Source organism: Pseudomonas sp. GW823-FHT01D03, from assembly GCF_058798255.1.
Map to the genome: position 1 here is coordinate 2,395,465 of NZ_JBXAKK010000001.1, position 57,671 is coordinate 2,453,135.

Annotated in this window: 51 protein-coding genes (2 of these 51 only partly in view); 18 read left to right on the plus strand and 33 right to left on the minus strand. The window is 59.8% G+C overall.

Annotated elements, in window-relative coordinates:
• The 3 genes from AC1RBR_RS10515 to AC1RBR_RS10525 all read right to left on the minus strand — a co-directional run.
• Window positions 1-258: the 5' portion of a type II toxin-antitoxin system Phd/YefM family antitoxin gene (locus tag AC1RBR_RS10515; protein ID WP_492564241.1), read on the minus strand. 81 nt of this gene lie to the left of the window's left edge; only the first 258 of its 339 coding nucleotides appear in the window; it begins with the start codon at window positions 256-258; the stop codon falls past the left edge of the window.
• 232 nt (window positions 259-490) lie between these two features.
• Window positions 491-1,924 (minus strand): heavy metal sensor histidine kinase, encoded by a 1,434-nt coding sequence (locus tag AC1RBR_RS10520; RefSeq protein WP_492564243.1) that lies wholly within the window; start codon window positions 1,922-1,924, stop codon window positions 491-493.
• On the minus strand, window positions 1,921-2,595 hold the full coding sequence (locus AC1RBR_RS10525; RefSeq protein WP_492564245.1) for a heavy metal response regulator transcription factor: 675 nt from the start codon (window positions 2,593-2,595) through the stop codon (window positions 1,921-1,923). Before AC1RBR_RS10525 ends, AC1RBR_RS10520 begins: the two co-directional genes overlap by 4 nt.
• 411 nt (window positions 2,596-3,006) lie before the next feature.
• Between AC1RBR_RS10525 and AC1RBR_RS10530 the strand changes: the two genes are divergently transcribed.
• The 8 genes from AC1RBR_RS10530 (at window position 3,007) to AC1RBR_RS10565 (ending at window position 11,375) form a co-directional block, all read left to right on the plus strand.
• Window positions 3,007-4,254 carry a TolC family protein gene (locus AC1RBR_RS10530; protein WP_492564247.1) on the plus strand — a complete coding sequence of 416 codons (1,248 nt, stop codon included), beginning with the start codon at window positions 3,007-3,009 and terminating at the stop codon, window positions 4,252-4,254.
• Window positions 4,255-4,303: 49 nt separating this feature from the next.
• Window positions 4,304-5,497, plus strand: a complete 1,194-nt coding sequence (locus AC1RBR_RS10535; RefSeq protein ID WP_492564249.1) for an efflux RND transporter periplasmic adaptor subunit — start codon at window positions 4,304-4,306, stop codon at window positions 5,495-5,497.
• A gap of 15 nt (window positions 5,498-5,512) precedes the next feature.
• Window positions 5,513-8,662: a CusA/CzcA family heavy metal efflux RND transporter gene (locus tag AC1RBR_RS10540; RefSeq protein ID WP_492564251.1), complete on the plus strand. Its 3,150-nt coding sequence runs from the start codon at window positions 5,513-5,515 to the stop codon at window positions 8,660-8,662.
• A 212-nt stretch (window positions 8,663-8,874) separates the two neighbouring features.
• On the plus strand, window positions 8,875-9,075 hold the full coding sequence (locus AC1RBR_RS10545; protein ID WP_492564253.1) for a co-regulatory protein PtrA N-terminal domain-containing protein: 201 nt from the start codon (window positions 8,875-8,877) through the stop codon (window positions 9,073-9,075).
• 66 nt (window positions 9,076-9,141) lie between these two features.
• Window positions 9,142-9,474: a DUF2790 domain-containing protein gene (locus tag AC1RBR_RS10550; RefSeq protein WP_095138902.1), complete on the plus strand. Its 333-nt coding sequence runs from the start codon at window positions 9,142-9,144 to the stop codon at window positions 9,472-9,474.
• Between the two features lie 461 nt (window positions 9,475-9,935).
• The gene (locus AC1RBR_RS10555; protein WP_492564255.1) at window positions 9,936-10,316 is read left to right on the plus strand and encodes a DUF6124 family protein; all 381 of its coding nucleotides are present in this window, start codon (window positions 9,936-9,938) and stop codon (window positions 10,314-10,316) included.
• A 289-nt stretch (window positions 10,317-10,605) separates the two neighbouring features.
• Complete coding sequence (locus tag AC1RBR_RS10560; RefSeq protein WP_041073246.1) at window positions 10,606-10,896, plus strand: type II toxin-antitoxin system TacA family antitoxin; 291 nt, start codon at window positions 10,606-10,608, stop codon at window positions 10,894-10,896.
• Window positions 10,854-11,375 (plus strand): GNAT family N-acetyltransferase, encoded by a 522-nt coding sequence (locus AC1RBR_RS10565; RefSeq protein WP_052510612.1) that lies wholly within the window; start codon window positions 10,854-10,856, stop codon window positions 11,373-11,375. Before AC1RBR_RS10560 ends, AC1RBR_RS10565 begins: the two co-directional genes overlap by 43 nt.
• Window positions 11,376-11,534: 159 nt before the next feature.
• On the opposite strand, the gene AC1RBR_RS10570 is transcribed toward AC1RBR_RS10565, so the two are convergent.
• The 3 genes from AC1RBR_RS10570 to AC1RBR_RS10580 all read right to left on the minus strand — a co-directional run bounded on the left by AC1RBR_RS10570 (window position 11,535) and on the right by AC1RBR_RS10580 (window position 13,688).
• A complete protein-coding gene (locus tag AC1RBR_RS10570; protein ID WP_492564256.1) occupies window positions 11,535-12,860 on the minus strand; it encodes an OprD family porin in 1,326 nt (441 codons plus the stop codon).
• A 173-nt stretch (window positions 12,861-13,033) separates the two neighbouring features.
• Complete coding sequence (locus tag AC1RBR_RS10575) at window positions 13,034-13,348, minus strand: helix-turn-helix domain-containing protein (protein WP_007964870.1); 315 nt, start codon at window positions 13,346-13,348, stop codon at window positions 13,034-13,036.
• A complete protein-coding gene (locus tag AC1RBR_RS10580) occupies window positions 13,338-13,688 on the minus strand; it encodes a type II toxin-antitoxin system RelE/ParE family toxin (protein ID WP_007964869.1) in 351 nt (116 codons plus the stop codon). Before AC1RBR_RS10580 ends, AC1RBR_RS10575 begins: the two co-directional genes overlap by 11 nt.
• A gap of 371 nt (window positions 13,689-14,059) precedes the next feature.
• Between AC1RBR_RS10580 and AC1RBR_RS10585 the strand changes: the two genes are divergently transcribed.
• The gene (locus tag AC1RBR_RS10585; RefSeq protein WP_492564258.1) at window positions 14,060-14,524 is read left to right on the plus strand and encodes a GNAT family N-acetyltransferase; all 465 of its coding nucleotides are present in this window, start codon (window positions 14,060-14,062) and stop codon (window positions 14,522-14,524) included.
• A gap of 191 nt (window positions 14,525-14,715) precedes the next feature.
• Here AC1RBR_RS10585 and nuoN read toward each other — a convergent pair whose 3' ends face one another.
• From nuoN to AC1RBR_RS10695, 22 genes are all read right to left on the minus strand, one after another.
• On the minus strand, window positions 14,716-16,179 hold the full coding sequence (nuoN, locus tag AC1RBR_RS10590; protein ID WP_095138920.1) for an NADH-quinone oxidoreductase subunit NuoN: 1,464 nt from the start codon (window positions 16,177-16,179) through the stop codon (window positions 14,716-14,718).
• Window positions 16,180-16,186: 7 nt separating this feature from the next.
• Complete coding sequence (gene nuoM / locus AC1RBR_RS10595; protein WP_095138922.1) at window positions 16,187-17,719, minus strand: NADH-quinone oxidoreductase subunit M; 1,533 nt, start codon at window positions 17,717-17,719, stop codon at window positions 16,187-16,189.
• A gap of 39 nt (window positions 17,720-17,758) precedes the next feature.
• The gene (gene nuoL, locus AC1RBR_RS10600; RefSeq protein ID WP_095138924.1) at window positions 17,759-19,612 is read right to left on the minus strand and encodes an NADH-quinone oxidoreductase subunit L; all 1,854 of its coding nucleotides are present in this window, start codon (window positions 19,610-19,612) and stop codon (window positions 17,759-17,761) included.
• Window positions 19,609-19,917, minus strand: a complete 309-nt coding sequence (nuoK, locus tag AC1RBR_RS10605) for an NADH-quinone oxidoreductase subunit NuoK (protein WP_003180046.1) — start codon at window positions 19,915-19,917, stop codon at window positions 19,609-19,611. Before nuoK ends, nuoL begins: the two co-directional genes overlap by 4 nt.
• A gap of 3 nt (window positions 19,918-19,920) precedes the next feature.
• Complete coding sequence (gene nuoJ / locus AC1RBR_RS10610; protein ID WP_007951462.1) at window positions 19,921-20,421, minus strand: NADH-quinone oxidoreductase subunit J; 501 nt, start codon at window positions 20,419-20,421, stop codon at window positions 19,921-19,923.
• Window positions 20,422-20,430: 9 nt separating this feature from the next.
• A complete protein-coding gene (gene nuoI, locus AC1RBR_RS10615) occupies window positions 20,431-20,979 on the minus strand; it encodes an NADH-quinone oxidoreductase subunit NuoI (protein ID WP_003223795.1) in 549 nt (182 codons plus the stop codon).
• 11 nt (window positions 20,980-20,990) lie between these two features.
• Window positions 20,991-21,998 (minus strand): NADH-quinone oxidoreductase subunit NuoH, encoded by a 1,008-nt coding sequence (nuoH, locus tag AC1RBR_RS10620; protein WP_007964859.1) that lies wholly within the window; start codon window positions 21,996-21,998, stop codon window positions 20,991-20,993.
• A complete protein-coding gene (nuoG, locus tag AC1RBR_RS10625; protein ID WP_204894814.1) occupies window positions 21,995-24,709 on the minus strand; it encodes an NADH-quinone oxidoreductase subunit NuoG in 2,715 nt (904 codons plus the stop codon). Before nuoG ends, nuoH begins: the two co-directional genes overlap by 4 nt.
• A 136-nt stretch (window positions 24,710-24,845) precedes the next feature.
• Window positions 24,846-26,201, minus strand: coding sequence for an NADH-quinone oxidoreductase subunit NuoF (gene nuoF / locus AC1RBR_RS10630; RefSeq protein WP_027614663.1), 1,356 nt, complete (start codon window positions 26,199-26,201; stop codon window positions 24,846-24,848).
• A complete protein-coding gene (gene nuoE / locus AC1RBR_RS10635; protein ID WP_003223804.1) occupies window positions 26,198-26,695 on the minus strand; it encodes an NADH-quinone oxidoreductase subunit NuoE in 498 nt (165 codons plus the stop codon). The genes nuoF and nuoE overlap by 4 nt, the downstream gene beginning before the upstream one ends.
• Window positions 26,696-26,697: 2 nt before the next feature.
• The gene (nuoC, locus tag AC1RBR_RS10640) at window positions 26,698-28,482 is read right to left on the minus strand and encodes an NADH-quinone oxidoreductase subunit C/D (RefSeq protein ID WP_127651031.1); all 1,785 of its coding nucleotides are present in this window, start codon (window positions 28,480-28,482) and stop codon (window positions 26,698-26,700) included.
• A gap of 69 nt (window positions 28,483-28,551) precedes the next feature.
• Window positions 28,552-29,226 carry a NuoB/complex I 20 kDa subunit family protein gene (locus AC1RBR_RS10645; RefSeq protein WP_003223809.1) on the minus strand — a complete coding sequence of 225 codons (675 nt, stop codon included), beginning with the start codon at window positions 29,224-29,226 and terminating at the stop codon, window positions 28,552-28,554.
• A gap of 10 nt (window positions 29,227-29,236) precedes the next feature.
• A complete protein-coding gene (locus AC1RBR_RS10650) occupies window positions 29,237-29,650 on the minus strand; it encodes an NADH-quinone oxidoreductase subunit A (RefSeq protein WP_003223812.1) in 414 nt (137 codons plus the stop codon).
• A gap of 643 nt (window positions 29,651-30,293) precedes the next feature.
• Complete coding sequence (gene aceA / locus AC1RBR_RS10655) at window positions 30,294-31,619, minus strand: isocitrate lyase (RefSeq protein ID WP_003223815.1); 1,326 nt, start codon at window positions 31,617-31,619, stop codon at window positions 30,294-30,296.
• Between the two features lie 473 nt (window positions 31,620-32,092).
• Complete coding sequence (locus AC1RBR_RS10660) at window positions 32,093-32,854, minus strand: secretin N-terminal domain-containing protein (protein WP_095138928.1); 762 nt, start codon at window positions 32,852-32,854, stop codon at window positions 32,093-32,095.
• Between the two features lie 262 nt (window positions 32,855-33,116).
• The gene (locus AC1RBR_RS10665; RefSeq protein ID WP_095138930.1) at window positions 33,117-33,542 is read right to left on the minus strand and encodes a GNAT family N-acetyltransferase; all 426 of its coding nucleotides are present in this window, start codon (window positions 33,540-33,542) and stop codon (window positions 33,117-33,119) included.
• Entirely contained in the window at window positions 33,535-34,707 is a 1,173-nt protein-coding gene (locus AC1RBR_RS10670) for a ribosomal protein uL16 3-hydroxylase (RefSeq protein WP_003223820.1), read from the minus strand. The genes AC1RBR_RS10665 and AC1RBR_RS10670 overlap by 8 nt, the downstream gene beginning before the upstream one ends.
• 86 nt (window positions 34,708-34,793) lie before the next feature.
• Window positions 34,794-36,164 (minus strand): adenylosuccinate lyase, encoded by a 1,371-nt coding sequence (gene purB / locus AC1RBR_RS10675; RefSeq protein WP_027614666.1) that lies wholly within the window; start codon window positions 36,162-36,164, stop codon window positions 34,794-34,796.
• Between the two features lie 127 nt (window positions 36,165-36,291).
• On the minus strand, window positions 36,292-36,915 hold the full coding sequence (gene hflD, locus AC1RBR_RS10680) for a high frequency lysogenization protein HflD (RefSeq protein ID WP_003223824.1): 624 nt from the start codon (window positions 36,913-36,915) through the stop codon (window positions 36,292-36,294).
• Window positions 36,912-38,036: a tRNA 2-thiouridine(34) synthase MnmA gene (gene mnmA, locus AC1RBR_RS10685; RefSeq protein ID WP_027614667.1), complete on the minus strand. Its 1,125-nt coding sequence runs from the start codon at window positions 38,034-38,036 to the stop codon at window positions 36,912-36,914. The genes hflD and mnmA overlap by 4 nt, the downstream gene beginning before the upstream one ends.
• A 59-nt stretch (window positions 38,037-38,095) precedes the next feature.
• Window positions 38,096-38,542, minus strand: a complete 447-nt coding sequence (locus AC1RBR_RS10690) for an NUDIX hydrolase (protein WP_007964846.1) — start codon at window positions 38,540-38,542, stop codon at window positions 38,096-38,098.
• Between the two features lie 201 nt (window positions 38,543-38,743).
• On the minus strand, window positions 38,744-40,969 hold the full coding sequence (locus tag AC1RBR_RS10695) for an NADP-dependent isocitrate dehydrogenase (protein ID WP_492564267.1): 2,226 nt from the start codon (window positions 40,967-40,969) through the stop codon (window positions 38,744-38,746).
• 481 nt (window positions 40,970-41,450) lie between these two features.
• Between AC1RBR_RS10695 and icd the strand changes: the two genes are divergently transcribed.
• Window positions 41,451-42,707: an NADP-dependent isocitrate dehydrogenase gene (icd, locus tag AC1RBR_RS10700; protein WP_003223831.1), complete on the plus strand. Its 1,257-nt coding sequence runs from the start codon at window positions 41,451-41,453 to the stop codon at window positions 42,705-42,707.
• Window positions 42,708-42,768: 61 nt separating this feature from the next.
• On the opposite strand, the gene AC1RBR_RS10705 is transcribed toward icd, so the two are convergent.
• Complete coding sequence (locus tag AC1RBR_RS10705) at window positions 42,769-43,050, minus strand: cold shock domain-containing protein (protein WP_095139051.1); 282 nt, start codon at window positions 43,048-43,050, stop codon at window positions 42,769-42,771.
• A 224-nt stretch (window positions 43,051-43,274) separates the two neighbouring features.
• On the opposite strand from AC1RBR_RS10705, the gene clpS reads away from it, so the two are divergent.
• A complete protein-coding gene (clpS, locus tag AC1RBR_RS10710) occupies window positions 43,275-43,658 on the plus strand; it encodes an ATP-dependent Clp protease adapter ClpS (protein ID WP_011334948.1) in 384 nt (127 codons plus the stop codon).
• Between the two features lie 30 nt (window positions 43,659-43,688).
• Window positions 43,689-45,959: an ATP-dependent Clp protease ATP-binding subunit ClpA gene (clpA, locus tag AC1RBR_RS10715; protein WP_007964841.1), complete on the plus strand. Its 2,271-nt coding sequence runs from the start codon at window positions 43,689-43,691 to the stop codon at window positions 45,957-45,959.
• Window positions 45,960-46,996: 1,037 nt separating this feature from the next.
• Here clpA and infA read toward each other — a convergent pair.
• The 4 genes from infA to trxB form a co-directional block, all read right to left on the minus strand.
• Window positions 46,997-47,215, minus strand: coding sequence for a translation initiation factor IF-1 (gene infA / locus AC1RBR_RS10720; RefSeq protein WP_002553999.1), 219 nt, complete (start codon window positions 47,213-47,215; stop codon window positions 46,997-46,999).
• A gap of 112 nt (window positions 47,216-47,327) precedes the next feature.
• A complete protein-coding gene (locus AC1RBR_RS10725) occupies window positions 47,328-48,035 on the minus strand; it encodes an arginyltransferase (RefSeq protein WP_095138940.1) in 708 nt (235 codons plus the stop codon).
• 57 nt (window positions 48,036-48,092) lie between these two features.
• Window positions 48,093-48,773, minus strand: coding sequence for a leucyl/phenylalanyl-tRNA--protein transferase (aat, locus tag AC1RBR_RS10730; protein ID WP_492564268.1), 681 nt, complete (start codon window positions 48,771-48,773; stop codon window positions 48,093-48,095).
• Window positions 48,774-48,835: 62 nt separating this feature from the next.
• Window positions 48,836-49,795 (minus strand): thioredoxin-disulfide reductase, encoded by a 960-nt coding sequence (trxB, locus tag AC1RBR_RS10735; RefSeq protein WP_115985563.1) that lies wholly within the window; start codon window positions 49,793-49,795, stop codon window positions 48,836-48,838.
• Between the two features lie 309 nt (window positions 49,796-50,104).
• On the opposite strand from trxB, the gene AC1RBR_RS10740 reads away from it, so the two are divergent.
• From AC1RBR_RS10740 to cysG, 6 genes are all read left to right on the plus strand, one after another.
• Complete coding sequence (locus AC1RBR_RS10740) at window positions 50,105-52,513, plus strand: DNA translocase FtsK (protein WP_115985561.1); 2,409 nt, start codon at window positions 50,105-50,107, stop codon at window positions 52,511-52,513.
• A gap of 67 nt (window positions 52,514-52,580) precedes the next feature.
• Window positions 52,581-53,201 (plus strand): outer membrane lipoprotein periplasmic chaperone LolA, encoded by a 621-nt coding sequence (gene lolA / locus AC1RBR_RS10745; RefSeq protein WP_443532396.1) that lies wholly within the window; start codon window positions 52,581-52,583, stop codon window positions 53,199-53,201.
• A gap of 189 nt (window positions 53,202-53,390) precedes the next feature.
• Window positions 53,391-54,713 (plus strand): replication-associated recombination protein A, encoded by a 1,323-nt coding sequence (locus AC1RBR_RS10750; RefSeq protein ID WP_443532397.1) that lies wholly within the window; start codon window positions 53,391-53,393, stop codon window positions 54,711-54,713.
• Window positions 54,713-55,087, plus strand: coding sequence for a fluoride efflux transporter CrcB (gene crcB / locus AC1RBR_RS10755; protein WP_027614675.1), 375 nt, complete (start codon window positions 54,713-54,715; stop codon window positions 55,085-55,087). Before AC1RBR_RS10750 ends, crcB begins: the two co-directional genes overlap by 1 nt.
• Window positions 55,088-55,102: 15 nt before the next feature.
• Window positions 55,103-56,383: a serine--tRNA ligase gene (gene serS / locus AC1RBR_RS10760; RefSeq protein WP_492564271.1), complete on the plus strand. Its 1,281-nt coding sequence runs from the start codon at window positions 55,103-55,105 to the stop codon at window positions 56,381-56,383.
• A protein-coding gene (cysG, locus tag AC1RBR_RS10765; protein ID WP_443532401.1) for a siroheme synthase CysG crosses the window boundary here: on the plus strand, window positions 56,384-57,671 show its 5' portion. The gene runs 107 nt beyond the window's last position; only the first 1,288 of its 1,395 coding nucleotides appear in the window; it begins with the start codon at window positions 56,384-56,386; the stop codon falls past the right edge of the window.

Here is a 57,671-nt window from a genome sequence, read left to right on the forward strand (position 1 = left end):
CTTCATTGCGCCAATACGCTGAGCGCTGGGTTTTCCTACGGGAACGAGGCGAGCCATCGCCCGCCCATGCTTGGCAATCGTGATGACTTGGCCAGCAGCGGCATCATCGACGAGTTTGGATAAATTGTTTTTGGCTTCAGCCAGCGGAACGATGATCATCAGCTCACCCCTGTATTCTGGACAAATATAGCCAGAATATTTCAACGCTGCCAGACCACAGAATTCTTCAGCCCATTCGCAAACGATATCCCTGTTCATTTTTAGCCTCTCGTCGGTATTCCATCTGCCAAGGCCTCCACCATAGAGCTATCTACGCAAAACTGGCTGTAGGACAAAACGGAGGTTGCGGCGAGAGCTTTCGGCGTTTGTGTGGGGACGGGAGCAAATCGGTAAAAAATCGTACAAAAATATCGACTGACCCACCGCCATCGCAAGCGGGCGAAGGCCTGCAGGTTTCAGTGGTGTCCACAAAACCTGAGTACCCCGCAAATCACTGTGGGAGCTTGCCTGCAAGCGATGGGGCCGTTGATGGCACCGCAGGGAAAGCGAGGCGGAACACCGTCATCGCCCCCGGCAAACTCTTAACCTCCGCCACACCCTGATGCAGGCTCATGATCGAGCGCACAATTGCCAGCCCCAATCCGGTGCTGCCCTGCGAGCGCGAGCGGCTGCTGTCGACGCGGTAGAAGCGGTCGAACAGATGTGGCAGATGTTGCGCCTCAATCCCGGCACCGGGGTTGCTGACCAGCAGGGAGGCCTGGGTCGCTCCTTGTTCGATCAGCAACGTCACGGTTTTCCCGTTCGGGCAGTGGCGTAGCGCATTCGACAGCAGATTGGAAATCGCCCGCTGAATCATCAATCGATCCCCCATCACCTGTGCGCTGCCGAGCACATTCAAATGAATCTGCTTGTCCTGCGCCGACAAGGAAAACATCTCCGCCACCTTCGCCACTTCAACTTCCAGCGCCACCGCTTCAAACGGCGCCAGCGCCGACGGATGACTTACCTGCGCGAGAAACAACATGTCCGAAACAATCCGCGCTACCCGCTCCAGTTCCTCGGTGCAGGACACCAGCACATCCTTGTATTCCTCGGTCGTGCGTTCGCGGGACAAGGTCACCTGCGCCTTGCCCATCAAATTGTTGATCGGCGTACGCAACTCATGCGCCAGGTCATCAGAGAACTGCGACAACTGCTGCACCCCGGCATCCAGCCGATGCAGCATGAAGTTGATGCCTTGCGCCAGTTCACTCAACTCCTGCGGCATGTTCACCACGGACAATCGATGTTCCAGGTCCTGGGTCGAGACCATCGCCGCTACTTTGCGGAACTCGCGCAGCGGCGCCAAACCACGCTGCACCGCGCCCCACGCGGTCAGGCCGATAAACACCAGCAGCAACGGCAAGGCAATCAGCGTCGAGCGCAGGTAGGCGCTGAGGAGGGCCTCATCGTGGGCGTTATCCACTGACAGCAGCACCGGCACGCTGTTGCCGTCCTTGAGGCGAATCAGTTTCGAGGCGGTGAGGAATTTCTTGCCTTCAGCGTCGGTGCTGTCGCTGTAAGCCAGTTGATCGGTGGTGGCGCGCACCGCTTTCAGTTCCACGCGCGGTTCGCTCAATCCCGAGCCGGATTTGAGCAGCGGCGAGCGATGATTGAGTCGGTCGTAAATGGTCAGCGTCAGGTTGTCATGTCCCATCACCTGATCGAGCAGAATATGCGGCTTGCCGGTGATTTCATTGGCATCGACGTACAACGACAGACTGTGCTCCACCTGCGCCATCTTCTTTTCCAAACTGTCTCTGGCAAGCGAATTCAGTTCATGGGTCAACGCGAAGTAGGCAAGGATCGCCAGAAACACCACCAACAGCGCGCCGAGAATACTCACTGTCAAACCAAGGCGCATCGACAGGCTGGAGGGCTTCATTCCCGTGCCTCCAGCACATAACCGACACCGCGCAGGGTGTGGATCAGTTTGCTGTCGAACGGGTCGTCGATCTTCGCCCGCAAACGGCGGATCGACACTTCGACAACGTTGGTATCGCAGTCGAAATTCATGTCCCACACCAGCGAGATAATTTGTGTGCGCGTCAGCACTTCACCGGACTGGCGCATCAGCAGATGCAGCAGGGCGAATTCCTTGGTGGTCAGGTCAATACGCTGCTCGCCGCGAAACGCCCGATGACGCCCGGGATCGAGTTCCAGATCGGCGACTTTCAACACCTGCGGCAGCGGGATGTTTTCGCTGCGGCGCATCAGGGTGCGCACCCGCGCCAGCAGTTCGGGAAACTCGAAAGGCTTGACCAGATAGTCGTCGGCGCCCAGGTCCAGACCGCGAATCTTGTCCGCCAGCCGCCCGCGCGCAGTGAGCATCATTACCCGCGTCGAGTGGGTGCGACGCAGTTGTTCCAGCACGCCCCAGCCATCCAGTTCCGGCAGGTTCACGTCGAGAATAATCAGGTCATACGCCTGCTGTTGCGCCAGATGCAAGCCATCGGCGCCAGTGGCGGCGTGGTCAACGATATAACCACTTTCGGTCAAACCCTGATGCAAGTATTCGGCAGCTTTAAGCTCGTCCTCGACGACAAGGATTCGCATGATCTTTCACCACTTTTATTTAAGGGATATTTAATTAAGGTGGCCAGGAAAGTTATGGTTTTTGTAAGGTCTTCCGGACGCTGTTCAATAACTGAATGACGAACACGGTAAAGGCTGTAGTGGCTACAGGGTCAATCTCGGAGGCCTTTAAACGGCCATCCGCGACAGCCTGTCGCAGCCTGAATGCCCCAGCAGACATGTATTGCATTCAGGCAAGTGCTGTTCAGCAGATAACTACCGAGTATTTGTTTCCATGTATTTCGGCAAAGCCGTTTGCACTTCGCATCCTAGAACAAAACAACTTTGCTGAACCGTGGATAACGGATTTGTAATTTTCCAGTCACCTTGTCGATAAGTTCAAAACCCTAACGTGGCGGCATCGAAAAATCCTGAATTAAAGGAAGTCCTCCATTGCCCGGTCTAATTGAACTGACGGCGCGATCACGCCTGAAAAAAGCTGCCAGCGGCCTCTTGTTGCTGGTTGGCAGCAGCTTGGCCAGCGCATCGACCCTGACACTGGATCAGGCGCTGCAAAGTGCCTTCGCCGGCAACCCCGATCTCGCCGCCGCGCAGTGGGAAATCGGCATTGCCGAGGGCGATCGGCAACAGGCCGGGCTGATCCCCAATCCCGAGGTGTCGTGGGAGGCCGAAGACACCCGGCGCGACTCGCGCACCACTACGGTGATGCTCAGCCAGCCGATTGAACTGGGCGGCAAACGCGGTGCGCGCGTTGATGTCGCCAGCCGTGCGCAGGACGCCGCCGGCATCGAGCTGGAGCGCAAGCGCAATGCCTTGCGCGCCGACGTGATTCAGGCGTTCAACAGTGCGCAAACCGCGCAGCAACGTTTGCAGCTGTCGCGTCAGTCACTGCAACTGGCCGAGCACGGTTTGCGCGTCGCTCAGGGGCGGATCGAGGCCGGCAAATCGTCGCCGGTCGAGGGCACGCGAGCACAGGTGCAGCTCTCGGAAGTGCGCCTGGAGGTGAGCCGCGCCGAGCGCGATCAGGCCAACGCCTATCAGCAACTGGCGCAGGTCATGGGCGCACCGTTGCCGACTTCGACCAACGTCCAGGCCGCCACGCAAAACCTCGCCACGCTGCCGCCGCCCGGGCGTTTGCTCGAGCGTCTGAACCAGACCGCCGAGCTGCGTCTGGCGAAACTGCAGATCGATCAGCGCGAAGCCGCGTTGGGCCTGGAAAAGTCCCAGCGCATTCCTGATCTGACGGTGAGCATCGGCAGCCAGTACAGCGAAACCGAGCGCGAGCGGGTCAACGTGGTCGGGCTGTCGATGCCGATTCCGCTGTTCAACCGCAATCAGGGCAACGTGCTCGCCGCCGCACGGCGCAGCGATCAGGCGCGGGATCTGCGCAACGCCACCGAGCTGCGTTTGCGCACTGAAGTCCAGACCAGCTTTGAGCAATGGCAGACCGCCAATGGCGAAGTCAACGCGTTCAACCAGACCATCCTGCCTGCCGCACAAAGCGCAGTGGACAGCGCCACCCGTGGTTTCGAAATGGGCAAGTTCGCTTTCCTCGACGTACTCGACGCCCAGCGCACCCTGATTGCCGCGCGCAGCCAATACATCCAGGCCGTCAGCGAGGCGACCGACGCCCGCGTGCGCCTCGAACGGATCTTCGGCGACCTCAGCGTCAGCCCTTGAATTTCACTTTTCAGATAACTGCGCGATGGCACGGCGCAGAGGAGTTTCCATGGATAAAAAACTGATGGTGGTCGCGGTGGCGACCTTGGCGCTCGGCATTGGCCTCGGTTCGATGTGGCCGGCCAATTCAAATATCGACGCGCATGCCGATGAGGCCTCCGAACACGCCGATCACGCCGAGGAGGGCGCTGCCGCCGAAGGCGAACATGCCGAAGAAGGCCACATCGAATTGAGCGCTGAGCAGATCGCCGCCGCAGGCATTCAACTGGCCGAGGCGCGGGCGCAGAGCATCAGTCTCGGCCTGTCGTTCCCCGGCGAAGTGCGCTTCGACGAGGACCGCACGGCACACGTCGTGCCGCGCGTGCCGGGGGTGGTCGAGTCGGTGGCGGTCAACCTCGGGCAAACCGTGAAGAAGGGCCAGTTGCTGGCGGTGATCGCCAGTCAGCAGATCTCCGATCAGCGCAGCGAACAGGCCGCCGCGCAACGTCGCTTGGCGTTGGCGCGTACCACCTACGAGCGCGAGAAAAAGCTCTGGCAGGACAAGATTTCCGCCGAACAGGATTTCCTCCAGGCCAAGCAGGCGTTGGAAGAGGCGGAAATCGCCATGAACAACGCCCGGCAAAAAATCAGCGTGCTCAGCGGCAGCGTGGTCGCCACCGGCGGTAATCGCTACGAACTGCGCGCACCGTTCGACGGCGTGGTAGTGGCAAAACACCTGACGCCGGGGGAGGTGGTCGATGAAACCACCGCCGCGTTCACCCTTTCGGACTTGTCCCGGGTGTGGGTGACCTTCGGCGTTTCGCCCAAGGATCTGACCAGGGTGCAGGTGGGTAAACTGGTGACTGTCAGCGCGCCGGAATTGAACGCGCAAGTCACCGGCAGCGTGGCTTACGTCGGCAGTCTGCTCGGCGAACAAACCCGCACCGCGACCGTGCGCGTCACCTTGGAAAACCCGCAGGGCTCGTGGCGCCCCGGGCTGTTCGTCAGCGCGCGGGTGGCGACCGACAGCCGCGAAGCGCAAGTCGCCGTACCGGAAACCGCGATCCAGACCGTCGAGGACAAACCCACGGTATTCGTCCGAACCGACGACGGCTTCAAGGCGCAGGCGGTGGAGCTGGGCAGCCGCGCCGCCGGCCACGTCGAAGTCACCCAAGGGCTGGAACCGGGCGTGCAAGTCGCCAGCGCCGGCAGCTTCGTCCTCAAGTCGGAGCTGGGCAAAGCCTCAGCCGAGCACAGTCATTAATTCTGGAAGGTCACCATGTTCGAACGCCTGATCCAGTTTGCCATCGAGCAGCGCATCATCGTGCTGCTCGCCGTTCTGCTCATGGCCGGCCTCGGCATCGCCAGTTATCAGAAACTGCCGATCGACGCCGTGCCCGACATCACCAACGTCCAGGTGCAGATCAACACCGGCGCCGCCGGGTTCTCACCGCTTGAAACCGAGCAGCGCATCACTTTCCCGATTGAAACCGCGATGGCCGGTTTGCCGGCGCTGGAGCAGACCCGGTCGCTGTCGCGTTCGGGGCTGTCGCAAGTGACGGTGATCTTCAAGGACGGCACCGACCTGTTCTTCGCCCGCCAACTGGTCAACGAGCGTCTGCAGATCGCCAGGGAGCAATTGCCCGAAGGCGCGGAAGCGCTGATGGGGCCGATTTCCACTGGCCTCGGCGAGATTTTTCTGTGGACGGTGGAGGCGAAGGAAGGCGCGTTGAAGGACGACGGCACAGCCTACACGCCGACCGATCTGCGGGTGATTCAGGACTGGATCATCAAGCCGCAATTGCGCAACGTACCGGGCGTTGCCGAGATCAACACCATCGGCGGGTTTGCCAAGGAATACCAGATCGCGCCCGATCCGAAACGCCTTGCCGCGTACAAGCTCACCCTCACCGATCTGGTCACCGCGCTGGAGCGCAACAACGCCAACGTCGGCGCCGGGTACATCGAGCGCAGCGGCGAGCAGTTGCTGATCCGCGCACCGGGGCAAGTGGCGAGCACCGAGGACATCGCCAACATCGTCATGGCCAATGTCGACGGCACGCCGATCCGGGTGAAGAACGTCGCCACCGTGGAAATCGGCCGTGAATTGCGCAGCGGCGCAGCCACGGAAAACGGTCGGGAAGTGGTGCTCGGCACCGTGTTCATGTTGATCGGCGAGAACAGCCGCACGGTCTCGCAAGCGGTGGCCAGCAAGCTCGAACAGATCAATAAGTCCTTGCCACAAGGCGTGATCGCCGTGCCGGTGTACGACCGCACGCACTTGGTCGACAAAGCCATCGCCACGGTGAAAAAGAACCTCGTCGAAGGCGCGATTCTGGTGATCGCGATTCTGTTCCTGTTCCTCGGCAACATCCGCGCCGCGCTGATCACGGCGATGGTGATTCCGCTGTCGATGCTGTTCACCTTCACTGGCATGTTCAGTAACAAGGTCAGCGCCAACCTGATGAGCCTCGGCGCGCTGGACTTCGGCATCATCGTCGACGGCGCGGTGGTGATCGTCGAAAACACCCTGCGCCGCCTGGCTCACGCGCAGCAGCATCACGGGCGTTTGTTGACCCGTGCCGAGCGTTTCAAGGAAGTGTTTGCGGCGGCGAAAGAGGCGCGGCGACCGCTGATTTTCGGCCAGTTGATCATCATGGTGGTGTACCTGCCGATCTTCGCCCTGAGCGGCGTCGAAGGGAAAATGTTCCACCCGATGGCGTTCACCGTGGTCATCGCGCTGCTCGGTGCGATGCTGCTGTCGGTGACCTTTGTGCCGGCAGCGATTGCGCTGTTCGTCACCGGCAAGGTCAAGGAAGAAGAGGGCGTGGTGATGCGCGGTGCACGTCGGGTGTATGCGCCGGCGCTGGCCTGGGTCATGGCCCATCGCACGGTGGCCGTGGGCGCGGCGTTGGGGGTGATCGTGCTCAGCGGCGTGCTCACCAGCCGCATGGGCAGCGAGTTTGTACCGAGCCTCAGTGAGGGGGATTTTGCCCTGCAAGCGCTGCGCGTGCCGGGCACCAGCCTGACGCAATCGGTGGACATGCAACAGCGTTTGGAGACGCTGATCCTGGCCAAAGTGCCGGAGGTTGAACGGGTGTTCGCCCGCACCGGCACGGCGGAAATCGCTTCCGATCCGATGCCGCCGAACATCTCCGACAGCTACGTGATGCTCAAACCCAAGGACCAGTGGCCAGACCCGAACAAGTCCCGCGAAACCCTGATGGCCGAGCTGCAAGCCGCTGCCGCGACGCTGCCGGGCAGCAACTATGAACTGTCGCAGCCGATTCAACTGCGCTTCAACGAACTGATCTCCGGTGTGCGCAGCGACGTCGCGGTGAAGGTGTTCGGCGATGACATGGACGTGCTCAACGCCACGGCGGCGAAGATCGCGGCGGTAATGCAAAAGGTCAACGGTGCCGCTGAAGTGAAGGTCGAGCAGACCACCGGGTTGCCGGTGTTGACCATCAATATCGACCGCGACAAGGCGGCGCGTTATGGCCTCAACGTTGGCGATGTACAGGACACCATCGCCGTCGCAGTGGGGGGACGGCAGGCTGGCACTTTGTACGAGGGTGATCGGCGCTTCGACATGGTGGTGCGCTTGTCCGACGCCATGCGCAAGGACATCGACGGCTTGTCGGCGTTGCTGATTCCGGTGCCGGCGTTGAGCGGTGCGGCGAATCAGATCGGTTTTATCGCGCTCAAGGACGTCGCCAGCCTCGATCTGGTGCTCGGGCCGAACCAGGTCAGCCGCGAAAACGGCAAGCGCCTGGTGATCGTCAGCGCCAACGTGCGCGGGCGCGATATCGGCTCGTTCGTCAGCGAGGCGGGTGTGCTGATCGAGCGCGAGGTGCAGGTGCCGGCCGGGTACTGGACCAGTTGGGGCGGGCAGTTCGAGCAACTGCAATCAGCGGCCAAGCGCCTGCAGATTGTGGTGCCGGTGGCGTTGCTGCTGGTGTTCGGGTTGCTGTTCATGATGTTCAACAACCTCAAGGACGGCTTGCTGGTGTTTACCGGGATTCCGTTTGCCTTGACTGGCGGGGTGATGGCGCTGTGGTTGCGGGATATTCCGCTGTCGATTTCCGCAGGCGTGGGGTTTATCGCGTTGTCCGGGGTGGCGGTGCTCAACGGGCTGGTGATGATTGCGTTCATTCGCAATTTGCGTGAGGAAGGAAGGTCGCTGACGGAGGCGATCAATGTCGGCGCGTTGACGCGGTTGCGGCCAGTGTTGATGACGGCGTTGGTGGCGTCGCTGGGGTTTATTCCGATGGCGCTGGCAACCGGCACCGGTGCCGAAGTGCAGCGGCCGCTGGCGACGGTGGTGATCGGCGGGATTCTGTCCTCGACGATCCTCACGCTTCTGATATTGCCCGCGCTGTACCAGATCGCCCATCGCCGGGATGAGGACACCGTACCGTCTGAATAGGTGATCCCTTGTGGGAGCGGGCTTGCTCGCGAAGAGGCCGTGTCAGTCGACATCAATGTTGGATGACACACCGCTTTCGCGAGCAAGCCCGCTCCCACATGGGTTCCGTGCACTGATCCGGCAGATAACGGATATGTAATTCCCCCGCCACCGTCACGAAAGGTGCGCCTTGTTACCTTGATCCCGTCAGCTACTTAAACGAGGAATCAACCATGAAATTCGCCCAACTGAGCACCTTCGCAGTCGCCCTGATGTTGTCGTCCCTGGCCATGGCCGAAGGCGGCGGTGACCGCACCTTCGATCGGATGATGACCGCCAATGACCGTTCCATGGAGCTGTTCGTCGCCAAGGAACAGGCCCGCGACCCGGTCGTGGTCAACGAGAAGAAAGACGACAAGACCAAAGACCTGTAAGCCCGGCGCACTGGAACAAGCCCGTTGTCGTGTGCCGATGCCGGGCTTTTTTACGGAGGAGTAAACATGCAGTTGATCAAATGGATGACCTTCGCCGGCGTCATGGCGATGTCGGTAAATGCACTGGCTGAAGGCGGCGGCGATCGCACTTTCGAGCGTGCGTTCAGCGCCAACGCCAAAGCCATGGAGCAATACGCCGCCGAGCAGGGCAAAGCGGCGCCGGTGGTCAAGGAATATGAATACGGCATGAAGCTCGACGTGGTGAAAATCGTCAGCGTGGTGAAGCCGCAGCCGGCTTGCTCGGTGGTGCCGACCGCCATGACCTACGAGGACTCGCAAGGGCAGCTCAATACGCTCAAGTACAGCGTGGCGGGCGTGTGCCGCAACAGTGGTGGCTAACCAACACCTAATCCCTGTAGGAGCTGCCGAAGGCTGCGATCTGTTGATCTTGGTCTTCAAAGTCAAAAGATCGCAGCCTTCGGCAGCTCCTACACGGGGCACATTTTTAGTATCACGATCTGTATTTAGATTCGGAATGTTTAAAGGTTGTGTGGGAAAAGCTGAACCTTCCCACAATGTTTTCAGGTTGTCCCTCGGACGTCCGCTCTCTAGCCTGTGTGGGTCGCTGCCAAATCAGCGATCGGGATTGGAACCCCTCGGCTTAACTGAAGCAAAACGCACTGTTCATGACGTATGCTTGCGCACTTTCATGTGTGCACTCCGTTATGGCGGCTGTGCGCGGGAGACTTCGAGTCTGTCGGGTTTTGCTCAGTTACCCGGGTTCCAACCTGCGTACAGCTGCCACCCCTTCGCGTGGAACCGAAAGGGCCAGCTCCACCGTCAAGCTGAGTGAAAACATTATGAAAAAGCCAACACCCAATCCGCCCGAAGCGAACGCTGCTGCAGACCCCGATCCAACATCCCCCTACGCCGCCATCGACACCCACAAACTCCATGAAGCCGCCGAGCGCGCCCTCGACTACTACCTCAACCCCGCAGCGCCCATCATGGCCACGCCTTACACCGCCAACGCGCTGTTCCTGGTCAACCCCAACGCCGACACCGAATCCCTGCTGGCCAACGCCTGCGAATCCCTGGCCTCGGCCACTGTGATGCTCGGCGACTTCGCCGCGTTGCTGGAGGGCACGCATCGCAAGACGCTGCTCGGCATCGCGCAGGTGGTCATGCTCGGTGAACTGGCGGTGAACAAAGCGCTGGATAACGTGGACGTCGCGACGTAGGCGAAGGTCCTTTGACGAGGATCCTTTTCTCGCCAGACCTGAATAAAATGACCGTGTATCTGAAAGCTATACGCGTATATGCATTAGCTACACGGTCGGTATAGAATCGACTCCGAAGTCGCTCTCATGGCTTCGCACCTCAAACGTTAGATCTCACGTTAAGAGCATGGCCTAAACCTCTCCGGGCCACTCAAGGAGTCAGAAAATGAAAAATAAACAAAAGCTGATGTGCTAACGCCATAAGGAGGCTCCAGCTCCAACATCACCTACCCAGATGGGAAACAGAACAATGTCCACAACTGAAAGCGTTGAAAAATCCAAACCCGTTCCAATCAACATGAGAGCGGACGAAAAGAAACGTAATCTGATCGATTTGGCAGCCGCCATGTCTGGTCGTGATCGCACAAGTTTTATCCTGGAAGCTGCCTGCCAAAAAGCTGAAGAGGTGATTCTGGATAAACGACTGTTCCTTCTCGACGACAGCGCATTTGACGCATTCGAACAGGCTATTGAAGCCAATCCGGCTCGAGGTAACGAATGCCTGCACCAACTGCTCGCTCGTCCAAAACGTTGGAGTTGACCGCGCCCGAGAAGCTCAACGACCAACACGAACTTGATGCCTTCGATTCTGGTGAGGTGACCATTGACCAATACCTGCAGAGGAAGGCGCGAAAAGCCCAATCCACCAAGCAGGCTGTTGTGTACGTCAGTTGCCTCAAAGGCACGTCGAATGTGATGGCCTACTACACGCTATCCAGCGGATCAGTCGCCCGCGCCAGCGTCATGCCGAAAAGCCGTCAACGCAACTCGCCCAGTGTCCATCCGGTAACTCTATTGGGACGTATGGGCGTAACACGGGAAGCTCAGGGCCAGGGCTTCGCCATCGATTTACTGCAAGATGCGATTGAAAGAGCTCTCAACGCGTCTCAGTCGATCGGATCCAGCGCGATAATTGTTCATCCCTTGAATGATCGGCTGTCGAGCTTTTATATCAAGTACGCGGGATTCATTCCGTGCCCCGACATTTCCCCTATAACACTGATGCTGCCTTTACGCTAAAAGCTTGGATTAATCAGCTATCCGCCAGGTTGTCTCGATAGCGGGTTGATTATGTCGCGACCGCAGAGCAAAAAAGGCGCCCCGAAGGGCGCCAAAAAATTCACCTCTGACCAAAGGAGCAAGGAGCCTCTAAAGGTGAATGGTATTGCTCGGGGAAACTCAGAGAATCGCCAACGGATACTCGACGATCACCCGCACTTCATCCAGATCCGACTCGAACGCCGTGGCGCGGGTAGTGGCTTGGCGCAAGCGCAGTGACAGGTCTTTCATCGAACCGCTCTGCACCACGTATTTGACTTCGATATCACGCTCCCAACGTTTCTGATCGGTCAGCGGATTGCCCTCGGCATCGCGGCGCATGTACACGGCGTTAGCCTTTGAATAGTCAGCGTCGGTACCACGTGCGTAACGGGTCATGAACGACAGACCGGGTACGCCGTAAGTGCTCATGTCGAGGTCATAACGCACCATCCACGAACGTTCTTTCGGCGAGTTGAAGTCGCTGTACTGGATCGAGTTGTCGAGGAAGATCGAGTCCGACTGGCGCAGGTAATCGAAGTCGTCGTTGCCGTTGTTGCGCTGGTGGGAGAGGGCGACGGAGTGCGCGCCGAGTTTCACGCCGACGCGGCCGCTCCAGATGTTGTTGTCGAATTCGCCGAGCAGTTGTTTGCCTTCGTCGACTGCCTTGTAATAGTTCAAGCCGCCGAACAGCGACAGGTCATCCGACAGTGGGTAGGTCCATGCGGTGCCGGCGTAATACTGGTTCCAGGCATCCTTGAGGCGACTGGAATACAGGCTGAAACTGAGGTTCTTGTTCAGCACATAATCACCGCCGCCATACGCGATCCACGGCGAATTGACTGGGCCTGCGTAGAAGGTCGCGAAGTTCTCGCGCATGTCGCTCGACACCGGCTGGCTCATCGCGTGCAACCGACCGCCCTGCACCGACAGACCTTCAATGCTGGTGTTGCTTGCCGTCACCCCGCGAAAGCTTTCCGGCAGCAAGCGCGAGTCACCCGCCGCGACCACCGGATTGGCCGGGAACACATCGCCAACCTTGACCACCGTATCGAACGCCCGAATTTTCGCAGCGCCACCGACCTTGGTGTATTCGTCCCGTGCTTCGCCGTCGCTGTTGACCGGCAACACATCAAACGAACTGCGCCCGCCGTTGCGCCCGTCACCGGTATCGAGCTTCAGACCGATCATCGCAAACGCATCGACTCCAACCCCGACGGTGCCTTGGGTGAAACCGGATTCGAACTTGCTGATCACGGCATGCGACCAGGCTTCGGAATAACCGTTGCCGGTTGGGCTGGACTGGCCGTTGCGATGATCACGATTGAAGTAGAAGTTGCGGTTGAGCACCGTCAGGCTGCTGCCCTCGACAAAGCCCTCAGGCTTGTCTTCTGCAAACACCATGGACGGCCCGGTGCCGACCACCACCGCTAAAGCGGCCATCGACATTTTTGTATTGTTAACCATCAAACACTCCTTGGGTTCGGCAGAACGGGAACGTGCGTCGGCGTGGTTTTATTGTTCGACGGGCAAAGGCCCGCCGGCAGTGGTCGCCGGGTCATATCGTTGCAAGCTGCGGATAACGCCAAGGTGATGGGGGAATTACAATTTCGTCATGTGGCTGGAATGAAAACCCTCTATCAGGTCAGGGCTGCGAGTTGTTCGATTGTCTGTGGAAAACGCTCGACCAGACGGATCAGGGTTGTGGCCTGAGCATTGGGCGTTGCTCGTCCTTGCTCCCAGTTTTCCAGCGTTCGCGTGTTGGTGCGTAGATACATCGCGAATACTGACCGGGAGAGATTAAGTTGCTGGCGGATGGCTACCACTTCCTCAGCAGTGATCGGCATCAGTTTTGGCAGCTGAACCTTGTGGGTACGCAAGGTGATTTTGCCTTGGCGTTCATCGGCCAGTGCTTCCAGTCCATCCATCAGTTCGGAAAAAATGTCACGTTTCATAGTGGCTTCTCGCGTTGAGTTCTCTATCCAGTGTTTTTCTGAAAAGTTTTTTCTGGGCAGGCGTCAAATCGTCCTGCTCGTTTTTGTTGTAGACGGTAAAGAGCCAGAACTGATCGAAGCCTGACCACCAGTAATAAATCACTCGTAATCCGCTGCGCTTGCCTTTCCCTCTTCGTTGGTCGCTAAAGCGAATTTTACGAAGCCCGCCTGTGTCCTCGATGAGATCGCCCGCTTCCGGATTTTTCAGCAACTCCAATTGAAAGCTGCGAAACAGATCGTCATCCAGATAGTCGTCTCGGTGCTTCTGAAATACAGGTAATTCGATAAATAGAGCATCCATGTTCTGTACGTTACCTACGTATAGTGTTGTCTCGATAATCGAATTGGTCAAGGCCTCCTGGCCTTGCTTTTCGTCCCTTTTTCAACGGTAGACGCCGGTCGTAAAAACACCTGTAGGACGAATCGACGAGTGTGGTGAGAACGTTCGATTGAGTAGCGAGGAGGCTTGGCAATTGACGTGTCGGAACAATCCGCAGCACTATCGCCCCATGACTGTCCAACTTCGAATGAACATGATGTGCTCCTCCATGACCGCTTCCGGCGGGCCATGAGGTCATACGTGTTTGTCATTTGACGTGTTACCCAAAGCCCCGCCAGCAATGGACGGGGCTTTTTCATTGCCCCGTCCGCACATGGCTCAAGGAGAGAGAAATGTTCGACATCAGAAGAGCCACCGCGAATGACGCCCAAACCGCATTCGACATACGACGCTTGGCGATCAGGCATCAATGCATCGGTGCCTACACCGAACAGCAAATGCACGACTGGACCAAGGGCTCGGCTGAAGACGGTTACGACACGCTCATGGAAAAGCATTTCTATCTGGGCTGGGTTGAGGACGAGCCAGTGGCAACCGGAATGCTTGATCTGGAGTACCGTGAAATCGGTGCAATCTTCATTCATCCGGATTTCATGCAGCGCGGACTGGGCAAACAGGTTCTGCACTTTCTTGAAGATCTGGCAAGGGAGCTGGGGCTGGCAGAGGTGTGTCTGGACGCAACGTTGAACGCTGCCGATTTTTACCGGAGCTGCGGTTACGTCGGGGAGGGGAGTGCGATTTACCAATCACCTTCAGGGCTGCAACTGGCGTGTGTACCGATGGTGAAGAAACTGTGATGCCATTGTGGCGAGGGAGCTTGCTCCCGCTGGACTGCGTAGCAGGCCCCGCTTCTCAGCTGAACAGCGGGACCGCTTCGCGTCCTGGCGGGAGCAAGCTCCCTCGCCACAGGTTATTTGTTGCTACATGGAACCCGTAAAACAAAAACGGCACCCGAAGGTGCCGTTTTCACTTGTAGCCAGCCGAGCAATCAGCCCGCCAGACCCGCCTGCTGAACCAGGGTCAGCAATGGCTGCGGGTACACACCGAGGAAGAACGCGACCACGGCGATGGCCAGCAGCATTACACCGCCTGCCTTCTGTTCCCAGTGCAGCTGGGCGTCGTGGCGGCGCAGGTTCGGTTCGATCAGGTACAGGGTGACCATTACGCGCAGGTAGTAGAACACGCCGATGGCGCTGCCCAGTACCAAGGACCCGACCAACCACCATTGGTGCGACTCGACACCGGTGGCGATGATGTAGAACTTGCCGATGAAGCCAGCGGTCAGCGGGATACCGGCCAGGGACAGCATCATCACGGTCAGTACCGCGGTCAGGTACGGACGGCGCCAGAACAGGCCGCGATACTCGTACAGGGCGTCGGCGTCACGACCGTTGTACGGCGAGGACATCAGGGTGATAACGCCGAAGGCGCCGAGGCTGGTGATCACATAAGTCACCAGGTACACGCCGATGGCTTCCACCGCCAGACCCTTGCTCGCCACCAGCGCGATCAGCAGGTAGCCGAAGTGCGCGATGGACGAGTAACCGAGCAGACGCTTGAGGTTGCTCTGGGTCAGGGCCAGCAGGTTACCGAACAGGATCGAGGCGACGGCGATCACGCTCAGTACGTCGCTCAGCACGCCACTGCTCGCGGCAGGGGAGATCTGGAACAGACGCACCATCACCGCAAACACGGCAACCTTCGACGCCGTGGCAAGGAACGCGGCGACCGGTGCCGGAGCACCTTCGTAGACGTCCGGGGTCCACAGGTGGAACGGTACCAGCGACAGCTTGAATGCCAGACCGATCAGCATCATGCCCAGACCCAATTGAGCCAGCGAGCTCGGCAGGTTGGTGGTAGCCAGCGCCTGACCGATACCGACGAAGCTCAGGGTGCCGGCGTCAGCGTAGAGCAGGGCCATACCGAACAACAGGAACGCGGAACCGGCGGCCGACAGCACCATGTACTTGATGCCGGCTTCCAGCGAACGCTTGTTGAAGAAGGCGTAAGCCACCAGACCGTAGACCGGCACCGACAGCAGTTCCAGACCGATGAACAAACCGGCCAGGTGCTGCGCGCTGACCAGAACCAGACCACCGGCGGCGGCCATCAGGATCAACAGGTACAGTTCTTCACGGTTGCCCGGGTAACCCGAACCGCCGTCGCCGAGGTAGGCATGGGCGAGGGTTACACAAGCGAGGGTGGCGACCAGGATCAGCGCCATGTACAGGCAGGCGAAGGTGTCGATTTGCAGCAAAGGAGTCACGGCCAGAGGCGCGACTTTCAGGGCTGGCAGGATCGACAGCAAGGCCAGGTTCAGACCGGCGACCGAGATCAGGAAGGTCTGCGAGTGGTTGCGGCGCCAGGCGATTGCCAGCATCACCACGATAATGGTGAGGCTGGTGATCAACAGTGGCGCAAGCGCAATAAAGTGTTGAATCGTGAATTCCATAGCGCTCTTACCGGGCCGAAGCGAGTTGAGTGAAGGCGGTGCCGAGCCACTGCTGCACGCCATGCATCGTGGCGGCGGAAGTGTCGAGGAACGGTTGCGGGTAGACGCCGAGGTAAATCAGCAGCACCGCAAGGCCCAGCACCATGGTCAGTTCGCGACCGTCCATGCCGTGCAGGATCGAATCCGATTTCGACGGACCGAAGTAGGCACGGTGGATCATGATCAGCGAGTAGACCGAACCGAACACCAGACCGGAGGTGGCAATCGCGGTGATCCATGGCGCGCTGGCGAAGGAACCGATCAGGATCAGGAACTCGCCGACGAAGTTACCGGTACCCGGCAAGCCCAGCGACGCGGCGGCGAAGAACAGGCTGATCGCCGGCAGGTAAGCGATACGCGACCACAGACCGCCCATCTCACGCATGTCACGGGTATGCAGACGCTCGTACAGCTGACCGCTGAGGATAAACAGTGCCGCGGCCGACAGACCGTGTGCCAGCATCTGGATCACTGCACCTTGCAGCGCCAGTTGGCTGCCGGAGTAGATGCCGATCAACACGAAGCCCATGTGGGACACGGACGAGAAGGCGATCAGACGCTTGATGTCGGTTTGCGCGAACGCCAGGAATGCACCGTAGAAAATCCCGATCAGACCGAGGGTCATGGCGATCGGCGCGAATTCGGCCGAGGCATTCGGGAACAGCGGCAGGGCGAAACGCAGCAGGCCGTAGGCCGCGGTTTTCAGCAGGATACCGGCGAGGTCGACGGAACCGGCGGTCGGCGCCTGGGCGTGGGCATCAGGCAACCAGGAGTGGAACGGTACAACTGGCAGCTTGACCGCGAAGGCGATGAAGAAGCCGAGCATCAGAATGTACTCGGTGGTCATCGACATCTTGGTCTTCAACAGATCGGCGTAGTTGAAAGTAATCACGCCAGTGTTGTTGAAGTTGACCAGCACCAGACCGAGGATCGCCACCAGCATGATCAGGCCGGAAGCCTGAGTGAAGATGAAGAACTTGGTCGCGGCGTAGATCCGGGTTTTCTTGCCGTCCGAAGAACTGTGACCCCAGAGCGCGATGAGGAAGTACATCGGCACCAGCATCATTTCCCAGAAGAAGAAGAACATGAACAGGTCGAGGGCGAGGAACACGCCGACAACGCCGCCCAGGATCCACATCAGGTTCAGGTGGAAGAAGCCCACGTGACGCTGGATCTCTTTCCACGAGCAGAGTACCGAGAGGATACCCAGCAGACCGGTCAGCAGGATCATCAACAGCGACAGGCCGTCGAGGGCCAGGTGCACGTTGATGCCGAAGCGCTGGATCCAGACGTGCTTGAACTCAAGCGCCCAGGTCGGATCGGCGCCAGGCGCCGGCGCAAATGAATAGTCACCGTGGGCCCACAGCCAGAGGCCGAGGGCGAGTTCCAGGGTCATGGTCAACAGCGCAATCCAGCGGGGGAGGGTAGCGCCGAAGCGCTCACCCATCCAGCACAGCAGGCCGCCGATGAAGGGGATCAGGATTAGCCAAGGCAGAATCATGACGGGCTCGTTTCCTTTCGCAAATTCGCAAGGTTCATATCAGACCGCTACCAGCACGATGGCGCCGATTACCAGCACGGCACCAGCAGCCATCGAGGCGGCATACCAACGCAGTTGACCGGTCTCGGTGCGGCTCAGGGCGGTGTGTCCGCCTTTGGCCATACGCGGGATCAGACCGATGGTCTGGTCGAGCGGGTCTCTGCGCAGAACATGGCTGATCGCAAGGTACGGCTTGACGAACAGTTTGTCGTAGATCCAGTCGAAGCCCCAGGCAGCGAACCACCAGGCCGAAAGGAAACGGCCGATGCCGCTGTTGGCGATCGCCGTCACGAAGCGACGCTTGCCGAGGAACAGCAGGGCCGCCAGCAGGATACCGGCCAGAGCGATAGCGCCCGAGGCGATTTCCAGACTGTGCTTGGCTTCGCCGCCAGCATGGCCAACGCTCTCAGGCAGTACGCCGTGCAGAGGCGGAACGATCATGGCGCCGACGAAGGTCGACAGCACGATCAGCACCGACAGCGGCAGCCAGTGAGCGATGCCGTGACCGGCGTGGGCTTCAGTCTTGGCTTCACCGTGGAACGTGATGAAGATCAGGCGGAAGGTGTACAGCGAAGTCATGAACGCGCCGACCAGACCTGCGTAGAGCAGACCGTGGTTGCCGCTGGCGAACGCTTCCCAAAGGATTTCGTCCTTGGAGTAGAAACCGGCGGTGACCAGTGGCAGAGCGGCCAGAGCGGCGCCACCGACGATGAAGCTGGCGTAGGCCAGTGGCAGTTTTTTCCACAGACCGCCCATCTTGAAGATGTTCTGCTCGTGGTGGCAGGCAACGATCACCGCACCGGAAGCAAGGAACAGCAGGGCCTTGAAGAAGGCGTGGGTCATCAGGTGGAAAATCGCGCCATCCCAGGCACCAACGCCCAGCGCCAGGAACATGTAGCCGATCTGGCTCATGGTCGAGTAGGCGAGGATACGTTTGATGTCGGTTTGTACCAGTGCGGCGAAACCTGCGAGAACCAGAGTCACACCGCCAACGATGCCGACCAGGTGGAGGATTTCCGGCGCCAGGGTGAACAGACCGTGGGTACGGGCGATCAGGTAGACACCAGCGGTCACCATGGTCGCGGCGTGGATCAGTGCCGACACCGGGGTCGGACCGGCCATCGCGTCCGCGAGCCAGGTTTGCAGTGGCAGTTGCGCCGATTTACCGACCGCACCACCCAGCAGCATCAGGGTTGCCAGGGTGATCCAGAAGTCGCCGACCTGGAATTTCTGCGGTGCCAGCACCAGCAGTTCCTGGATGTTCAGCGTGCCCACTTGCTGGAACAGGATGAACAGGCCGATGGCCATGAACACGTCGCCGATCCGGGTCACGATGAAGGCCTTGAGTGCGGCGTTACCGTTGTTGCGGTTGCTGTAGTAGAAACCGATCAACAGGTACGAACACAGGCCCACGCCTTCCCAGCCGAAGTACAGGAACAACAGGTTATCGCCGAGGACCAGGAACAGCATGCTGGCGATGAACAGGTTGGTGTACGAGAAGAAGCGCGAGTAGCCCGCTTCGCCGCGCATGTACCAGGACGCGAACAGGTGGATCAGGAAACCGACACCCACCACCACGCCGAGCATGGTGATCGACAGGCCATCGATGTAGAGGGCGAAGTCAGGCTTGAAGCCTTCGACCGCCATCCACTTCCACAGCACCAGGGTGTAGTGGCCGCCCTCGGGAGGCGCGACGTTGAATTGCCAGATGACGTAGGCGGCGACAATCGCCGACAAGCCAATGGAGCCCACGCCGATCAGCGCCGAGAGGTTTTCCGACCAGCGTCCACGGGAGAACGACAGCAGCAGGAAACCGATCAGAGGGAATACAAAAGTCAGAAAGATTAGGTTCATCCGCGCATCTCACTGGCAGCGTCGATATCGAGCGTGTGGAAGCGGCGATACAGTTGCAGCAGGATCGCCAGACCAATACTGGCCTCGGCGGCTGCCAGGCTGATCACCAGGATGAACATGATCTGTCCATCCGGTTGCGCCCAGCGGGCGCCCGCAACGATGAAGGCCAGGGCAGAGGCGTTCATCATCACTTCCAGACTCATCAACACGAACAAAATGTTGCGGCGGACCATCAGGCCGACCAGACCAAGGCAGAACAGGATGCCGGCAACGGCCAATCCATGCTCGAGAGGGATAGCAGGCATGTCTTACTCCTTCGCCTCGTTACGGCCCAAATGGAACGCCGTGACGGCTGCGGCGAGCAGCAGCATCGAGGCGAGTTCGACCACCAGCAGATACGGGCCGAACAGGCTGATGCCCACGGCTTTCGCGTCTACGGTGGTGTGGCCGATGGCCTGACCGCTCTGGTGAGCGAACAGCACATACAGCAGTTCGGCCAGCAGCAGGGCGGCGAGAATCACCGGGCCTGCCCAGATACCGGGCTTGAGCCAGGTGCGTTCCTGCTGAACCGAGGCCGGGCCCAGGTTCAGCATCATCACCACGAACACGAACAGCACCATGATGGCGCCGGCGTAGGCGATCACTTCCAGCACGCCGGCGAACGGCGCGCCGAGGGCGAAGAAGGTCATGGCCACGGCGATCAACGAGATGATCAGGTAGAGCAGGGCGTGCACAGGGTTGGTGTTGGTGACCACACGTAGCGTGGACACAACCGCGATACCCGATGCGAAATAGAAAGCGAATTCCATCGTTCTTCCTTAAGGCAGCAAGCTCTTCACGTTGATCGGTTCGGCTTCGTTCTGTGCAGAGCCTTTCGGCTTGCCAGCGATTGCCATACCTGCAACACGATAGAAGTTGTAATCAGGGTTTTTGCCGGGGCCGGAGATCAAAAGATCTTCTTTCTCGTACACCAGGTCCTGACGTTTGAACTCGGCCATCTCGAAATCCGGGGTCAACTGGATTGCGGTGGTCGGACAGGCTTCCTCGCAGAGACCGCAGAAAATGCAGCGCGAGAAGTTGATACGGAAGAAGTCCGGGTACCAGCGACCGTCTTCGGTTTCAGCTTTCTGCAGCGAGATGCAACCCACCGGGCAAGCCACGGCGCACAGGTTGCAGGCTACGCAACGCTCTTCGCCATCGGGGTCACGGGTCAGGACGATGCGACCACGGTAGCGTGGCGGCAGGTAGACCGGCTCTTCCGGGTATTGCAGGGTGTCGCGCTTGCGAAAGCCATGGCCGAAGACCATGACCAGGCTGCGCAACTGGGTACCGGTACCCTTAACGATGTCGCCAATATATTTGAACATGGGTCAAATCCTCACTGAACCGCAACCGCAGGTGTGTTCCACAACACAACCGCAGCGGTTATCAGCAAATTGATCAGGGTCAGTGGCAGGCAGAATTTCCAGCTGAAATCCATCACCTGGTCATAACGCGGACGCGGAATGGAAGCGCGCAGCAGGATGAACAGCATGATGAAGAACGCGGTCTTCAGTGCGAACCAGACGAAGGACAGTTGCGGCAGGATGCCGAACGGACCGTGCCAGCCACCGAAGAACAGGGTGACCAGCAGCGCCGAGATCAGGATGATGCCGATGTATTCACCGACGAAGAACATGCCCCATTTCATACCGGCGTATTCAATGTGGTAACCGTCGGCCAGTTCCTGTTCCGCTTCCGGCTGGTCGAACGGGTGACGGTGAGTCACGGCCACGCCAGCGATGAAGAAGGTACAGAAGCCGAAGAACTGCGGAATGATGAACCACAGGTTCTGCGCCTGGTACTCGACGATGTCGCGCATGTTGAACGAGCCGACCTGCACCACAATGCCCATCAGGGCCAGGCCCATGAACACTTCGTAGGACACGGTCTGCGCCGAGGCACGCAAGCTGCCGAGCAGGGCGAACTTGTTGTTGCTCGACCAGCCGGCGAACAGCACCGCGTAGACCGACAGACCGGCCATGGCGAAGAAGAACAGCAGGCCGATGTTCAGATCCGCGACGCCCCAGGTCGGGGTGATCGGGATGATCGCAAACGCGATCAGCAGGGCGGACATGGCCACCACCGGTGCCAGGGTGAAGATCACCTTGTCGGCAAACGGCGGGGTCCAGTCTTCCTTGAAGAACATCTTCAGCATGTCGGCGGCGATCTGGAACATGCCGAACGGGCCAACGCGGTTCGGGCCGTAACGGTCCTGCCACCAGCCCAGCAGGCGACGTTCGACAAAGCTGAGCAACGCGCCCGCGACCACAACGGCCAGCAGAATCACGATGGCTTTGATGACCGTCAGGATCACATCGATCACTTCAGGGGTGAACCAGGTCATTGCGCTGCCTCCTGCAGACCGTCGACGGACAGGCCGGCGAATGCCGGTGGAATGCCGGCGATGCCCGCAGGCAAGGCCACCAGACCAGCGCCCAGCTCTTCATTGATGCGCAGCGGCAGACGCAAGGTCTGGCCGGCCACGTTCAGGCTCAGCAGAGCACCGTCGTTGACGCCCAGGCGATCCGCTTCGGATTTGGCCAGCGCCACGTACGGAGCCGGAATGCGTTCCTGTACCGGTGCGGCTTTCGACGAGTTTTCGTCGCTGCCGAACAGGTGGTAGAACGGCACTGCCTGCCAGGTGCCCGGCGCCGGGTTGAATGCGCGCGGAGCAGCGGCGAACCAGTTCAGCGAATCACCGGTGCTTTCGATCAGGCGGGTGCCCGGGTCGCCAGCACGCAGGTGACCACCGACTTCATCCTGGAACTTGTTCCAGGCTTGCGGCGAGTTCCAGCCCGGCGACCAGGCGAATGGCACCTGCTGACGCGGTTCGGCCGAGCCCGAGTAACCTTCCATGGAGAAGGCGAACGCGGTGTCTTTATCTTGCGGGGTGCGCGGTTCGTGAACGCTGATGTCGGCGCGCATTGCGGTACGACCGGAATAACGCAGCGGTTCACGTGCCAGTTTCAGACCCTTGATGCGGAACGCGGCAGACGGCGCGGCGTCGACGATACGCGCCAGTTGCTCGGTGCTCGATGCCACGGCAGCGGTGACGTGGTCGAGTTGCGTCCAGTCGATCGGTTGGTTCAGCAGGGTCGAGCGCAGGGCGTGCAGCCAGCGCCAGCCTTCGTGAACCAGGATGCTCGCATCCATGTATTGCGGATCGAAAACCTGGAAGAAGCGCTGGGCGCGACCTTCCTGGCTGACCAGCGTACCGTCGCCTTCAGCGAAGCTCGCCGCTGGCAGAACCAGTTGCGCGCGCTCGGTGGTGGCGGTCTTCTGGTGGTCGGCAACGATCACTACTTTCGCAGCGTTCAGCGCGGCATCGACCTTGGCTTTCGAGGTGCGGGTGTACAGATCGTTTTCCAGCACGACGATGGCGTCGGCTTTGCCATCGATCACGGCTTGCAGCGCCGCGTCGACCGATTCGCCACCGAGCATGGCCAGACCGAGGCTGTTGGCTTCCGGCACGATCAGGCTGATCGAACCGTTCTTCTCGCGCAGCTTCAGGGCTTTGGCGATGTTCGCCGCCGCTTCGATCAAGGCTTTGGAACCCAGCGAAGTACCGGCGATGATCAGCGGACGTTTGGCCGCGAGCAGGGCGTCAGCGATACGCTGAGCCAGTTCCAGTGCTTCGGCGTCCAGACCTTCAACGGCCGGGGCGCTGGCGTCCAGTGCGTGAGCCACGGCGAAACCGATGCGCGCCAGATCATCCGGAGCTGCGTGAACGCATTCTTCAGCGATGTCGTCGAGCTTGGTTTCGGCCAGGCTGGCGATGAACAGCGGGTTCAGTTCGTGCTGACCGATGTTCTTCACCGCGGCGTCGAGCCATGGCTGAACGCGCATGGCTTCGGCCATGTCTTCAGCTTTGCCCTTGACCGACTGACGCAGGGACAGCGCCATACGGGCGGCGGTCTGGGTCAGGTCTTCACCGAGGACGAACACGGCGTCGTGGTCTTCGATGTCGCGCATGTTCGGCACGGGCAGCGGGCTGTCTTTGAGCACTTGCAGAACCAGACGGATGCGCTCCAGTTCGGAGGCTTCGATACCGGAGTAGAAGTGCTCGGCGCCGACCAGTTCACGCAACGCGTAGTTGCTTTCGAGGCTGGCACGCGGCGAACCGATACCGACGATATTGCGACCGCGCAGCAGGTCAGCGGCTTTATCCAGCGCGGCATCCAGACCGAGCTTGGTGCCGTCGGCCAGCAGCGGCTGACGTGGACGGTCGGTGCGGTTGACGTAGCCATAACCGAAACGGCCACGGTCGCACAGGAAGTACTGGTTCACCGAACCGTTGAAACGGTTTTCGATGCGACGCAGTTCGCCGTAACGTTCGCCCGGGGAGATGTTGCAACCGCTGGAGCAGCCATGGCAGATGCTCGGCGAGAATTGCATGTCCCATTTACGGTTGTAGCGCTCGGAGTGAGTCTTGTCGGTGAACACACCGGTCGGGCAGACCTCGGTGAGGTTGCCGGAGAACTCGCTTTCGAGGGTGCCGTCTTCAACGCGACCGAAGTACACGTTGTCGTGGGCGCCGAACACACCGAGGTCGGTGCCGCCGGCGTAGTCCTTGTAGAAACGCACGCAGCGATAGCAGGCGATGCAGCGGTTCATTTCGTGGGAAATGAACGGGCCGAGTTGCTGGTTCTGGTGGGTGCGTTTGGTGAAGCGATAACGGCGCTCGTTGTGGCCGGTCATCACCGTCATGTCTTGCAGGTGGCAGTGACCGCCTTCTTCGCACACAGGGCAGTCGTGCGGGTGGTTGGTCATCAGCCATTCGACAACACTGGCGCGGAACGCCTTGGATTCTTCATCGTCGATGGAGATCCAGGTGTTGTCGGTGGCAGGGGTCATGCAGGACATGACGATGCGACCACGGGTGTCGTTCTCGTCGGTGTACTGCTTGACCGCGCACTGGCGGCAGGCCCCGACGCTACCAAGCGCGGGGTGCCAGCAGAAATAAGGGATGTCGAGGCCCAGCGACAGACATGCCTGTAACAGGTTGTCTGCCCCGTCGACTTCGAGCGCTTTGCCGTCTACGTGGATAGTGGCCATGGTTCAAAGGTCTTCGTTGGCCCGGTGTCAGCGGGCGTGGCTAATGGAATCTTGTTATCCGTCCGAATCCAGTCAGCCCCGAAAGGCGTCATCGGACGAAAGGCGAAGGGCACGGACCCTTCGCCTTTTTAAGCGTTTACGCGCCGACTACGATCGGCCTTGCCAGAGGCGGGACGGCGGCGCTTGCGGGCGCGATACCGGCTTCGAACTCTGGACGGAAGTATTTGATGGCACTGCCCAACGGCTCCACGGCACCCGGTGCGTGAGCACAGAAGGTCTTGCCTGGGCCGAGGAAACCGACCAGACCCAGCAGGGTCTCGATGTCGCCTGGCTGACCACGGCCTTCTTCAATGGCCATCAAGAGCTTGACGCTCCATGGCAAACCATCACGGCACGGGGTGCAGAAGCCGCAGGATTCGCGGGCGAAGAACTGCTCCATGTTGCGCAGCAAGGAGACCATGTTGACGCTGTCGTCCACCGCCATCGCCAGGCCGGTACCCATCCGGGTGCCCACTTTGGCGATGCCGCCGGCGTACATTTGTGCGTCGAGGTGTTCCGGCAACAGGAAGCCGGTACCGGCGCCACCTGGCTGCCAGGCCTTGAGCTTGTAACCGTCGCGCATGCCGCCGGCGTAGTCTTCGAACAGCTCACGGCCGGTGACGCCGAATGGCAGCTCCCACAGGCCAGGGTTCTTGACCTTGCCGGAGAAGCCCATGAGCTTGGTGCCCATGTCTTCGCTGCCCTCGCGGGCCAACGATTTATACCAGTCAACGCCGTCGGCAATGATCGCCGGCACGTTGCACAGGGTTTCGACGTTGTTCACGCAGGTCGGCTTGCCCCACACGCCGACGGCGGCAGGGAAGGGCGGTTTGGAGCGCGGATTGGCGCGGCGGCCTTCGAGGGAGTTGATCAGTGCGGTTTCTTCACCGCAGATGTAACGCCCGGCGCCGGTGTGGACGAACAGTTCGAAGTCGAAACCGCTGCCCAGAATGTTTTTACCCAGCAGGCCCGCAGCCTTGGCTTCTTCCACGGCACGGTTGAGGTGCTTGGCGGCGGTGGTGTACTCGCCACGCAGGAAGATGTAGCCACGGTAGGTTTTCAGTGCGCGGGCACTGATCAGCATGCCTTCGATCAGCAGATGGGGCAGTTGCTCCATCAGCATGCGGTCTTTCCAGGTGTTCGGCTCCATCTCGTCCGCGTTGCACAGCAGGTAGCGGATGTTGATGGATTCGTCCTTGGGCATCAGGCCCCACTTCACGCCAGTGGGGAAGCCTGCACCGCCGCGGCCTTTGAGGCCGGCGTCTTTCACGGTCTGGACGATGTCGTCCTGAGCCATGTCGGCGAAGGCTTTGCGCGCAGCGGCGTAACCGTTCTTGGCCTGGTATTCGTCGAGCCACACGGCTTCGCCGTCGTCACGCAGACGCCAGGTCAGCGGGTGAGTCTCGGCCGAACGCTTGATGCGGTTGGCCGGGCCGAAAGATGTCAGGGTCATACGTAGCCCTCGAGCAGTTTGGCCACGCCGGCAGGCTGCACGTCGCCAAAGGTGTCGTCGTCGATCATCAGCGCCGGTGCCTTGTCGCAGTTGCCGAGGCAGCAGACAGGCAGCAGGGTGAAACGACCGTCGGCGGTGGTCTGACCCAGGCCGATGCCCAGATTGTTCTGGATTTCGCTGACCACCGACTCGTGGCCACCGATGTAGCAGACCATGCTGTCGCAGACGCGAATGATGTGACGGCCGACCGGCTGACGGAAGATCTGGCTGTAGAACGTCGCCACGCCTTCAACGTCGCTGGCCGGGATGCCGAGGATCTCGCCGATTGCGTACAGGGCGCCATCCGGCACCCAGCCACGTTCTTTCTGAACGATCTTCAGGGCTTCGATCGACGCCGCGCGCGGGTCTTCGTAGTGATGCAGCTCGTGCTCGATGGCCGAGCGCTCGGTTTCACTCAAGGTGAAACGGTCTGTCTGGATAAGCGTGCTGTTCATGCTTAGCGGTCCACGTCGGCCATAACGAAGTCGATACTACCCAGGTACGCAATCAAGTCCGCGACCATGCTGCCTTTGATCACCGAAGGGATCTGTTGCAGGTGCGGGAAGCTCGGAGTACGGATCCGGGTACGGTAGCTCATGGTGCCGCCGTCGCTCGTCAGGTAATAACTGTTGATGCCCTTGGTCGCTTCGATCATCTGGAAGGATTCGTTGGCCGGCATGACCGGGCCCCACGAAACTTGCAGGAAGTGCGTGATCAGGGTTTCGATGTGCTGCAGCGTGCGCTCTTTCGGCGGCGGCGTGGTCAGCGGGTGATCCGCCTTGTACGGGCCTTCCGGCATGTTGCGCATGCACTGGTCGATGATCTTGATGCTCTGGCGCATCTCTTCGACGCGGACCATGCAGCGATCGTAGGCATCGCCATTGGCGGCCAGCGGTACTTCGAATTCGAAGTTCTCGTAGCCGGAGTATGGACGCGCTTTACGCAGGTCGAAGTCGCAACCGGTCGAACGCAGGCCGGCACCGGTGACGCCCCATTCCAGGGCCTCTTTGGTGTTGTACTGGGCGACGCCGATGGTCCGGCCCTTGAGGATGCTGTTCTGCAGGGCCGCCTTGGTGTATTCGTCGAGGCGTTTTGGCAGCCATTCAACGAAGTCTTTCACCAGTTTGTCCCAGCCGCGCGGCAGGTCGTGGGCGACGCCACCGATGCGGTACCAGGCCGGGTGCAGACGGAAACCGGTGATGGCTTCGATCACCGTGTACGCCTTCTGGCGGTCGGTGAAGGTGAAGAACACCGGGGTCATGGCGCCGACGTCCTGGATGTAGGTGCCCAGGAACAGCAGGTGGCTGGTGATCCGGAAGAACTCGGCCATCATGATGCGGATGACGTCGACCTTCTCCGGCACCTTGATGCCGGCCAGCTTCTCGACCGAGAGCACGTACGGCAGGTTGTTCATCACGCCGCCGAGGTAGTCGATACGGTCGGTGTACGGAATGAAACTGTGCCAGGACTGACGCTCGGCCATCTTCTCGGCACCACGGTGGTGGTAACCGATGTCCGGCACGCAGTCGACGATCTCTTCACCGTCCAACTGCAGAATGATGCGGAACGCACCGTGGGCCGAAGGGTGGTTCGGGCCCAGGTTGAGGAACATGTAGTCCTCGTTGGCCCCGGAACGCTTCATGCCCCAGTCTTCAGGACGGAAGCGCGCGGCTTCTTCCTCAAGCTGTTGCTTGGCGAGGTTGAGGCTGAACGGATCGAATTCGGTGGCGCGCGCCGGGAAGTCCTTGCGCAGCGGGTGACCTTCCCAGGTCGGCGGCATCATGATGCGCGACAGGTGCGGGTGGCCTTTGAAGTCGATGCCGTACATGTCCCAGACTTCACGCTCGTACCAGTTGGCGTTCGGCCAGATGCTGGTGACGGTCGGCAAGCTCAGGTCGCTTTCGGACAAGGCGACTTTGATCATCACGTCACTATTACGCTCAAGCGACATGAGGTGATAGAACACGGTGAAGTCGGCGCCCGATGGCAGCCCTTGACGCTTGGTGCGCAGACGCTCGTCCACGCCGTGCAGGTCATAGAGCATGACGTACGGCTTGGGCAGGTTGCGCAGGAAGGTGAGGACTTCGACGAGTTTGGCGCGCGCCACCCACAGCACCGGCATGCCGGTGCGGGTCGACTGAGCGGTGAACGCTTCGGCGCCAAAACGGTTGTTCAATTCGACGACCACATCCTGGTCGTCTGCCTTATAAGGCGGGATGTACAGAGCGCTGCCTGTAGTCATGGTTATTTTTTCGCTTTCGGTCAACGTAAAGAATGAAGCCAGCTTCTCGTTTCTTTGAAACAGACTGGATCAGACTTCGTCAGGGCTGCGCAGGTTGGTGACTGCGATTCGCTGTTCGCGGCGCTGTTCCTTTTGCGAAGGCATGTCGGCGCGATAGACGCCTTGGTCGCCAACGACCCAGGAAAGCGGACGACGCTCCTGTCCAATCGATTCCTGCAACAGCATCAAGCCTTGAAGGAATGCTTCTGGACGAGGCGGGCAGCCAGGTACGTAGACGTCCACGGGCAGGAACTTGTCCACCCCTTGAACCACGGAGTAGATGTCGTACATGCCACCGGAGTTGGCGCACGAACCCATGGAGATAACCCACTTCGGCTCGAGCATCTGCTCGTAGAGACGCTGAATGATCGGCGCCATCTTGATGAAGCAGGTACCGGCGATAACCATGAAGTCGGCCTGACGCGGTGATGCCCGGATAACTTCGGCGCCAAAGCGCGCGATGTCGTGGGGCGCCGTGAAGGCGGTGGTCATTTCCACGTAGCAGCACGAAAGGCCGAAGTTGTACGGCCACAGGGAGTTTTTACGCCCCCAGTTGACCGCGCCACTCAGCACGTCTTCGAGCTTGCCCATGAAAATATTTTTGTGGACTTGATCCTCTAACGGATCGGAAACGGTTTCCCGTTCGCCGATCGGATACTGCTCGTTAGGAGCATCGGGGTCGATTCTGGTGAGATTGTATTGCATTGCCAAAGCCTCATTGTTTCAGCTTCGCCTGCCGCTTGCGACGAGCTTCCGGAGCCCAGTCAAGGGCGCCCACTCGGAACAGGTAGACAAGACCTGCCAACAGAATTGCTATGAAAACGAGAGCTTCGACGAATCCGGTCCAGCCGCTTTCGCGGACGGACACAGACCATGCAAAGAGAAAGAGGGCTTCGATATCGAAGATCACGAACAGCATCGCGACCAGATAGAATTTGGCTGAGAGCCGCAAGCGGGCGCCACCTGTAGGTAGCATGCCGGACTCGAACGGTTCGTTTTTGCTGCGGCCCCAGGCTTTTGACCCGAGGAGGCTGGAGACGCCAAGCATGAAGGCACACAGGCCGACGACACCCAGAAGGAAAATGGCAAAGCCCCAGTTGTGGGCCATGAGTCCTGTCGCTTCGGGCATGCTGGTAATCCTTAACAGAGAGCAAAGGTCTCTGAGCTTGATAAAGAAATAGGCAGTGACGATATGTCGCAGCAATCAATCGCGCTGATTTTATGGCTAAACACCCGGCAAGTAAAATTCCTATAGCGAAATTATTTATTGGAATAAGGACATAGCGTACCTCCAATGCCCTGCAGCCCATGCGTTGCGGGCATTAGCCGGGTTTATGCAAATAATGTTTTGTAGGGAATGTAACGAACATAGTTGCGGGTAAATGATAATTGATATCGTTTGCAGGGGTTTTGTAACTGTTTAGCGGCGCAGTAAACAGAAAGTTGTCTTATATGCCTGTTACTGCAAGTAGCGGTGGCGCCCGTTTTAGCTGATTTTTCTGACCTGAGTACTGGTCTGGATCAATGTTTTGTCGCACGGCCGGCGCTAAACCTGTGGGAGCGGGCTTGCTCGCGAAGGCATCTCGTCAGTTTGCATAGGCGGTGGCTGACACACCGCATTCGCGAGCAAGCCCGCTCCCACAGTAGAGCTGTGGTGTTTGGGGAGTCGGCGGGCAAAAAAAACGCCCCGAACCAGTCGGGGCGTCAGTCTTGCGGCTTTGCGGTTAGCTTTCTATACGATCCGCAAAGGCCGTTTGCTCAGCGAAGCCGAATCAGTGGAACTGTTCTTCTTCGGTCGAACCGGTCAGTGCGGTTACCGACGACGAGCCGCCCTGAATCACGGTGGTCATGTCGTCGAAGTAGCCGGTGCCCACTTCCTGCTGGTGAGCCACGAAGGTGTAACCCTTGGCGGCGTCAGCGAATTCCTGCTCCTGCAGCTTCACGTAGGCAGTCATGTCGTTGCGGGCGTAGTCGTGCGCCAGGTTGAACATGCTGTGCCACATGTTGTGAATGCCGGCCAGGGTGATGAACTGGTGCTTGTAACCCATGGCGGACAGTTCGCGCTGGAACTTGGCGATGGTCGCGTCGTCCAGGTTTTTCTTCCAGTTGAAGGAAGGCGAGCAGTTGTACGACAGCAGTTGGTCCGGGTATTCCTTCTTGATCGCTTCAGCGAAGCGACGGGCTTCTTCCAGATCCGGCTTGGCGGTTTCGCACCAGATCAGGTCGGCGTACGGTGCGTAGGCCAGGCCACGGGCGATGGCTTGATCGAGGCCGGCACGAACCTTGTAGAAGCCTTCCTGAGTGCGCTCGCCAGTCACGAACGGCTGGTCGTACGGGTCGCAGTCGGAAGTCAGCAGGTCAGCAGCGTTGGCGTCGGTACGGGCCAGGATGATGGTCGGGGTACCGGCAACGTCAGCAGCCAGACGCGCAGCGGTCAGCTTCTGTACGGCTTCCTGAGTCGGAACCAGTACTTTGCCGCCCATGTGACCACACTTCTTCACGGAAGCCAGTTGGTCTTCGAAGTGCACGCCAGCGGCGCCTGCTTCGATCATGCTCTTCATCAGCTCGTAAGCGTTCAGAACGCCGCCGAAACCGGCTTCAGCGTCAGCCACGATCGGCGCGAAGTAGTCGATGTAGCCTTCGTCGCCCGGGTTCTTGCCGGCTTTCCACTGGATCTGGTCAGCACGACGGAACGAGTTGTTGATGCGCTTGACCACGGTTGGCACCGAGTCCACCGGGTACAGCGACTGGTCCGGGTACATCGATTCTGCGGAGTTGTTGTCCGCAGCCACTTGCCAGCCCGACAGGTAGATCGCCTGGATACCGGCCTTGACCTGCTGAACAGCCTGGCCGCCGGTCAGGGCGCCCATGCAGTTGACGAAATCTTTCTCTGGGCGGAAGGACGGCTTGGCACCCTGGGTCACCAGGTTCCACAGCTTCTCGGCGCCCATTTTTGCGAAGGTGTGCTCAGGTTGAACCGAGCCACGCAGACGGACGACGTCAGCAGCGGAGTAAGTGCGAGTCACGCCTTTCCAGCGCGGGTTTTCAGCCCAGTCTTTTTCAAGGGCTGCAATTTGCTGTTCGCGTGTCAGTGCCATGGAGATAAACCTCGTCGCGTCTTTATGAAAAGTTGTTCTGCGGTGGAAAATTCCTGCGCTCGCTGATCAGAAGCTTAGGTGGTCAAGTCGGATTCGGTGGGGTAGGCGACGGGATGAACGATGGGCTCGAGGGGAAGTGAGCAGGTAGTGGCGGACTGCGGGCGCATTCGGGCGTCGTGGGCCTTTACACGGTCTACAGCGTGAAGCCGGGTTACCTAATTACGCTTCCGTCCCTCGGGACAACTTCGTTCCAGTCGGCAACCTCGTCAAACACACCTTGTGGGCGGTACAGACACGAAGCGGTTCGCGGGGTAGGTGCGAACGTCGCTTCGAAGGCCCTTGCCAGGGCCTCTGATTAGCGGGAGCGAGGCCATCATGCCTTCGCTTTTTTGGCTCGTCAAACGTTTTGTAGTGCTTTTTTTCAAGCACTACATCTTTCGTCTAATACGACTAATCAGTCAGTTTTCGGTGCTTTAGTCCAGAGCGTCGACTTTGACCCGCAAGGTCATGTCATCCCGGCCTTGAGTCGAGTAGCTGCGGGTCAGGCCCTGTTTGTCGGCCTGAGTCTGGCGATTCACGCCGGCGAGGGTGATCCATTCGCCCAGGCGTCCGCTGACCGTTGTGTCGGTACTTTGCACGTTCACTACATCAGGACGGTCCTGGCTCATACGGTCACGGTTGGTACTGATCGCCAGGTGAACGATGTCGCCGGTGACGCTGGCGGTAACGTAGAAGCCTTGGGTGACGTTGCGGTATTGGGTCTGGCTGTTGTAACCGCCGTAGGAGTCACTTTGAACATTGGTGATCGGCACGCTCTGACCAACCTGAATCAGCGCCGGCATGCCGTCGGTGGCCTGCACTTGCTGCACGCCGCCGTCACGGCTGGCGGTGCTGCGGCTGATGATCCGGGTCTGATTCGGCTGCGCGCCGTTGACCGAATAACCTTCATCGCCGCGACCGTTGTTTTCATTGGTGTCGACGGTGATCAGCAAGCGCTTGGGCGCAGTGTCCAGTTGCGTGATCAACGCCTTGAGTTCCTGGATCTTGTCCGGCTCGGCCTTGATGATCAGTTGGTTGCCATAGGCGCTGACCTGGCCGTCCTTGCCGATGAAGTCTTGCGCCATCGGTAGCATGTCGGCGCTGGTGCGGTAGTTGAGGGGGACGATTTCTGTGGCTGCCATCACCGAAAAACTGCAACCGAGCAGCAGGGTGGTGAGCAGGGTGCGTAGGGACATGTCCGTTATCTCCGCTTTCGAAAGGCTTGATATTGCCAGTTTGTCGGCCCGGGGTGGGGCAAGTTGAATCGTAGACAGCAAAACGCCCCGGCATCCGAAGATGGTGGGGCGTTTTGAGGGTGCTCACATACCGCTTTTTGTGGCGAGGGAGCTTGCTCCCGCTGGGCTGCGCAGCAGACCCCAAATTTTCAGGGCCGCTTCGCGCCCCAGCGGGAGCAAGCTCCCTCGCCACAGGGTTTCACAGGTATGGGATCTCTGTTGATCAGGCCGAATGCCGAACCATATCGACATGCGGAATCCCGGCTTCGAGGAATTCCTCGCTGACCAGGCTGAAGCCCAGGCGCTCATAGAACGCCGTGGCTTGTACCTGGGCGCTGAGCATCTGCTGCTGCAGGCCGCGGGCTTCGGCTTCGGCGATGACCGCTTGCATCAGCGCATCGCCTACCTTCATCCCGCGCCAGTCCTTCAACACCGAAACCCGACCAATGTGCCCGTCAGGCAGCAGGCGGGCGGTGCCGATCGGAAAGTCGCCTTCGAACGCCAGAAAATGCACGGCGGTCGCGTCATCGGCGTCCCATTCCAGCTCGGGTGGCACCGATTGTTCGGCGATGAACACCGTTTCACGAATGCGCCGGATCTCGGCGATGTCCTTCTGCCAGTCTGCGACACGTACGCGAATCTTATTCATCGGCAAATCCCAGGCTGCCCTGTTTGACCAGCTCGCACAGCAGGCCGCGACCATCTTCGTCGTTCAGCCACTCGCCGAGGTTGTCGACGTGCAGCGCATCGGCGGCGCAGATCATCTTCAGCAGCTCGCGCAGCTTGCCCGGCAGGTAACGGCTCTGGCCGCTGGCGAACAGCAGCAGATCGTCATCGACTTCCGACCAGGCCAGTCGCGCGCTCGGGTTGCGGATCAGCACTGCGCCGTCCTGCAGCGCGTTGAGGAAGTCATCCTCTTCAACGTCTTCCGGGCCGACCACCAGTTCCGGGTAGCGCGGTTCGGTCATGTACTGGCCGAACCAGGTCAGCAGCAGACGCTCGTCGCTCATGTGTTCGGCGAGCAGGCTTTTCAGGCGGCCGAGTGCGTCGTGCTGGATCTGATGCGGATCATCGCTGACCGGTTTCGCATCGGCGTCGGTGTAGCGTTCTTCGTCAGTCAGGAACTGGCTGAGGAAGTCGGTGAAGTGGGTCAGCACTTCCGAGGCGCTCGGGGCGCGGAAGCCGACCGAGTAGGTCATGCAGTTGTCCACGGCGACACCGCAGTGGGCCAGGCGCGGCGGCAGGTAGAGCATGTCGCCCGGTTCCAGCACCCATTCTTCGGTCTCGTGGAATTCGGCGAGGATGCGCAGATCCGCGTGTTGCAGCAGCGGGCTCTCGGAGTCGCACATCTGGCCGATTTTCCAGTTGCGCTGGCCGTGGCCTTGCAGCAGGAACACGTCGTAGTTGTCGAAGTGCGGGCCGACGCTGCCACCCGGGGCGGCGAAGCTGATCATCACGTCATCGACGCGCCAGCTCGGCAGGAAGCGGAAGTTTTCCAGCAGCTCGCTGACTTCCGGCACGAATTGATCAACGGCCTGAACGAGCAGGGTCCACTCTTTTTCCGGCAGTTTGCTGAATTCGTCTTCGGCGAACGGGCCGCGACGCAGCTCCCACGGGCGCTCGCCGTGCTCGATCACCAGGCGCGACTCGACCTCTTCTTCCAGGGCCAAGCCGGCCAGCTCGTCGGCGTCGATCGGGCTTTCGAAGTCAGGGATGGCCTGACGGATCAGCAGCGGCTTTTTCTGCCAGTAATCGCGCATGAATTCGCGCGCCGTGAGACCGCCCAGAAGTTGAAGAGGAGTATCAGGATTCATGTGTAACCTATTGAAAAAAAGCATTTTTCAGACGGGAATAAAAACGCCCGGCGCGGCCGGGCGTCTCAAACGGGTCAAGCGGTGAATCAGATGCGTTTGGCTTGCGCCACAGCGTTGCCGATGTAGTTGGCCGGGGTCAGCTGTTTCAGCTCGGCTTTCGCTTCGGCTGGCATGTCCAGGCCGTCGATGAAAGTCTGCAGCGCTTCAGGGCTGATGCCCTTGCCGCGGGTCAGTTCTTTGAGCTTTTCGTACGGGTTTTCGATGTTGTAGCGGCGCATCACGGTCTGGATCGGCTCGGCCAATACTTCCCAGCAAGCGTCCAGATCGGCAGCGATCTTGTCAGCGTTCAGCTCAAGCTTGCTGATGCCTTTGAGGCTGGCTTCGTAGGCGATCACGCTGTGAGCGAAGCCCACACCGAGGTTGCGCAGTACGGTGGAGTCGGTCAGGTCGCGCTGCCAGCGGGAAATTGGCAGTTTGCTCGCCAGATGCTGGAACAGTGCGTTGGCGATGCCCAGGTTGCCTTCGGAGTTTTCGAAGTCGATCGGGTTGACCTTGTGCGGCATGGTCGACGAACCGATTTCGCCAGCGATGGTGCGCTGTTTGAAATAACCGAGGGAGATGTAGCCCCAGATGTCACGGTCGAAGTCGATCAGGATGGTGTTGAAGCGTGCGATCGCATCGAACAGCTCGGCGATGTAGTCGTGCGGTTCGATCTGCGTGGTGTACGGGTTGAAGCCCAGACCCAGCTCGTCTTCGATGAAGGCGCGGGCGTTGGCTTCCCAGTCGATCTGCGGGTAGGCCGACAGGTGCGCGTTGTAGTTGCCCACGGCGCCGTTGATCTTGCCCAGCAGCGGCACGGCAGCGACTTGAGCGATCTGACGCTCGAGACGGTAAACCACGTTCGCCAGCTCTTTACCCAAAGTAGTCGGGGAGGCCGGTTGACCGTGGGTGCGCGACAGCATCGGCACGTCGGCGAAACGGATCGCCAGTTCGCGGATGGCGTTGGCAGTCTGGCGCATCAGCGGCAGCATCACGTCGTCACGGCCTTCGCGCAGCATCAGGGCGTGGGACAGGTTGTTGATGTCTTCACTGGTGCAGGCAAAGTGGATGAACTCGCTGACCTTGGCCAGCTCCGGCAGCTTGGCCGCCTGCTCCTTGAGCAGGTATTCGATCGCCTTGACGTCGTGGTTGGTGGTGCGCTCGATCTCTTTGACGCGCTCGGCGTGCTCCAGCGAGAAGTTTTCAGCCAGTTCATTGAGAACGGCGTTGGCCTCGGCGGAGAAGGCTGGCACTTCCGGGATACCGGCGTGGGCGGCCAGGCGCTGGAGCCAGCGCACTTCAACCAGGACGCGGGCACGGATCAGGCCGTACTCGCTGAAAATCGGGCGCAGGGCCTGGGTTTTGCCGGCGTAGCGGCCGTCAACAGGGGAAACCGCAGTGAGCGAAGAGAGCTGCATGGGGTGTTCTCGGACAGTCGGGCAACGAAATGGGGCGCGTATCATACATGAAAAAATCCGCCGGTCCGTTGCCAACTGACCGGCGTATTACGCGCTACAGACTACAAAACTTTTATTGCGCGACGATTTACTCGCTGCGCATCAACGGATACAGCTCTTTGAGCAGCTTGCGCCGACTGATCACCAACTGCCAGCGGTGGCCGCCGAGCTGCCGCCACAGGCGTGCCGAGCGGATGCCGGCCAGCAGCAGGGCGCGAATCTTCGAAGCGTTGCTCGGTTGCTGCAGGTTGCGCATGTCGCCATGCACCTGGATGCGCTGGCGCAGCGTGCTCAGGGTGTCCTGATACAGCGCGCCGCAGGCGGCGATCACGTTTTCGTGGGCCGGGCCGAAGTGTTCGACCTGCGACTGAATCTGCGGCAAGCGTTTGCCAATGGTGTCGAGCATGTCGTCACGTTTGGCCAGTTGGCGTTCCAGACCGAGCATCGACAGGGCATAGCGCAGCGGTTCGCGTTGCAGGGTGCTCGGGTCGCGCTCAAGGGCGCCGATCAATGCCCGATAACCCTCGCGCAGATTGAGGTCGTCGCCGCCGTACACGTCCAGTGTGTCCTTCGGGTCGCGTACCAGCAGGCTACCGAGCATGCAGCTCAGGCCGGCCTCGCTGGTCTGGCCGGTCTTGGCGATGCGGTCGACCAGCACGGCGGCGAGAAACACCCCGCCCAGCGCCGTCAGTTGCTCCTGAGTCGGGCTCATGCCTGGCCGCTCCACGGTTCGGCGACTTCGATCACGCCGCCACCGAGGCAGATTTCACCGTCATAGAACACCACGGACTGGCCCGGGGTCACCGCGCGTTGCGGTTCGTCGAACACGGCGCGGTAGCCGTTTTCGGTTTTTTCCAGGGTGCAAGCCTGATCGCTCTGGCGATAACGCACTTTGGCAGTGAGGCGCAGTGGCTGGCTCAGGTCGATCGGGTTGACCCAATAGATTTCCGAAGCGAGCAGGGCGCTGGAGAACAGCCACGGATGATTGTTGCCCTGGCCGACGATCAGCTCGTTAGTGTCCAGATCCTTGCGCAGCACGTACCACGGCTCGTCGCCGGCATCTTTCAGGCCGCCAATACCCAGGCCCTGACGCTGACCGATGGTGTGGTACATCAAGCCGTGGTGACGGCCGATGACTTCGCCTTCGGTGGTCTTGATCTCGCCCGGTTGCGCCGGCAGGTATTGCTTGAGGAAGTCGCTGAAACGTCGCTCGCCGATGAAGCAGATCCCGGTGGAATCCTTCTTCTTGGCGGTCGCCAGCTCGTATTTCTCGGCAATGGCGCGAACTTCCGGCTTTTCCAGTTCACCGACCGGGAACAGGGTCTTGGCGATCTGTTCGCCGCCAACGGCGTGCAGGAAGTAGCTCTGATCCTTGTTCGGATCGAGGCCCTTGAGCAGTTCGGTGCGGCCATCGATGTCGCGACGGCGCACGTAGTGACCGGTGGCGATCAGGTCGGCGCCAAGCATCATGGCGTAGTCGAGGAACGCCTTGAACTTGATCTCGCGGTTACACAGGATGTCCGGGTTCGGCGTGCGACCGGCCTTGTATTCGGCGAGGAAGTGCTCGAACACGTTGTCCCAGTACTCGGCGGCGAAGTTGGCGGTGTGCAGCTTGATGCCGATCTTGTCGCACACGGCCTGGGCATCCGCCAGGTCGTCCATGGCGGTGCAGTATTCCGTTCCGTCGTCTTCTTCCCAGTTCTTCATGAACAGGCCTTCCACCTCATAGCCCTGCTCGATCAGCAGGAGAGCGGAAACGGAAGAGTCCACGCCGCCGGACATGCCGACAATGACGCGCTTCTTGGATGTGTCAGAAGGGGCTGGATCACGCATAGGGATTCAATGAGTGTCTTGAAAAAGGACGCGATTCTAGCAGGCTCACGGCCTCAAGGCTAAAGAGAAGGGCGGATCAGTTCGAGACTGAAGTGATGGCCGGCCAGATAGTCGTCGATGCAGCGGATGATCAGCTCACTGCGCCAGTTGTCACGCTGAGCGATTAATTCGCTACGGGTCAACCACTTGGCGCCGACGATGCCGTCGTCAAGTTGATAGTCCGGGTGGTGTTTCACCGCTTTGGCGCTGAAGCACACGCGTTGATAAGTCACGCCGTTGCTCGGCGCGGTATACAGATAAATGCCGATCACGCCGGTGGGTTCGACGTCCCAGCCGGTTTCCTCGAGGGTTTCGCGGATGGCGGCGTCGATCAGGGTTTCGTTCGGATCCAGATGGCCGGCGGGCTGATTGAGCACGTTACGCCCGGCTTTGTGCTCTTCGACCATCAGGAAGCGACCGTTGTCTTCGACGATGGTGGCGACGGTGATGTGGGGGAGCCATTCCATAAAACCTTCCTCAAAATCCAGGTTAAAACTCAATCCTCTTGTGGGAGCGGGCTTGCTCGCGAATGCGGTGGGTCAGTCAATGACGATGTTGAATGATAAACCGCATTCGCGAGCAAGCTCGCTCCCACAGGGGGCTTGTGTTGTGTTCGGAAACACAAACCCCGGCACACGGCCGGGGTTTGTGATGTTCCCTTTACAACCTTAAACCAGCGCAGCAATCGCCGCGTTGAAGGTTGCGCTTGGGCGCATGGCCTTGCTGATCAGCTCGGCGTCGGCGTGGTAGTAACCGCCGATATCGACTGGCTTGCCCTGCACCGCGTTGAGCTCGGCAACGATGGTCGCCTCGTTCTCGGTCAGGGTTTTGGCCAGGGTCGCGAATTGCGCTTGCAGTGCAGCGTCTTCGGTCTGGGCGGCCAGGGCCTGAGCCCAGTACAGCGCCAGGTAGAAATGGCTGCCGCGGTTGTCGATGTTGCCGACCTTGCGCGATGGCGACTTGTTGTTGTCGAGGAACTGGCCGGTGGCCTGATCCAGAGTTTTCGACAGAACCAGCGCTTTCGGGTTGTTATAGTTCACACCCAAATGCTCGAGGGAGGCTGCCAGTGCGAGGAACTCGCCCAGCGAATCCCAGCGCAGGAAGTTCTCTTCGACCAGTTGCTGCACGTGCTTCGGCGCCGAACCGCCGGCGCCGGTTTCGAACAGGCCACCGCCGTTCATCAGCGGCACGATCGACAGCATCTTGGCGCTGGTGCCCAGTTCCATGATCGGGAACAGGTCGGTCAGGTAGTCACGCAGTACGTTGCCGGTCACCGAAATGGTGTCCTTGCCTTCGCGGGTGCGCTGCAGGGTGTACTTCATGGCATCGACCGGCGCCATGATCTGGATGTCCAGACCGCTGGTGTCGTGATCCTTCAGGTAAGCCTGAACCTTCTCGATCACCACGCCGTCGTGGGCGCGCATCGGGTCCAGCCAGAAGATCGCCGGGGTGCTGCTGGCGCGAGCACGGTTGACGGCCAGTTTGACCCAGTCCTGGATCGGCGCGTCTTTGGTCTGGCACATGCGGAAGATGTCGCCGGCTTCGACAGCCTGTTCCATCAGCAGGTTGCCCTTGCTGTCGGTGACGCGAACCACGCCGTCAGCCTTGATCTGGAAAGTCTTGTCGTGCGAGCCGTACTCTTCGGCTTTCTTCGCCATCAGGCCAACGTTTGGCACGCTGCCCATGGTGGTCGGATCGAACGCGCCATTGGCTTTGCAATCTTCGATCACGGCCTGGTAGATAGTTGCGTAGCAACGATCCGGGATCACCGCCTTGGTGTCGTGCAGCTGACCGTCGGTGCCCCACATCTTGCCAGAGTCGCGGATCATTGCTGGCATCGAGGCGTCGACGATGACGTCGCTCGGCACGTGCAGGTTGGTGATGCCTTTGTCGGAGTTGACCATCGCCAGGGATGGGCGAGCAGCGTAGACCGCCGCGATGTCAGCTTCGATCTGTGCTTGCTGCTCGGCCGGCAGGGCCTTGATGCGCGCGTACAGGTCGCCGATGCCGTTGTTCAGGTTGAAGCCGATCTGGGCCAGCACGTCAGCGTGCTTGGTCAATGCGTCTTTATAGAACTCGGCAACGATCTGGCCGAACATGATCGGGTCGGAGACCTTCATCATGGTCGCTTTCAGGTGCACCGAGAGCAGCACGCCTTGCGCTTTGGCGCTTTCGATTTCAGCGGCGATGAACGCGCGCAGGGCGTTTTTGCTCATCACGGCGCAGTCGAGGATTTCGCCGGCCTGAACGCTGGTTTTTTCTTTCAGGACGGTAGCAGTGCCGTCTTTGGCGATCAGCTCGATTTTCACAGCGTCAGCGGCGTCGATCAGGGCAGCTTTTTCGCTGCCGTAGAAATCGCCGGTGCTCATGTGAGCGACGTGGGACTTGGAGTCTTTGGCCCACGCGCCCATTTTGTGCGGGTGCTTGCGCGCGTAGTTTTTTACCGACAGCGGAGCGCGGCGGTCGGAGTTGCCTTCACGCAGAACCGGGTTCACGGCGCTGCCCTTGACCTTGTCGTAACGCGCCTTGGCTTCTTTTTCGGCGTCGTTGGTCACGGTTTCCGGGTAGTCCGGCAGGTTGTAACCCTGGGCTTGCAGCTCTTTGATTGCCGCTTGCAGCTGAGGTACCGAAGCACTGATGTTCGGCAGCTTGATGATGTTGGCTTCAGGCGTAACGGCCAGGTCGCCCAGTTCGGCGAGGTGGTCGGCTACGGCTTTGTCGCCCAGTTGCTCGGGGAAGCTGGCCAGGATGCGCGCTGCAAGAGAGATATCGCGGGTTTCCACGGCGATATCGGCCGAGGAGGTGTAAGCCTCGATGATCGGCAGCAGGGAATAGGTGGCGAGGGCTGGAGCTTCGTCGGTGAAGGTATAGATGATCTTCGAGCGGGTGGGCATATTCGGATTAACTCTCTCTTCTTTGCTAAAGCGTGCGCAGAAACTCGAGGGGCGCCGGGTAAGCGCGTTCGTTCAAAGTCATCCATGAACCGAATGTCGAGAATCTTCGCGGTGATGTTGGGTGCATCAGTAGAGCGTCAAGCAGTCAGGCTGCGGTAACAACCCGACCAATCAGGCGGAAAGTCTCGTTCTAGAGAGGCCAGCCGTCGTGACCCTGTGGTCAGCGGGCGGCATTATACATAGGTAGCTGGCAATCTGCCGATGGTTCATATGCAACCCGTCTCGTCCATTGGTCTAAAGGTCGCAGGGGTGGGTGGGGCGTAGAGTCGCTGCGAATGCTTGAGTTTGGCGCTTTTCCCTTTGCTTTCAGGCTTGTACGAAACCAGATGTGCCCGCGCCGTGAACAGAGGGTTTGCGTGTTGATTTAACTGGGTTACGCTCGAACCAAGCCAGATGTTCAATCCAAACAATGGAGTTCAGCATGGGTTACAAGAAGATTCAGGTTCCAGCCGTCGGCGACAAAATCACCGTCAATGCAGACCATTCTCTCAATGTTCCTGATAACCCGATCATCCCCTTCATCGAAGGTGACGGCATTGGCGTCGACGTCAGCCCGGTGATGATCAAAGTGGTTGATGCTGCCGTGGCCAAGGCCTACGGGGGCAAGCGCAAGATTTCCTGGATGGAGGTTTACGCTGGCGAAAAAGCGACTCAGGTCTATGACCAGGACACCTGGCTGCCCCAGGAAACCCTGGACGCCGTCAAGGATTACGTGGTCTCCATCAAGGGCCCGCTGACCACCCCGGTCGGTGGTGGCATCCGCTCCCTCAACGTAGCCCTGCGCCAGCAACTCGATCTGTATGTATGCCTGCGCCCGGTGGTGTGGTTCGAGGGTGTGCCGAGCCCGGTGAAAAAGCCCGGCGACGTCGACATGGTGATCTTCCGCGAGAACTCCGAAGACATTTATGCCGGTATCGAATGGAAGGCCGGCTCCCCTGAGGCCACCAAGGTCATCAAGTTTCTGAAAGAAGAGATGGGCGTCACCAAGATCCGTTTCGATCAGGATTGCGGTATCGGCATCAAGCCTGTTTCCAAGGAAGGCACCAAACGTCTGGTGCGCAAGGCCCTGCAATACGTGGTGGACAACGACCGCAAGTCGCTGACCATCGTGCACAAGGGCAACATCATGAAATTCACCGAAGGTGCCTTCAAGGACTGGGGTTACGAGGTGGCGAAGGAAGAATTCGGTGCCGAGCTGCTCGATGGCGGCCCATGGATGAAGTTCAAGAACCCGAAAACCGGCCGTGAAGTCATCGTCAAGGACGCCATTGCCGACGCCATGCTCCAGCAGATCCTGCTGCGTCCGGCCGAGTACGACGTGATCGCCACGCTGAACCTCAACGGTGACTACCTCTCCGACGCCCTGGCGGCTGAAGTGGGCGGTATCGGTATCGCGCCGGGCGCCAACCTGTCCGACACCGTGGCCATGTTCGAGGCGACACACGGTACCGCGCCGAAGTACGCCGGCAAGGACCAGGTCAATCCGGGCTCGGTGATTCTGTCGGCCGAGATGATGTTGCGTCATCTGGGCTGGACCGAAGCGGCTGACCTGATCATCAAGGGCACTAACGGCGCCATCAAGGCCAAGACCGTGACCTATGACTTCGAACGTCTGATGGAAGGTGCCACGCTGGTGTCTTCTTCGGGCTTCGGTGAGGCGATCATCAAGCACATGTAAGTCGTGCAGGTACAAAAAAACCGCCTTCGGGCGGTTTTTTCATGACTGGGTGACGGTTGAGTCAGCCTGATACCTTTTCTTGTTGGGAGGCATGCTTGGCCGATTCGTTTGTCTCCTTCTCCGCCTGGATTTTTACCGCGTGCAGGCCTTTGGGGCCCTGAACGATGTCGAAGTTGACGATTTGTCCGGCCTTGAGGGTTTTATACCCGTCCATGTCAATGGCGGAGTAGTGTGCAAAGAAATCGATCTCTTTGCCGTCCTCGTCGCGTCCTTCCCGGGCATCGGTGTTGATGAAGCCGAACCCCTTGGCATTGTTGAACCACTTGACCTTGCCGACAGCCATGCTCAAATCCCTCTGCAACAGACTCCATCGCTGGAGTATCATCCAGGACATCCGCAATCTGATTCGTTAAAAGAATTGACTCCGCGGATCTTTTTTACCCACTGTGGGCTCTATTGGTTGTAACACCGTTTTCCCGATAGTCAAGGTGACCGGGCAGTCGGAGTTGAAAAGGTGTACAGCCGCCCCCACCACTGTATTTGCACAACTGACGAACCTTTCTTTCCATGCATGCAATCAGCCAGATTCGACTAACATTCAATCAGGATCGCCCGCTTCTCCAAAAGGATCTTCCACAGGAGCACGACGACGATTCGGCAGGCGTTGCTGTTCAGGAAGCAAAGCCTGCGTTACAGGCGCCGCCGATGTACAAGGTGGTTTTGTTCAACGATGACTACACACCGATGGATTTCGTCGTCGAAGTGCTCGAGGTGTTTTTTAACCTGAATCGCGAGCTGGCGACCAAGGTCATGCTGGCCGTTCACACAGAAGGACGGGCAGTATGTGGAGTGTTTACCCGCGACATCGCCGAGACAAAGGCCATGCAGGTCAACCAGTACGCCAGGGAAAGCCAGCATCCGCTACTCTGTGAAATCGAGAAGGACGGTTAATCGCCGACCACTTGGGTATGAGGTGAAGCTATGTTAAACCGCGAGCTCGAAGTCACCCTCAATCTTGCCTTCAAGGAGGCTCGTTCGAAGCGTCATGAATTCATGACCGTCGAACACCTGCTGCTGGCCCTATTGGACAATGAGGCTGCCGCCACCGTATTGCGTGCCTGCGGCGCAAACCTCGACAAACTCAAGCACGACCTGCAGGAGTTCATCGACTCCACCACGCCACTGATCCCCGTCCATGACGAAGATCGCGAAACCCAGCCAACTTTGGGCTTCCAGCGTGTACTGCAACGTGCTGTCTTCCATGTGCAGAGCTCGGGCAAACGCGAAGTAACCGGCGCCAACGTGCTGGTTGCAATCTTCAGTGAGCAAGAGAGTCAGGCCGTATTCCTGCTGAAACAGCAGAGCGTTGCGCGCATTGATGTCGTCAATTACATCGCCCACGGCATTTCCAAAGTGCCAGGGCACGGCGATCACTCTGAAGGTGAACAAGATATGCAGGACGACGAGGGCGGTGAGTCTTCTTCTTCAGGCAATCCGCTGGATGCTTATGCCAGCAACCTCAACGAACTCGCGCGCCAGGGTCGGATTGATCCGCTGGTCGGCCGCGAATCGGAAGTCGAGCGTGTCGCGCAGATTCTTGCGCGCCGGCGCAAGAACAATCCGTTGCTGGTCGGCGAGGCAGGCGTGGGTAAAACCGCGATTGCCGAAGGCCTGGCCAAGCGCATTGTCGACAACCAGGTGCCGGATCTGCTGGCCAACAGCGTCGTCTATTCGCTCGACCTCGGTGCACTGCTCGCAGGCACCAAGTATCGCGGTGATTTCGAGAAGCGCTTCAAGGCGCTGCTCAATGAACTGAAAAAACGTCCGCAGGCGATCCTGTTCATCGACGAGATCCACACCATCATCGGTGCGGGTGCTGCGTCCGGTGGCGTAATGGATGCCTCGAACCTGCTCAAGCCGCTGCTGTCGTCTGGCGACATTCGCTGCATTGGCTCGACCACGTTCCAGGAATTTCGCGGCATCTTCGAGAAGGATCGTGCGCTGGCGCGACGCTTCCAGAAGGTCGATGTCGTCGAACCGTCGGTGGAAGACACCATCGGTATCCTGCGCGGCCTGAAAGGGCGTTTCGAGCAGCACCACAACATCGAATACAGCGATGAGTCGTTGCGCGCCGCTGCTGAACTGGCATCGCGCTACATCAATGACCGGCATATGCCGGACAAGGCCATCGACGTGATTGACGAGGCGGGTGCCTACCAGCGCCTGCAGCCGGTCGAGATGCGCGTCAAGCGCATCGAAGTGCCGCAGGTTGAAGACATTGTGGCGAAGATTGCGCGGATTCCGCCGAAACACGTCACCAGCTCCGACAAGGAACTGCTGCGTAACCTGGAGCGTGACCTGAAGCTGACGGTGTTTGGTCAGGATGCGGCGATCGATTCGCTGTCGACCGCGATCAAACTGTCCCGTGCCGGCCTCAAGTCGCCCGACAAGCCAGTCGGTTCGTTCCTGTTCGCAGGTCCCACCGGTGTCGGTAAAACCGAGGCTGCGCGGCAACTGGCCAAGGCGTTGGGTATCGAACTGGTGCGTTTCGACATGTCCGAGTACATGGAGCGCCACACCGTATCGCGTCTGATCGGTGCGCCTCCCGGCTATGTTGGCTTTGATCAGGGCGGTCTGTTGACCGAAGCGATCACCAAGCAGCCGCACTGCGTATTGCTGCTCGATGAAATCGAGAAGGCGCATCCGGAAGTCTTCAACCTGCTGCTGCAGGTGATGGACCACGGCACGCTCACCGACAACAACGGGCGCAAGGCGGATTTCCGCAACGTGATCGTGATCATGACCACCAACGCTGGCGCCGAAACCGCGGCGCGTGCTTCGATCGGCTTCACCCATCAGGACCACTCGTCTGATGCGATGGAAGTGATCAAGAAGAGCTTCACGCCGGAGTTCCGTAACCGTCTGGACACCATTATCCAGTTTGGTCGCCTCAGCCATGAGGTCATCAAAAGTGTGGTGGACAAGTTCCTTACCGAACTACAGGCGCAGCTGGAAGACAAGCGTGTGTTGCTGGAAGTTACCGATGCGGCGCGCAGTTGGCTGGCGGCCGGCGGTTATGACTCGGCGATGGGCGCACGTCCGATGGCGCGTCTGATCCAGGACAAGATCAAGCGTCCGCTGGCGGAGGAGATTCTGTTTGGCGAGCTGGCCGAGCATGGCGGTGTGGTGCACATCGACATCAAGGATGGTGAGTTGACGTTTGACTTTGAGACTACGGCTGAGATGGCCTGACGGTTGTAGATTTAAAAGGCGCCTTCGGGCGCCTTTTTTGTTTTGTGTCTGGATTTGGTGTTTGGGTGTATATCCGTTGCTGCGGTAACGGCCGCTTAGGGTTCCGCCCTGACGGCGGGTCACTTTTGGCAAACGCCCCAAAAGTAACCAAAAGGTCTATGCCCTGACGTTCGGCCCTCGCTTAGGCTCGGGTTCCTTCGCTGCGGGATTCATCCGGGGAGCAGCGCCTACGGTTTGCTTCGCTGCACCTCCTCTCGCTGTGTTTGGCTGCGCCAAACGGTCGCTGCGCTCCCACCCCCGGATAAATCCCTCCACTCAGCCTGCCGACGGGCCCTGAGATCAAAAGCTTTACTCGAGCTAACGCTCATTGTGTTGAGTGGGGCGGCTTCGCCGCAGGGTTGCACGCTCTCTGAATTTTAGGAGCCAGCCTGCTGGGGATGGCGGCCTGACAGCCGACCAATCTCTTGCTGATGCACCCGGCCCAATTGTGGGAGCTGGCCTGCCAGCGATGGCGGCCGACCAGTCTGCCAATCTCCAACTGCCTACCCCAATCCACTGTGGGAGCGGGCTTGCTCGCGAAGGCGGCCTGTCAGCCGACCAAACTCCAAATGAAAACACCCAATCCCATGTAGGAGCTGCCGAAGGCTGTGATCTTTTGATCTGCTTTGGCTTTGGCTTTGGCTCTTGATCTGGCTTTTGATCTTTTGCCCCTTCGGCAGGCCGAGCGTAGGTGTCCATCAGGGGGTTAGGCGCGCAGCGCCATGCGGCGAAGCCGCATACATCGAGAGGAAGTGCAGCGAAGCAAACCGGAGGCGATGCCCCCGGATGGACACCGTAGCGAGGGAACACTGAGCCTAAGCGAAGTGCCGTACGCCGGGGCAAAGCCTTTTGGGTTACCTTTTCGGCGTCTGGAAAAGGTGACTCGCTGTAAGAGCGAAACCGCCAGCGGCAGCACCCGCAGAAACGGATATACACCCAAACCCAAACCCCAGATACAAAAACGCCCGGCATAAACCGGGCGTTCTGTATTGACTTGATTAACGAGCGCGGTAAGTAATGCGCCCTTTGCTCAAGTCATAGGGCGTCAGCTCGACGCGCACTTTGTCACCGGTAAGAATACGAATGTAGTTCTTGCGCATCTTGCCGGAAATATGCGCGGTTACGACGTGCCCATTTTCCAACTCCACACGAAACATGGTGTTGGGCAGGGTGTCGACGACAGTGCCTTCCATTTCGAAGCTGTCTTCTTTCGACATGCAGTAAAGCCCTCGGTATCCAATGAATGGCCCGGTGCAACTGCGCCAGGCAAAAGCGGCGTGCATTGTGCCCGAAAAAGGCGGTTTAAGCCAAGGGGTTTACGGCTTGCGATCAGTTAAGGATCACCCAGCGCTGATTAATCAGCAATTCGATGGGGCGATATTGGGTCTTGTAGCTCATCTTTTTGCAGTTCTTGATCCAGTAACCGAGATACACCGCTTCCAGCCCCAGGCGCTGGCTTTCGGTGATTTGCCACAGGATTGCGAAACGGCCCAGGCTACGGCGCTCCTCGTCAGGTTCGTAAAAGGTGTAGACCGCCGACAGGCCGTTGGGCAGCAGATCGGTTACCGCGACGGCGAGTAACCGTCCGTCGAGACGAAATTCATAGAAGCGCGAAAAGGGCAGGTCGCGCACCAGAAAGGTCGAAAACTGGTCGCGGCTCGGCGGGTACATGTCGCCGTCGGCATGTCGCTGTTCTATATAGCGCTGGTACAGATCGAAATATTCTTCGCTGAAGTGCGGTTTTACCGGGCGTACCTGCAGATCGGCATTGCGTTTGAAAATACGTTTTTGCTGGCGGTTGGGGCTGAACTGCGCCACCGGGATGCGTGCAGGCACGCACGCATTGCAATTCTGGCAATGGGGCCGATACAGATGATCGCCGCTGCGACGAAAACCCATTTCCGACAGGTCTGCGTAGACATGCACATCCATGGGCTGACTCGGGTCGAGAAACAGCGTCGTCGCCTGCTCCTCGGGCAGATAACTGCAGGAATGAGGCTGAGTGGCATAGAACTTCAAGCGCGCCAACTCGGTCATGATCAACCCTCGGGATAAGCTGGTGAATTAAGTGTAAGCCACGCGCGCAAAAGTCGCTCAGCAAACCCAAGTGGCACGACTGGGTTGATCCAGGTGGCGAGCCAGATAGTCGGCGAATTCCTGGCGGGGGATCGCGCGGGCGCCGAGGCTGTGCAGATGATCGGTCGGCATCTGGCAGTCAATCAGAACGAATTCCGCTGCCTTCAGATGCTGCACCAGCGTGGCAAAGCCGAATTTGGAGGCGTTGTCGGCGCGGCTGAACATCGATTCGCCGAAAAACAGCTGCCCCATCGCCAGGCCATACAGGCCGCCGACCAGTTGGCCCTGATCCCAGACCTCGACCGAGTGGGCGAAGCCGCGGCGGTGCAGTTCGAGGTAGGCGTCCTGCATGGCTTCGGTGATCCAGGTGCCGTCGGCGTAGTCCCGTGGCGCGGCGCAGGCACGAATCACTGCGTCGAAATCCTGATCGAAGGTCACTTGGTAGCGTTGCTTGCGCAGCAGTTTGCCGAGGCTGCGCGAAACATGCAGTTCGTCGGGAAACAGCACGGTGCGTGGGTCCGGCGACCACCAGAGGATCGGCTGTCCTTCGGAAAACCACGGAAAACAGCCGTGCCGGTAAGCCTGCACCAGACGATCGGCGGACAGATCGCCACCGGCAGCCAGCAATCCATTGGGATCGCGCATGGCCTTATCCAGGGGCGGGAAAGTCAGGGAATTGCGTTGTAACCAAGTCAGCATGGCGTCCAGGCTTGCAGAAGGGGAGGGCGGTACGGGCGCGAGGCCCGCGCTAAAGTGTGCCGTTAAATGACAGGAATGTCGTCCAGATACTTCTCCGCGTCCAGTGCCGCCATGCAACCGGCGCCGGCCGAGGTCACGGCCTGGCGGTAGACATGGTCGGCCACATCGCCGGCAGCGAAGATGCCGGGGATCTCGGTGGAGGTGGCGTCGCCGTCGCTACCGCCCTTGACCAGCAGATAGCCGTCGCGCATTGGCAATTGGCCCTGAAACAGCTCGGTGTTGGGTTTGTGGCCGATGGCGATGAATACGCCGGCCAGTGCCAGTTCGCGGGTCTGCCCGGTGTGGCTGTCACGCAGGCGCGCGCCGGTCACACCGCTGGCGTCGCCCAGCACTTCGTCCAGATTCTGGTTCCAGTGCAGGCGAACGTTGCCATTGGCGGCTTTTTCGAACAGTTTGTCCTGGAGGATTTTCTCGGAGCGCAATTTGTCGCGGCGGTGGATCAAGTGCACCTCTTTGGCGATGTTCGACAGGTACAGCGCCTCCTCGACAGCGGTGTTGCCGCCGCCCACCACGGCGACCACCTGATTGCGATAGAAGAAGCCGTCACAGGTCGCGCAAGCCGAAACCCCTTTGCCGGCGAAGGCTTCTTCCGAAGGCAGGCCCAGATACTGCGCCGAAGCGCCGGTTGCGATGATCAGAGCGTCGCAGGTGTAAGTGCCACTGTCGCCGATGAGCTCGAACGGGCGTTGCTGCAACTTGGCGGTGTGGATGTGGTCGTAAACGATCTCTGTGGCAAAGCGCTCGGCGTGTTTTTGCATGCGCTCCATCAGCACCGGGCCGGTCAGGCCTTCGACATCGCCAGGCCAGTTGTCGACTTCGACGGTGGTGGTGAGCTGACCACCGGCCTGCAGCCCGGTAATCACCACCGGTTTGAGGTTGGCACGGGCAGCGTACACGGCGGCGCTGTAACCGGCGGGGCCGGAACCGAGAATGATCAGGCGTGAATGCTTCGCTGCGTTCATCAAATACACCTCATAAGCCTTTGTCACAAAAGGCAATGCATGCTCAAATTGAACCGCAGGATTTGTGCGCTTGGCTATGCTCAGCTATGGGGTTTGAAGCATGGCATCAGCCGCACAAACCCGTACAATGCCGGGCTGTTACAGAATATTTGTAGAGCGCTGTGTTTATGGCCGTGTTTATAAAAGCTGCGGCACAGTGTTAAAAGTAGTCTCAGATGCGCCGGTTCACTTTTTTACCTGCCTGGATTGGGCAGTTTTTTATCGACATTCAATAGATGGACGCGCCCCGGGCGCAGGAAAAGAAGCGTTTTGAAGAAATCCACCGCAGCACCAAAAACAGTCGTTCCGCTCTGGCGCCAGCAATTGCACTACCGGCTCAAGGAAGGTGCATTGATCGCCATCGGTGCCTTGTGCCTTTTCCTGATGATGGCCTTGCTGACCTACGGCAAGGATGATCCGGGCTGGAGCCACAACAGCAAGATTGACGACGTGCAGAATTTCGGCGGCCCCGCCGGTTCCTACAGCGCCGACATCCTGTTCATGGTGCTGGGTTACTTCGCGTACATCTTCCCGCTGCTGCTGGCGGTCAAGGCGTATCAGATCTTCCGTCAACGTCACGAGCCGTGGCAGTGGAGCGGCTGGCTGTTCTCCTGGCGTCTGATCGGTCTGGTGTTCCTGGTGCTGTCCGGCGCTGCGCTGGCGCATATCCATTTTCACGCCGCCACCGGTCTGCCGGCGGGTGCGGGCGGGGCGCTGGGCGAAAGTCTCGGCGATCTGGCGCGCAACGCGCTGAATATTCAGGGCAGCACGCTGTTGTTCATTGCGCTGTTCCTGTTCGGCCTCACGGTGTTCACCGACCTGTCGTGGTTCAAGGTGATGGACGTCACCGGCAAGATCACTCTCGACCTGTTCGAACTGTTTCAGGGCGCGATCAACCGCTGGTGGTCGGCGCGTACCGAGCGCAAGCAACTGGTCGCGCAACTGCGTGAAGTCGATGACCGCGTCCACGATGTGGTCGCCCCGACTGTCACCGACAAGCGTGAGCAGGCCAAGGTCAAGGAGCGCCTGATCGAGCGCGAGCAGGCCCTGAGCAAGCACATGTCCGATCGCGAGAAGCAGGTACCGCCGGTCATCGCCCCGGCTCCGGCCAAGGCGCCCGAGCCAAGCAAGCGCGTGCAGAAAGAGAAGCAGGCGCCGTTGTTCGTCGACAGCGCCGTGGAAGGCACCTTGCCGCCGATCTCGATCCTCGATCCTGCGGAAAAGAAACAACTCAATTACTCGCCGGAATCCCTGGCAGCGGTCGGCCACTTGCTGGAGATCAAGCTCAAGGAATTCGGCGTCGAGGTCACCGTGGACTCGATCCATCCGGGCCCGGTGATTACCCGTTACGAAATCCAGCCTGCCGCCGGCGTCAAGGTCAGCCGCATCGCCAACCTGGCGAAAGACCTTGCACGTTCGCTGGCCGTGACCAGCGTGCGGGTGGTCGAGGTGATTCCGGGCAAGACTACGGTCGGTATCGAGATTCCTAACGAAGACCGGCAGATCGTGCGTTTCTCCGAAGTGCTGTCGACCCCCGAGTACGACAACTTCAAATCGCCGGTCACCCTGGCCCTGGGCCACGACATCGGCGGCAAACCGGTCATCACTGACCTGGCGAAGATGCCGCACCTGCTGGTCGCCGGTACTACCGGTTCCGGTAAGTCGGTGGGCGTGAACGCGATGATCCTGTCGATCCTGTTCAAGTCCGGCCCGGACGACGCCAAGCTGATCATGATCGACCCGAAAATGCTCGAGCTGTCGATCTACGAAGGCATTCCGCACCTGCTGTGCCCGGTAGTGACCGACATGAAAGACGCCGCCAACGCCCTGCGCTGGAGCGTTGCCGAGATGGAACGTCGCTACAAGCTGATGGCGAAGATGGGCGTGCGTAACCTGTCCGGCTTCAATGCCAAGGTCAAGGAAGCCCAGGACGCCGGCGAGCCGTTGAGCGATCCGCTGTACAAGCGCGAAAGCATTCACGACGAAGCGCCGCTGCTGCAGAAGCTGCCGACCATCGTCGTGGTCGTCGACGAATTCGCCGACATGATGATGATCGTCGGCAAGAAGGTCGAAGAGCTGATCGCCCGTATCGCACAGAAAGCGCGTGCCGCCGGTATTCACCTGATCCTCGCGACCCAACGTCCTTCGGTGGACGTGATCACTGGTCTGATCAAGGCCAACATTCCGACCCGTATGGCGTTCCAGGTGTCGAGCAAGATCGACTCGCGGACCATCATCGACCAGGGCGGCGCCGAGCAACTGCTCGGTCACGGTGACATGCTCTACATGCCGCCGGGCACCAGCCTGCCGATCCGGGTGCACGGTGCGTTCGTTTCCGACGATGAAGTACACCGCGTGGTCGAAGCCTGGAAACTGCGTGGCGCACCGGAATACAACGATGACATCCTCAACGGTGTCGAAGAGGCGGGCAGCGGTTTTGAAGGCAGCAGCGGTGGCGGCGACGGTGATGATCCGGAGGCCGACGCGCTGTATGACGAAGCCGTACAGTTCGTCCTGGAAAGCCGCCGGGCGTCGATTTCTGCAGTACAGCGCAAGCTGAAGATCGGTTACAACCGCGCTGCGCGCATGATCGAAGCCATGGAAATGGCCGGGGTCGTCACCTCAATGAACACCAACGGTTCCCGTGAAGTCCTGGCCCCGGGCCCGGTACGCGACTGATTGCAAACGCAAGAGGCGGGACAATGATGTGCCGCCGCTCTCCCAACGAGTATTCAAGAGGACTCCCATGCGTCTTATCCGCATGCTGTTGCCAGTACTGGCGCTGACCACGTTCACGGCCCACGCCGATGACAAGGACGTGGCGCGTCTGACCCAATTGCTGGAAACGTCGAAAACCCTGACCGCGAACTTCTCGCAGCTGACCCTCGACGGCAGCGGCACCCAGTTGCAGGAAACCACCGGTGAGATGACCCTGCAGCGTCCGGGCCTGTTCTACTGGCACACCAAAGCCCCGAACGAGCAGACCATGGTCTCCGACGGCAAAAAGGTCACCCTGTGGGACCCGGATCTGGAGCAGGCGACCATCAAGAAGCTCGACGAGCGTCTGACTCAGACCCCGGCGCTGCTGCTGTCCGGCGACGTGTCGAAGATCAGCCAGAGTTTTGATATCACCGCGAAAGAGGCGGGCGGCGTGATCGACTTCACTCTGAAGCCGAAAACCAAGGACACCTTGTTCGATAACCTGCGCCTGTCGTTCCGCAATGGCCTGCTCAATGACATGCAACTGATCGACAGCGTCGGTCAGCGCACCAACATCCTGTTCACCGGGGTCAAGGCCAACGAAGCGGTACCGGCGTCGAAGTTCAAGTTCGACATCCCGAAGGGTGCTGACGTAATCCAGGAATAAACCCGGATCCCGGGTTGGGCTCTTGTGGCTTGGAGCTTTTGTGGCGAGGGAGCTTGCTCCCGCTGGGGCGCGAAGCGGCCCCGCTCTTGAATCAAAAGCGGGGACTGCTACGCAGTCCAGCGGGAGCAAGCTCCCTCGCCACCGGTATTCCAACCGGTTTCAGACAATCAGAGGTTTCAACGCTACGTGATGGATCTGTTTCGCAGTGCACCGATTGCCCAGCCACTGGCCGCGCGTTTGCGTGCGACCAATCTGGATGAGTACGTCGGTCAGGAGCACGTGCTCGCTCGTGGCAAGCCTCTGCGTGAGGCGCTGGAGCAGGGTGCCCTGCATTCGATGATCTTCTGGGGGCCGCCGGGCGTGGGCAAGACCACCCTGGCGCGATTGCTCGCGGAAGTCTCGGATGCGCACTTCGAAACGGTCTCGGCGGTACTCGCCGGGGTCAAGGAGATCCGTCAGGCCGTTGAAATCGCCAAGCAGCAGGCCGGTCAGTACGGCAAGCGCACGATTCTGTTCGTCGATGAAGTGCACCGCTTCAACAAATCGCAGCAGGATGCGTTCCTGCCGTACGTCGAAGACGGCACGCTGATTTTCATCGGCGCCACTACCGAAAACCCTTCGTTTGAATTGAACAACGCGCTGTTGTCGCGGGCCCGCGTCTATGTGCTGAAAAGCCTCGACGAGACGGCGCTGCGCAAACTGGTGCACCGCGCGCTCACCGAAGAGCGTGGGCTGGGCAAGCGCAACCTGACCCTCAGTGACGAAGGCTTCCAGATGCTGTTGTCGGCCGCTGACGGCGATGGCCGGCGCCTGCTCAATCTGCTGGAGAATGCCTCGGATCTGGCCGAAGACAACAGCGAGATGGGCACCGAGTTACTGCAAAGTCTGCTCGGTGACACCCGGCGACGCTTCGACAAGGGCGGCGAAGCGTTCTACGACCAGATCTCCGCGCTGCACAAATCGGTACGCGGTTCCAACCCCGATGGCGCGCTGTACTGGTTTGCGCGGATGATCGATGGCGGCTGCGATCCGCTGTACCTGGCCCGGCGCGTGGTGCGCATGGCCAGCGAAGACATCGGCAATGCCGACCCGCGTGCCCTGAGCCTGTGTCTGGCGGCGTGGGAAGTGCAGGAGCGCCTCGGCAGCCCCGAAGGCGAGCTGGCGGTGGCCCAGGCCATCACCTATCTGGCCTGCGCGCCGAAAAGCAACGCGGTGTACATGGGCTTCAAGACCGCGCTGCGCGCCGCTGCCGAATACGGTTCGCTGGAAGTGCCGCTGCACTTGCGCAATGCACCGACCAAACTGATGAAGCAATTGGGCTATGGCGACGAATACCGCTACGCCCACGACGAACCGGATGCCTATGCCGCCGGCGAAGATTATTTCCCGGAAGAGCTCGAGCCGATTCCGTTCTATCAACCGGTGCCCCGTGGCCTGGAATTGAAGATCGGCGAGAAGCTCAACCACCTTTCCCAACTCGACCGTTTAAGCCCAAGACAGCGGAGAAAATAGTGCTTCCATTGATCGTTGCAGTCTCCGTCGGCGGGATTGCCGGCACCCTGTTGCGCTTCGCCACCGGCAATTGGGTCAACGCCAATTGGCCGCGGCACTTCTATACCGCGACGCTGGCCGTTAATATCGTGGGCTGTCTGCTGATTGGCGTGTTGTACGGCCTGTTTTTGATACGCCCGGAGGTGCCGATCGAGGTGCGTGCCGGGTTGATGGTCGGCTTCCTCGGGGGGCTGACGACATTTTCATCCTTTTCACTGGATACGGTGCGCCTGCTGGAAAGCGGGCAAGTGCCGCTGGCCCTGGGCTATGCGGCGATCAGCGTATTCGGCGGGCTGCTCGCGACGTGGGCCGGCCTGTCCCTGACCAAACTTTGATAACGAGAAACCGACATGCTCGATTCCAAACTGTTACGTAGCAACCTTCAGGACGTAGCGGACCGCCTGGCTTCCCGTGGCTTTGCCCTGGACACCGCGCGCATCGAAGCGCTGGAAGAACAGCGCAAGACCGTCCAGACCCGCACCGAAGCACTGCAGGCTGAGCGTAACGCGCGTTCCAAATCCATCGGTCAGGCCAAGCAGCGTGGCGAAGACATCGCGCCGCTGATGGCGGACGTCGAGCGCATGGCGGGCGAGCTGAGTGCCGGTAAAGTCGAGCTGGACGCGATCCAGACCGAACTGGACTCGATTCTGCTGGGTATCCCCAACCTGCCGCACGAATCGGTACCGGTTGGCAAAGACGAAGACGATAACGTTGAAGTGCGCCGCTGGGGCACGCCGACTGCTTTCGATTTCGAAGTGAAAGACCATGTCGCGCTGGGCGAGAAGTTCGGCTGGCTGGACTTTGAAACCGCCGCCAAACTGTCCGGCGCCCGTTTCGCCCTGCTGCGCGGCCCGATCGCCCGTCTGCACCGCGCCCTGGCGCAGTTCATGATCAACCTGCACGTCAACGAGCACGGCTACGAAGAGGCTTACACGCCTTATCTGGTTCAGGCCCCGGCGCTGCAAGGCACCGGCCAGTTGCCGAAGTTCGAAGAAGACCTGTTCAAGATCGCTCGCGAAGGCGAAGCCGATCTGTACCTGATCCCGACCGCCGAAGTGTCGCTGACCAACATCGTGGCCGGTGAAATCGTCGATTCGAAACTGCTGCCGATCAAGTTCGTCGCCCACACCCCATGCTTCCGCAGCGAAGCCGGTGCGTCGGGTCGCGACACTCGCGGCATGATCCGTCAGCACCAGTTCGACAAGGTTGAGATGGTCCAGATCGTCGAGCCGTCGAAGTCGATGGAAGCGCTGGAAGGCCTGACCGCCAACGCCGAAAAAGTCCTGCAATTGCTGGGTCTGCCTTACCGCACCCTGGCGCTGTGCACCGGTGACATGGGCTTCAGCGCCGTGAAAACCTACGACCTCGAAGTGTGGATTCCGAGCCAGGACAAGTACCGCGAAATTTCGTCGTGCTCCAACTGCGGCGACTTCCAGGCCCGGCGCATGCAGGCGCGTTTCCGTAACCCGGAAACCGGCAAGCCTGAGCTGGTACACACCCTGAATGGTTCCGGTCTGGCAGTCGGGCGTACGCTGGTGGCAGTGCTGGAAAACTACCAGCAGGCTGACGGTTCGATCCGCGTGCCGGACGTGCTGAAGCCGTACATGGGTGGCCTTGAGGTCATCGGCTAAATGAAATATCTGCCGCTGTTTCACAACCTGCGCGGCAGTCGTGTGTTGGTGGTCGGTGGGGGGGAAATTGCCTTGCGCAAATCCCGCCTGCTGGCCGATGCCGGTGCGCTGCTGCGGGTGGTCGCACCTGAAATCGAAGCGCAACTGCGCGAACTGGTCACCGCCAGCGGTGGCGAGTGCGTGCTGCGCGGTTACGTGGAAGCGGATCTGGACGGCTGCGGTTTGATCATTGCCGCTACCGACGATGAAACGCTCAACGCTCAGGTCTCCAGCGATGCCCATCGGCGTTGCGTGCCGGTCAATGTGGTCGACGCGCCGCAGCTATGCAGCGTGATCTTCCCGGCGATCGTCGACCGTTCGCCACTGATCGTTGCGATCTCCAGTGGCGGCGATGCGCCGGTGCTGGCCCGTTTGATTCGCGCCAAGATCGAAACCTGGATTCCTTCGACCTACGGCCAACTGGCCGGTCTTGCCGCGCGTTTCCGCAATCAGGTGAAAAACCTGTTTCCGGATGTGCAGCAGCGTCGTGGTTTCTGGGAAGACGTGTTTCAAGGCCCGATTGCCGACCGGCAACTGGCCGGGCAGGGCACTGAGGCCGAACGTCTGTTGCAGGCCAAGATCGATGGCGAAGCGACCGTTACCACCGGTGAGGTGTATCTGGTGGGGGCAGGGCCGGGTGATCCGGATCTGCTGACCTTCCGCGCCTTGCGTCTGATGCAGCAAGCCGACGTTGTGCTGTACGACCGTCTGGTGGCGCCGGCGATTCTCGAGTTGTGCCGTCGCGATGCCGAGCGTGTCTACGTCGGCAAGCGTCGCTCAGACCACGCCGTGCCGCAGGATCAGATCAACCAGCAACTGGTGGATCTGGCCAAGGCCGGCAAACGCGTGGTGCGCTTGAAGGGCGGTGACCCGTTCATCTTCGGTCGCGGTGGTGAAGAAATCGAAGAGCTGGCGGCCCACGGGATTCCGTTTCAGGTGGTGCCGGGGATCACGGCGGCCAGCGGTTGCGCGGCGTATGCCGGGATTCCGCTGACCCATCGCGATTACGCGCAGTCGGTGCGCTTCGTCACCGGTCACTTGAAGGACGGTTCCACCGATCTGCCATGGGCCGACCTCGTCGCCCCGGCGCAGACGCTGGTGTTCTACATGGGCCTGGTGGGCTTGCCGGTGATTTGCGAGCAGTTGATCAAACACGGTCGCAGCGCGGACACCCCGGCGGCGTTGATCCAGCAGGGCACCACGGTCAATCAGCGAGTCTTCACCGGCACGCTGGCCGACCTGCCACGCC

Coding starts and splice junctions, on each gene's coding strand:
- AC1RBR_RS10695 (WP_492564267.1), bottom strand. CDS start 40,969: ATGCCCACCCGCTCGAAGATCATCTATACCTTCACCGACGAAGCTCCA.
- AC1RBR_RS10520 (WP_492564243.1), bottom strand. CDS start 1,924: ATGAAGCCCTCCAGCCTGTCGATGCGCCTTGGTTTGACAGTGAGTATT.
- mnmA (WP_027614667.1), bottom strand. CDS start 38,036: ATGCGTGATCCAGCCCCTTCTGACACATCCAAGAAGCGCGTCATTGTC.
- nuoI (WP_003223795.1), bottom strand. CDS start 20,979: ATGTTCAAATATATTGGCGACATCGTTAAGGGTACCGGTACCCAGTTG.
- serS (WP_492564271.1), top strand. CDS start 55,103: ATGCTCGATTCCAAACTGTTACGTAGCAACCTTCAGGACGTAGCGGAC.
- AC1RBR_RS10575 (WP_007964870.1), bottom strand. CDS start 13,348: ATGAAACGTGACATTTTTTCCGAACTGATGGATGGACTGGAAGCACTG.
- AC1RBR_RS10560 (WP_041073246.1), top strand. CDS start 10,606: ATGTCCACAACTGAAAGCGTTGAAAAATCCAAACCCGTTCCAATCAAC.
- clpA (WP_007964841.1), top strand. CDS start 43,689: ATGTTAAACCGCGAGCTCGAAGTCACCCTCAATCTTGCCTTCAAGGAG.
- AC1RBR_RS10645 (WP_003223809.1), bottom strand. CDS start 29,226: ATGCAATACAATCTCACCAGAATCGACCCCGATGCTCCTAACGAGCAG.
- AC1RBR_RS10525 (WP_492564245.1), bottom strand. CDS start 2,595: ATGCGAATCCTTGTCGTCGAGGACGAGCTTAAAGCTGCCGAATACTTG.
- AC1RBR_RS10750 (WP_443532397.1), top strand. CDS start 53,391: ATGGATCTGTTTCGCAGTGCACCGATTGCCCAGCCACTGGCCGCGCGT.
- nuoM (WP_095138922.1), bottom strand. CDS start 17,719: ATGATTCTGCCTTGGCTAATCCTGATCCCCTTCATCGGCGGCCTGCTG.
- nuoF (WP_027614663.1), bottom strand. CDS start 26,201: ATGACCCTGACATCTTTCGGCCCGGCCAACCGCATCAAGCGTTCGGCC.
- trxB (WP_115985563.1), bottom strand. CDS start 49,795: ATGAACGCAGCGAAGCATTCACGCCTGATCATTCTCGGTTCCGGCCCC.
- AC1RBR_RS10665 (WP_095138930.1), bottom strand. CDS start 33,542: ATGAATAAGATTCGCGTACGTGTCGCAGACTGGCAGAAGGACATCGCC.
- nuoC (WP_127651031.1), bottom strand. CDS start 28,482: ATGACTACAGGCAGCGCTCTGTACATCCCGCCTTATAAGGCAGACGAC.
- icd (WP_003223831.1), top strand. CDS start 41,451: ATGGGTTACAAGAAGATTCAGGTTCCAGCCGTCGGCGACAAAATCACC.
- AC1RBR_RS10690 (WP_007964846.1), bottom strand. CDS start 38,542: ATGGAATGGCTCCCCCACATCACCGTCGCCACCATCGTCGAAGACAAC.
- aceA (WP_003223815.1), bottom strand. CDS start 31,619: ATGGCACTGACACGCGAACAGCAAATTGCAGCCCTTGAAAAAGACTGG.
- AC1RBR_RS10585 (WP_492564258.1), top strand. CDS start 14,060: ATGTTCGACATCAGAAGAGCCACCGCGAATGACGCCCAAACCGCATTC.
- nuoL (WP_095138924.1), bottom strand. CDS start 19,612: ATGAACCTAATCTTTCTGACTTTTGTATTCCCTCTGATCGGTTTCCTG.
- AC1RBR_RS10650 (WP_003223812.1), bottom strand. CDS start 29,650: ATGCCCGAAGCGACAGGACTCATGGCCCACAACTGGGGCTTTGCCATT.
- nuoH (WP_007964859.1), bottom strand. CDS start 21,998: ATGACCTGGTTCACCCCTGAAGTGATCGATGTGATCCTGACGGTCATC.
- AC1RBR_RS10725 (WP_095138940.1), bottom strand. CDS start 48,035: ATGACCGAGTTGGCGCGCTTGAAGTTCTATGCCACTCAGCCTCATTCC.
- AC1RBR_RS10570 (WP_492564256.1), bottom strand. CDS start 12,860: ATGGTTAACAATACAAAAATGTCGATGGCCGCTTTAGCGGTGGTGGTC.
- infA (WP_002553999.1), bottom strand. CDS start 47,215: ATGTCGAAAGAAGACAGCTTCGAAATGGAAGGCACTGTCGTCGACACC.
- AC1RBR_RS10540 (WP_492564251.1), top strand. CDS start 5,513: ATGTTCGAACGCCTGATCCAGTTTGCCATCGAGCAGCGCATCATCGTG.
- AC1RBR_RS10565 (WP_052510612.1), top strand. CDS start 10,854: ATGCCTGCACCAACTGCTCGCTCGTCCAAAACGTTGGAGTTGACCGCG.
- purB (WP_027614666.1), bottom strand. CDS start 36,164: ATGCAGCTCTCTTCGCTCACTGCGGTTTCCCCTGTTGACGGCCGCTAC.
- AC1RBR_RS10555 (WP_492564255.1), top strand. CDS start 9,936: ATGAAAAAGCCAACACCCAATCCGCCCGAAGCGAACGCTGCTGCAGAC.
- nuoJ (WP_007951462.1), bottom strand. CDS start 20,421: ATGGAATTCGCTTTCTATTTCGCATCGGGTATCGCGGTTGTGTCCACG.
- aat (WP_492564268.1), bottom strand. CDS start 48,773: ATGCTGACTTGGTTACAACGCAATTCCCTGACTTTCCCGCCCCTGGAT.
- nuoK (WP_003180046.1), bottom strand. CDS start 19,917: ATGCCTGCTATCCCTCTCGAGCATGGATTGGCCGTTGCCGGCATCCTG.
- AC1RBR_RS10535 (WP_492564249.1), top strand. CDS start 4,304: ATGGATAAAAAACTGATGGTGGTCGCGGTGGCGACCTTGGCGCTCGGC.
- lolA (WP_443532396.1), top strand. CDS start 52,581: ATGCGTCTTATCCGCATGCTGTTGCCAGTACTGGCGCTGACCACGTTC.
- clpS (WP_011334948.1), top strand. CDS start 43,275: ATGCATGCAATCAGCCAGATTCGACTAACATTCAATCAGGATCGCCCG.
- hflD (WP_003223824.1), bottom strand. CDS start 36,915: ATGAGCCCGACTCAGGAGCAACTGACGGCGCTGGGCGGGGTGTTTCTC.
- AC1RBR_RS10660 (WP_095138928.1), bottom strand. CDS start 32,854: ATGTCCCTACGCACCCTGCTCACCACCCTGCTGCTCGGTTGCAGTTTT.
- nuoN (WP_095138920.1), bottom strand. CDS start 16,179: ATGGAATTCACGATTCAACACTTTATTGCGCTTGCGCCACTGTTGATC.
- AC1RBR_RS10545 (WP_492564253.1), top strand. CDS start 8,875: ATGAAATTCGCCCAACTGAGCACCTTCGCAGTCGCCCTGATGTTGTCG.
- AC1RBR_RS10670 (WP_003223820.1), bottom strand. CDS start 34,707: ATGAATCCTGATACTCCTCTTCAACTTCTGGGCGGTCTCACGGCGCGC.
- AC1RBR_RS10705 (WP_095139051.1), bottom strand. CDS start 43,050: ATGGCTGTCGGCAAGGTCAAGTGGTTCAACAATGCCAAGGGGTTCGGC.
- AC1RBR_RS10550 (WP_095138902.1), top strand. CDS start 9,142: ATGCAGTTGATCAAATGGATGACCTTCGCCGGCGTCATGGCGATGTCG.
- AC1RBR_RS10580 (WP_007964869.1), bottom strand. CDS start 13,688: ATGGATGCTCTATTTATCGAATTACCTGTATTTCAGAAGCACCGAGAC.
- nuoE (WP_003223804.1), bottom strand. CDS start 26,695: ATGAACAGCACGCTTATCCAGACAGACCGTTTCACCTTGAGTGAAACC.
- nuoG (WP_204894814.1), bottom strand. CDS start 24,709: ATGGCCACTATCCACGTAGACGGCAAAGCGCTCGAAGTCGACGGGGCA.